Source organism: Cupriavidus sp. SIMBA_020 (assembly GCF_046535395.1).
GTDB lineage: Bacteria > Pseudomonadota > Gammaproteobacteria > Burkholderiales > Burkholderiaceae > Cupriavidus > Cupriavidus campinensis.
Window position 1 is genome coordinate 284,185 of sequence record NZ_JAWRWU010000006.1, and the last position, 42,766, is coordinate 326,950.

General features: G+C 67.7%; 39 protein-coding genes and 2 tRNA genes (1 of these 41 cut by a window edge). 17 read left to right on the forward strand and 24 right to left on the reverse strand.

Annotated features, from left to right (window positions below; genetic code table 11):
• From SB751_RS14665 to msrA, 3 genes are all read right to left on the reverse strand, one after another.
• Positions 1-14, reverse strand: partial view of a calcium-binding protein gene (locus tag SB751_RS14665; RefSeq protein ID WP_144202288.1) — the 5' end (the start) only. Its footprint begins 310 nt before the window's first position; only the first 14 of its 324 coding nucleotides appear in the window; it begins with the start codon at positions 12-14; its stop codon lies beyond the left edge, outside the window.
• Positions 15-145: 131 nt separating this feature from the next.
• Positions 146-1,546, reverse strand: coding sequence for an FAD-containing oxidoreductase (locus tag SB751_RS14670; protein WP_144202290.1), 1,401 nt, complete (start codon positions 1,544-1,546; stop codon positions 146-148).
• A 43-nt stretch (positions 1,547-1,589) separates the two neighbouring features.
• Positions 1,590-2,096, reverse strand: coding sequence for a peptide-methionine (S)-S-oxide reductase MsrA (gene msrA, locus SB751_RS14675; RefSeq protein WP_410748186.1), 507 nt, complete (start codon positions 2,094-2,096; stop codon positions 1,590-1,592).
• Between the two features lie 90 nt (positions 2,097-2,186).
• Between msrA and SB751_RS14680 the strand changes: the two genes are divergently transcribed.
• On the forward strand, positions 2,187-2,825 hold the full coding sequence (locus SB751_RS14680; protein ID WP_410748187.1) for a uracil-DNA glycosylase family protein: 639 nt from the start codon (positions 2,187-2,189) through the stop codon (positions 2,823-2,825).
• Here SB751_RS14680 and SB751_RS14685 read toward each other — a convergent pair whose 3' ends face one another.
• On the reverse strand, positions 2,826-3,800 hold the full coding sequence (locus tag SB751_RS14685) for a LysR substrate-binding domain-containing protein (RefSeq protein WP_211942559.1): 975 nt from the start codon (positions 3,798-3,800) through the stop codon (positions 2,826-2,828).
• Between the two features lie 250 nt (positions 3,801-4,050).
• Between SB751_RS14685 and SB751_RS14690 the strand changes: the two genes are divergently transcribed.
• Complete coding sequence (locus tag SB751_RS14690) at positions 4,051-5,082, forward strand: Bug family tripartite tricarboxylate transporter substrate binding protein (protein ID WP_144202298.1); 1,032 nt, start codon at positions 4,051-4,053, stop codon at positions 5,080-5,082.
• Positions 5,083-5,188: 106 nt separating this feature from the next.
• Complete coding sequence (locus SB751_RS14695; protein WP_211942558.1) at positions 5,189-6,790, forward strand: gamma-glutamyltransferase family protein; 1,602 nt, start codon at positions 5,189-5,191, stop codon at positions 6,788-6,790.
• Between the two features lie 33 nt (positions 6,791-6,823).
• Here the strand turns inward: SB751_RS14695 and SB751_RS14700 are convergent, their stop codons facing one another.
• Together SB751_RS14700 and SB751_RS14705 are read right to left on the reverse strand one after the other, a co-directional pair.
• Positions 6,824-9,781: an autotransporter outer membrane beta-barrel domain-containing protein gene (locus SB751_RS14700; RefSeq protein WP_144202302.1), complete on the reverse strand. Its 2,958-nt coding sequence runs from the start codon at positions 9,779-9,781 to the stop codon at positions 6,824-6,826.
• 145 nt (positions 9,782-9,926) lie between these two features.
• Positions 9,927-10,397 (reverse strand): Lrp/AsnC family transcriptional regulator, encoded by a 471-nt coding sequence (locus SB751_RS14705; protein WP_144202304.1) that lies wholly within the window; start codon positions 10,395-10,397, stop codon positions 9,927-9,929.
• A gap of 136 nt (positions 10,398-10,533) precedes the next feature.
• Here SB751_RS14705 and SB751_RS14710 point away from each other — a divergent pair, with 136 nt between their 5' ends.
• Positions 10,534-11,463: a DMT family transporter gene (locus SB751_RS14710; protein WP_144202306.1), complete on the forward strand. Its 930-nt coding sequence runs from the start codon at positions 10,534-10,536 to the stop codon at positions 11,461-11,463.
• Positions 11,464-11,485: 22 nt separating this feature from the next.
• Here the strand turns inward: SB751_RS14710 and SB751_RS14715 are convergent, their stop codons facing one another.
• Entirely contained in the window at positions 11,486-11,956 is a 471-nt protein-coding gene (locus tag SB751_RS14715) for an Lrp/AsnC family transcriptional regulator (protein WP_092300665.1), read from the reverse strand.
• Positions 11,957-12,116: 160 nt separating this feature from the next.
• Between SB751_RS14715 and SB751_RS14720 the strand changes: the two genes are divergently transcribed.
• The gene (locus SB751_RS14720; protein ID WP_144202308.1) at positions 12,117-12,428 is read left to right on the forward strand and encodes an AsnC family transcriptional regulator; all 312 of its coding nucleotides are present in this window, start codon (positions 12,117-12,119) and stop codon (positions 12,426-12,428) included.
• Between the two features lie 6 nt (positions 12,429-12,434).
• Here the strand turns inward: SB751_RS14720 and SB751_RS14725 are convergent, their stop codons facing one another.
• Complete coding sequence (locus SB751_RS14725) at positions 12,435-13,355, reverse strand: LysR family transcriptional regulator (protein ID WP_211942556.1); 921 nt, start codon at positions 13,353-13,355, stop codon at positions 12,435-12,437.
• A gap of 128 nt (positions 13,356-13,483) precedes the next feature.
• Between SB751_RS14725 and metE the strand changes: the two genes are divergently transcribed.
• On the forward strand, positions 13,484-15,886 hold the full coding sequence (metE, locus tag SB751_RS14730; protein ID WP_144202312.1) for a 5-methyltetrahydropteroyltriglutamate--homocysteine S-methyltransferase: 2,403 nt from the start codon (positions 13,484-13,486) through the stop codon (positions 15,884-15,886).
• 135 nt (positions 15,887-16,021) lie between these two features.
• The gene (locus SB751_RS14735; protein ID WP_410748188.1) at positions 16,022-18,121 is read left to right on the forward strand and encodes a TonB-dependent receptor family protein; all 2,100 of its coding nucleotides are present in this window, start codon (positions 16,022-16,024) and stop codon (positions 18,119-18,121) included.
• Between the two features lie 37 nt (positions 18,122-18,158).
• Here the strand turns inward: SB751_RS14735 and SB751_RS14740 are convergent, their stop codons facing one another.
• From SB751_RS14740 to SB751_RS14805, 14 genes are all read right to left on the reverse strand, one after another.
• Positions 18,159-19,574 carry a DUF1254 domain-containing protein gene (locus tag SB751_RS14740; protein WP_144202316.1) on the reverse strand — a complete coding sequence of 472 codons (1,416 nt, stop codon included), beginning with the start codon at positions 19,572-19,574 and terminating at the stop codon, positions 18,159-18,161.
• A gap of 210 nt (positions 19,575-19,784) precedes the next feature.
• Positions 19,785-20,126, reverse strand: a complete 342-nt coding sequence (locus tag SB751_RS14745) for a hypothetical protein (protein ID WP_144202318.1) — start codon at positions 20,124-20,126, stop codon at positions 19,785-19,787.
• A 224-nt stretch (positions 20,127-20,350) separates the two neighbouring features.
• Positions 20,351-20,427, reverse strand: a tRNA-Arg gene (locus SB751_RS14750).
• Between the two features lie 67 nt (positions 20,428-20,494).
• Entirely contained in the window at positions 20,495-21,277 is a 783-nt protein-coding gene (locus SB751_RS14755; protein ID WP_244844382.1) for a hypothetical protein, read from the reverse strand.
• 329 nt (positions 21,278-21,606) lie between these two features.
• Positions 21,607-21,693, reverse strand: a tRNA-Leu gene (locus SB751_RS14760).
• Between the two features lie 96 nt (positions 21,694-21,789).
• Complete coding sequence (locus SB751_RS14765) at positions 21,790-23,064, reverse strand: amidohydrolase family protein (protein ID WP_144202321.1); 1,275 nt, start codon at positions 23,062-23,064, stop codon at positions 21,790-21,792.
• A gap of 43 nt (positions 23,065-23,107) precedes the next feature.
• Positions 23,108-24,070 carry an ABC transporter permease gene (locus tag SB751_RS14770; RefSeq protein ID WP_186296967.1) on the reverse strand — a complete coding sequence of 321 codons (963 nt, stop codon included), beginning with the start codon at positions 24,068-24,070 and terminating at the stop codon, positions 23,108-23,110.
• Positions 24,070-25,161: an ABC transporter permease gene (locus tag SB751_RS14775; RefSeq protein WP_211942555.1), complete on the reverse strand. Its 1,092-nt coding sequence runs from the start codon at positions 25,159-25,161 to the stop codon at positions 24,070-24,072. The genes SB751_RS14770 and SB751_RS14775 overlap by 1 nt, the downstream gene beginning before the upstream one ends.
• Positions 25,151-26,710, reverse strand: a complete 1,560-nt coding sequence (locus SB751_RS14780) for an ABC transporter ATP-binding protein (protein WP_410748189.1) — start codon at positions 26,708-26,710, stop codon at positions 25,151-25,153. Before SB751_RS14780 ends, SB751_RS14775 begins: the two co-directional genes overlap by 11 nt.
• A gap of 59 nt (positions 26,711-26,769) precedes the next feature.
• Entirely contained in the window at positions 26,770-27,783 is a 1,014-nt protein-coding gene (locus tag SB751_RS14785) for a BMP family protein (protein ID WP_144202327.1), read from the reverse strand.
• Positions 27,784-27,856: 73 nt separating this feature from the next.
• Positions 27,857-28,528: a TetR/AcrR family transcriptional regulator gene (locus SB751_RS14790; protein ID WP_092300696.1), complete on the reverse strand. Its 672-nt coding sequence runs from the start codon at positions 28,526-28,528 to the stop codon at positions 27,857-27,859.
• Complete coding sequence (gene upp, locus SB751_RS14795; protein WP_410748190.1) at positions 28,528-29,220, reverse strand: uracil phosphoribosyltransferase; 693 nt, start codon at positions 29,218-29,220, stop codon at positions 28,528-28,530. The genes SB751_RS14790 and upp overlap by 1 nt, the downstream gene beginning before the upstream one ends.
• A gap of 102 nt (positions 29,221-29,322) precedes the next feature.
• On the reverse strand, positions 29,323-30,627 hold the full coding sequence (locus tag SB751_RS14800) for a URC4/urg3 family protein (protein ID WP_144202331.1): 1,305 nt from the start codon (positions 30,625-30,627) through the stop codon (positions 29,323-29,325).
• Complete coding sequence (locus SB751_RS14805) at positions 30,624-31,862, reverse strand: GTP cyclohydrolase II (protein ID WP_144202333.1); 1,239 nt, start codon at positions 31,860-31,862, stop codon at positions 30,624-30,626. Before SB751_RS14805 ends, SB751_RS14800 begins: the two co-directional genes overlap by 4 nt.
• 284 nt (positions 31,863-32,146) lie before the next feature.
• On the opposite strand from SB751_RS14805, the gene SB751_RS14810 reads away from it, so the two are divergent.
• Positions 32,147-32,437, forward strand: coding sequence for a hypothetical protein (locus tag SB751_RS14810; RefSeq protein WP_410748191.1), 291 nt, complete (start codon positions 32,147-32,149; stop codon positions 32,435-32,437).
• 10 nt (positions 32,438-32,447) lie between these two features.
• On the opposite strand, the gene SB751_RS14815 is transcribed toward SB751_RS14810, so the two are convergent.
• Positions 32,448-33,542 carry an acyltransferase family protein gene (locus tag SB751_RS14815; RefSeq protein WP_211942552.1) on the reverse strand — a complete coding sequence of 365 codons (1,095 nt, stop codon included), beginning with the start codon at positions 33,540-33,542 and terminating at the stop codon, positions 32,448-32,450.
• Positions 33,543-34,271: 729 nt separating this feature from the next.
• Between SB751_RS14815 and SB751_RS14820 the strand changes: the two genes are divergently transcribed.
• The 3 genes from SB751_RS14820 to SB751_RS14830 all read left to right on the forward strand — a co-directional run bounded on the left by SB751_RS14820 (position 34,272) and on the right by SB751_RS14830 (position 36,077).
• On the forward strand, positions 34,272-34,604 hold the full coding sequence (locus tag SB751_RS14820) for a hypothetical protein (protein ID WP_144202341.1): 333 nt from the start codon (positions 34,272-34,274) through the stop codon (positions 34,602-34,604).
• Between the two features lie 106 nt (positions 34,605-34,710).
• Positions 34,711-35,622, forward strand: a complete 912-nt coding sequence (locus SB751_RS14825; RefSeq protein ID WP_250025924.1) for an amino acid ABC transporter substrate-binding protein — start codon at positions 34,711-34,713, stop codon at positions 35,620-35,622.
• Between the two features lie 176 nt (positions 35,623-35,798).
• Positions 35,799-36,077 carry an amino acid ABC transporter permease gene (locus SB751_RS14830; RefSeq protein ID WP_144202345.1) on the forward strand — a complete coding sequence of 93 codons (279 nt, stop codon included), beginning with the start codon at positions 35,799-35,801 and terminating at the stop codon, positions 36,075-36,077.
• Between the two features lie 95 nt (positions 36,078-36,172).
• On the opposite strand, the gene SB751_RS14835 is transcribed toward SB751_RS14830, so the two are convergent.
• Positions 36,173-37,072 carry a hypothetical protein gene (locus SB751_RS14835; protein WP_144202347.1) on the reverse strand — a complete coding sequence of 300 codons (900 nt, stop codon included), beginning with the start codon at positions 37,070-37,072 and terminating at the stop codon, positions 36,173-36,175.
• A 343-nt stretch (positions 37,073-37,415) separates the two neighbouring features.
• Here SB751_RS14835 and SB751_RS14840 point away from each other — a divergent pair, with 343 nt between their 5' ends.
• From SB751_RS14840 to SB751_RS14865, 6 genes are all read left to right on the forward strand, one after another.
• Entirely contained in the window at positions 37,416-39,152 is a 1,737-nt protein-coding gene (locus tag SB751_RS14840) for a glycosyltransferase family 39 protein (protein WP_410748192.1), read from the forward strand.
• Complete coding sequence (locus tag SB751_RS14845) at positions 39,149-39,520, forward strand: DMT family transporter (RefSeq protein WP_144202352.1); 372 nt, start codon at positions 39,149-39,151, stop codon at positions 39,518-39,520. The genes SB751_RS14840 and SB751_RS14845 overlap by 4 nt, the downstream gene beginning before the upstream one ends.
• Before the next feature lie 37 nt (positions 39,521-39,557).
• Positions 39,558-40,733, forward strand: coding sequence for a DegT/DnrJ/EryC1/StrS family aminotransferase (locus SB751_RS14850; protein ID WP_410748193.1), 1,176 nt, complete (start codon positions 39,558-39,560; stop codon positions 40,731-40,733).
• Positions 40,712-41,716 carry a glycosyltransferase gene (locus SB751_RS14855; RefSeq protein ID WP_144202356.1) on the forward strand — a complete coding sequence of 335 codons (1,005 nt, stop codon included), beginning with the start codon at positions 40,712-40,714 and terminating at the stop codon, positions 41,714-41,716. Before SB751_RS14850 ends, SB751_RS14855 begins: the two co-directional genes overlap by 22 nt.
• Complete coding sequence (locus SB751_RS14860) at positions 41,704-42,648, forward strand: formyltransferase (protein ID WP_144202358.1); 945 nt, start codon at positions 41,704-41,706, stop codon at positions 42,646-42,648. Before SB751_RS14855 ends, SB751_RS14860 begins: the two co-directional genes overlap by 13 nt.
• Positions 42,645-42,766 (forward strand): NAD-dependent epimerase/dehydratase family protein (locus tag SB751_RS14865; RefSeq protein WP_410748198.1); only part of this gene is annotated, 122 nt, incomplete at its 3' end. The genes SB751_RS14860 and SB751_RS14865, both read left to right, overlap by 4 nt.

Genomic DNA, 42,766 nt, shown 5'->3' on the forward strand with positions numbered 1-42,766 from the left:
AGTTTCGAAGTCATGGTTGTCTCCCAGGTTGTGTTGTATTCAGCGCTCGGGGCGCCACAGCCTGTGTGACTCTATCGCAGCGATTTGCGGTCCTGTAGTTAGACTTTTTGCGTCAGATATGAAAATAGTCGGGCGTCGGCGAAGCTCAACGCGGCTTCGACAACTCCCCGAATATCGTCGGAATCAACTCCGATACCGTGGGATGGATGGCCATGGTCTGGGTCATCTGCGTGGCGGTCATGCCGCCGGCCATCGCGGCCAGCACCATGTGTACGGCCTCGTCGCCGCCCGGGCCGAGGATGGCGGCGCCGAGGATCTTGTCGGTATCGGCATCCACCACCACCCGCATCGAGCCCTGCGCCTCACCCTTCTCCACGGCCCGCGCCACGCGCGTCATGGGCCGCTTGCCGATGCGCACCCGGTGGCCGGCCTGCCGCGCCTGGGCTTCGGTCATGCCGACGCGGCCCAGCGGCGGGTCGGTGAACAGCGCGTAGACGGGAATCCGGTCGCCCACCGAGCGCTGGGCGCCATCGAGCAGATTGGCCGCCACCACCTCGAAATCGTTGTAGGCGGTGTGGGTAAAGGCGCCGCGCCCGTTGCAGTCGCCCAGCGCCCAGATGCCGTCCACGCTGGTGCGCAGTTGGTTGTCCACATCGATATAGCCGCGCGCATCAGTGGCCACGCCGGCCTTGTCGAGTCCCAGGTCGTCGGTGTTCGGCCGGCGGCCCACGGCCAGCAGCACGTGGGTGCCGGCGATCTGCTCCGCGCCGCCCGGGCAACCCGGGCCATTCACGCCTACCGCCGCGCCGTCGGCATGCGGGTGCAGTTGGATGCACTCCGCCCCGCAGCGGATGCGGATGCCTTCCGCTTCCAGGATCTCCCGCACTTGCAGGGAGACCTCAGGATCTTCCCGCGCAATCAGGTGCTTGCCGCGCTCCACCACCGTGACCTGCGCGCCGAGCCGGCGGAACACCTGCGCGAACTCCAGTCCCACATAGCTGCCGCCGATGACGATCAGGTGCCCGGGCACCTCGGTCATCGCCACCATGTTCGTATTCGTCAGATAGGGGACGTCTGCGAGTCCGCCGATTTCCTTCGGTGCCAGCGCGCGGCCGCCCACATTGAGAAAAATCTTGTTCGCGCGTAGCAGGCGGTCGCCCACGCGCACGGTGCGGGGGCTCTCCAGCCGGGCGTGGCCACGGATCAGCGTGCAGCCTTGCATGCCGCCAAGCCAGCCCTCCAGCCCCGCGCGGGACTTGCCGCTGATCTCCGCCACGCGGGCGCTGACCCGCGCCATGTCGATGCGGGCCGGCCCCGGCAGCATCACGCCGAAGTCCGCCGCGCGCGCCGCCAGATGGGCCGCATAGGCATTGGCGACGAGTGCCTTGGTCGGCGTGCAGCCCACGTTGACGCAGGTGCCACCCACCTGATGGCGCTCGATGATCGCCACGGTCATGCCGGCCTGCGTCAGCCGGCCCGCCAGCGACGGGCCCGCCTGGCCGGTGCCGATGATGATGGCGTCGAAGATTTCAGGGGAATCCGACATACAGCCTCCTCATCGGCACACCGGCCGTGTGGCAGCGGGGGGATTACACGCGCGCCGGCAGCTTCCAGTTGGGGCGCACGAAGTGGCAGGTATAGCCATTCGGAATCCGCTCCAGGTAGTCCTGGTGCTCGGGCTCCGCCTCCCAGAACGGGCCGGCCTGGACGATCTCCGTCACCGCCTTGCCCGGCCACAGCCCGGAGGCATTCACATCCGCCACGGTGTCCTCGGCGACCTGCTTCTGCTCGTCATCCATATAGAAGATGGCGGAGCGGTAGCTGGTGCCGATATCGTTGCCTTGCCGGTTCCTGGTGGTCGGATCGTGGATCTGGAAGAAGAATTCGAGGATCTGGCGATAGCTGATCTGCTTCGGGTCGAACACGATCTCGATGGCTTCCGCATGGGTGCCATGGTTGCGATAGGTCGCGTTCGGCACATCGCCGCCGGAGTAGCCCACGCGCGTGGAGAGCACGCCCGGACAGCGGCGCAGCAGGTCCTGCATGCCCCAGAAGCAGCCGCCGGCGAGGATGGCGGTTTCGGTTTGCGTCGTCATACGTCTGATCCTTTCATTCTGGCGGCCGGCCAGAGCGCCGGCGCATGGACCAGTAATATACGCATGCCTCAGGAATTTCGCAGAATGGCCATGCCGTCCCCACCCTCGTCCCCACCCTCCCCCCCGAGTTTCGCCACCGATGCCGTGCAGCGCCTGCGCCACGAGATCGCCGCCTGCACGCGCTGCGCGGCCGACCTCGCCGCCGGGCCGCGCCCCGTGGTGCAGTTCAGCGCCACGTCACGCATCCTGATCATCGGGCAGGCGCCGGGCTCGCGCGTGCACGCCAGCGGCGTGCCATTCGACGACCCCAGCGGCGACCGCCTGCGCGCCTGGACCGGCCTTACCCCCGACCAGTTTTACGATGCCAGCCGCGTGGCCCTGATGCCGATGGGGTTCTGCTATCCGGGCAAAGGCGCGGGCGGCGACCTGCCGCCGCGCCGCGAATGCGCGCCGCTCTGGCACGAAGCCATCCTGCAGCACCTGCCGCCAGACCGCCTGACCCTGCTGGTCGGCAGCTACGCCCAGGCGCGCTACTTGCCGAAGGGTGCCGGCGGATCGATGACGGATGCCGTGCGCAACTTCCGCGCGGCCGGGCCGCATGTGTTCCCGCTGCCGCATCCGTCCTGGCGGGTGGTGGGATGGATGCGCCAGCATCCATGGTTCGAAGCGGAGCTGCTGCCCGCGCTGCAAGCCGCCGTGCGGGAAAAACTCGTCGATTCGCTACGATAGCTACGCGGCGGAAGCCAGCACGGCCGGCACCTCTGCCCGCGACGCAACCAGCCGGGGCGTGGCCGACCCGGGCGTCTCCAGCATCCGCCAGAACTCCAGCAGCGTGGGATTGCTGCTGATGACGGGCCGATAGGCGACGATCTCGAGCTCCGCGTACCAGGAGGCATCGCCGGCATGCACCAGCGTGCCATCGGCCAGCGCCTCGGCGGCGGTGCTCAGCGGCAGCCACGCCAGCCCGTGGCCCTCGGTGGCCATCTTGAGCAGCAGCATGGCCATGTCGGCCTCGTAGCAGCGCACCAGCCCCCGGTGCGCGTTGTGCGCCTCCAGCACGGTGTCGAGCACGCGCCCGAGCGTGGTGTTGGGCGTGTAGGCCAGGAAGGGGATGGGTGGCGCGTCGCCCCGGGTAGCAGGGGGCACGGCGTAGCGCGGGCGGCCATCGGGCCGGGGCGCGGAGACCGGCAGCAGCGTGTCGGCGCCCACGGTCAGGCTCAGGAAGCGCTCCGCATCGAGCGATACCGGCACGCGCGGGTGGTTGTAGCCGAGCATGAGATCGCAGTGGCCCTCGGAAAGCGCCACCACCGCATCCAGCACATTGGCTGCCACCACGCGCGCGTGGAAGTCGCCAAAGCGTTGCTGGCAGCGCTTGAGCCAGGCCGGCAGGAAGGCCAGCGAGAGCGTGTGCCCCGCCGCGATGTCAATCGCATTGCCCGGCAGCGACGCCTCGCGCCGCAAGGCGGCGCGGGCGTCCAGCAGCAGGTCCGCGGCCTGCCCGGCGGTCTCGCAGAAGGCCGCGCCGGCCCGTGTCAGCGCCAGCGGGTAGGTGTTGCGGTCCACCAGTTCGGCGCCCACCCAGTCCTCCAGCGAGCGGATGCGGCGCGACAGCGCCGACTGCGTGATGTGCCGCAACTCGGCGGCACGCGAGAAACTGCGTGTGCGTTCCAGCACAAGCAGGTCTTCAATCCATTTCAACTGCATGATGCAACCCCATGACCGGGCCACGGACTCCTGCGGCGCCCGGATGCGCAAGCCCTATTCCGGTTTCGCATAGGTTCATGGCCAATTTGCATCCCACGATGCACGGACCGTGCCTAGAATCGATCCCACTCCCAACAGCAGGCCGCCCCATGGGGCCCGGCCCCTGGCATGACAGGCGCGACAGAGCCCGCGAGACAGCGGCCGGTGCGTCAGATGTTCCGCAACCCATCGCCCTCGGAGTCTCTCCATCATGTTGAAGTCATCTCTCCTGCCCGCCCGCACCGCTCCGGCGCATGCGCGCACCATCCTGAGCCGCGCCCTGCCGCTGCTGGTTGCCGCCGCCGGCCTCTCGGGCGCCCTGGCCGCGCCCGCCGCGCTGGCCGAGTATCCGGATCGTCCGATCCAGCTCGTGCTGTCGTTCCCGCCCGCCGGCGCCACCGACGTGCTGGCCCGCGCCGTGGGTACGCGGCTCTCCCAGGTGCTCAAGCAGCCGGTGGTGGTGGAAAACCGCCCGGGCGCCGGGGGGGCGCTGGGCATGGGCTACGCCGCCAAGGCCGCGCCGGACGGCTACACGCTCTACATGGCCGCCGTCAGCAACGCCGCCATCGCCGCCGTCACCTACAGCAACCAGCCGGCCAACCTCGCCAAGGATTTCGTGCCGATCGCCGGCATCGGCAATGTGCCGCACATCCTCGTGGTGCCGTCCACGCTGCCCGTGAAGACCGTGCCGGAACTGGTGAAGTACCTCAAGGCGTCGCCGGGGCAGTACAACTTCGCCTCGCAGGGGTCGGGCACGCTGTCCCACCTGGAGTCGGAGCTGTTCCGGCTGCGCACCGGGGTGGACGTGGTGCATGTGCCCTATAAGGGCAGCTCGTTCGCGCTGCCGGACCTGATGGCGGGCCGTTCCGCGATGATGTTCGACAGCATTCCGTCGGCCCTGCCGCACGTGAAGGCGGGCAAGCTGCGCCTGCTGGCGGTGGCGTCAGACCAGCGCGTGAAGTCCCTGCCCGAGGCCCAGACCATGGGCGAAGCCGGCATCCAGGACTTCCGCGCCAACAACCTGTTCGGCCTGGTGGCCCCCAAGGGCACCCCGCCGGCGGTGATCGAGAAGCTGGCCGCCGCCACCAAGGCCGTGCTGGCCCAGCCCGATCTGGTCGACACCATGGACGCCCAGGGCGTGCAGATCGTCTATTCGGCGCCGGACAAGTTCGGCCGCATGATTAACGAGGAAATGCGCGACTGGGCCAAGGTGGCGCAGGCCGCGAAGGTCAAGGTGGACTGAGCCCCGCCCGGTCTCACCGCAGTTCAGCAACCCTCCCGGGGCGGCGGCCCGATTCGTCCCCAGCCTGGCTGGCGCCGCCCATTTTTCGAATTTGTCCGAGCCGTTCATGACCGCTTTCTGGGATTTTCCGTACACGGCGCGCCGCTTGCCGGTGCTTGCCGACAATGTGATCGCCACGTCGCAACCATTGGCAGCAGCCGCCGGCCTGCGCATGCTCGCGCGGGGCGGCAATGCCGTGGATGCCGCGCTGGCCACCGCCATCGCGCTGACCGTAGTGGAACCGTGCATGAACGGCATTGGCGGCGACGCCTTCGCGCTGATCTGGGACGGCGAGACGCTGCACGGCCTCAACGCCTCCGGCCGCGCGCCGCGTGCCTGGACGCCCGAATCGTTCGCCCGCCACAGCGCCATGCCCTTCACCGGCTGGGACAGCGTGACGGTGCCCGGCGCAGTCTCGGGCTGGCGCACCACGTGGGAACGCTTCGGCTCGCTGCCGTTCGAGGACCTGTTCGAGCCGGCCATCGAGTACGCCACCCATGGCTACGTGGTCTCGCATACGGTCCATCGCCAGTGGCAGGCCCAGGTGCCGGTGTTGCGCAACGAGCCCGGTTTTGCCGAGTCGTTCGCCCCGCGTGGCCGGGCGCCGCTGCCCGGCGAGCGCTTTGTCTGCCCCGGACAGGCGGAAACGCTGACCCGCATCGCCCGCTCCGGCGGGGAGGACTTCTATCACGGTGAACTGGCACGAAAGATTGCCGACCATGCCCGCGCCACCGGGGGCCGCATCGACGAAGCCGACCTCGCCGCCCACCGCGCGGACTGGGTCGAGCCGATCCGCATGGCCTACCGCGATCTGGAACTGTACGAAATCGGCCCGAACGGCCAGGGCATTGGCGCGCTGATGGCGCTGGGCATGCTCGAACATTGGGATATTGCCGAGTCCGGGCTCGACAGCGCCCGCACCATGCACCTCCAGATCGAGGCGATGAAGCTCGCCTTTGCCGACCTGCAGGCCCATGTGGGCGATATCGACGCCATGCGCCGGCCCGGCGCGGTGCCGCCCGAGGCGCTGCTGGACCCCGCCTACCTGGCCGAACGCGCGCGCGCCATTCGCCCCGACCAGGCGTCGTACCCCGGCCCGGGCAAGCCGCATACGGGCGGCACGGTCTACCTGACCGCCGCCGACCGCAACGGGATGATGGTGTCGTACATCCAGTCGAACTTCAAAGGCTTCGGGTCCGGCGTGGTGGTGCCCGGCACGGGCATCGCGCTGCATAACCGCGGCTGGGGCTTCAGCCTGGAAGCCGGCCATCCGAACCAGGTGGCGCCGGGCAAGCGCCCGTTCCACACCATCATTCCCGGCTTCCTGATGCGCGACGGTGCGCCGCTGGCCTCGTTCGGGGTGATGGGTGGGTCGATGCAGGCGCAGGGCCACGTGCAGATGACCAGCCGGCTGGCGGATTTCGGCCAGAACCCGCAGGCCGCCAGCGACGCGCCGCGCTGGCGCGTGATGGACGATAACGTGGGGGTAGCCGTGGAAGCCCATTGCCCGCCCGCCACCGTGGAGGGGCTGCGCGCCATGGGACACAAGGTGGAGCAGGCGCCCGCCGACAGTCTCGACTTCGGCGGGGCCCAGATGGCGATGAAGATGCCGCACGGCTATGCGGCGGCATCGGACTCCCGCAAGGATGGCTATCCGGTGGGATTCTGACCCCGCCAGACGGCCATCGTTATCAGCGGGGCCTTACCAGCGGTAGCGCATGCCCAGTTGCGCCTTGCCGGCCGTGTAGTCGTGAGCGCCGGCCTCGAAGCCGACGCTGCCCCATACGGTCAGGCGCCGCGTGACATCGCCCTGCATGCCGATCCGGCCTTCGAGACGGTTGGCGGGGAGATCCTCACGGACGACGAAGCTGTCGAACTGCGCGGTCTGCGAAGCGGGGCCATGCCACCAGTTGATCTCGGCGAACGGTTTCATCCGCATCACGCCGATCGGGCTGCCGGCGGTCTCGGGATGGCTGACATCGCCATGCAGGCGCAGGCCCAGGCGGGTGGTCAGGCTGCTCTCCGACAGCTGGCTGACCGCGGTGCCGCCCTGCTCCACATGGCGGTCCGCCCAGTAGTTTGCGTAGAGGATCTGGAGCTGCGGCTCCAGATAGGTACGCACGTCCGCCGAGCGGTGGAGCGGGAAGGCATGGCCGGCCTCGATGGACGTCACGAGGTTGGAGGAGCGATAGCGCTCGGAGGGCAGGCCCGCGCCGTTCACTTCATTGTCATAGGCGCCATACATGGCCCACACGTCCACGTAGGGACCGGTTTCCGTGTGACGGTCGCCGTACCAGGTGCCGTAGACCCCCGCGCTGACGCCATCGACCTTGCCGTGCGCGGCCAGCGGCCCGTTGCGCGACGCGTTGCGGCTGCCGCCGTACGCGCCCATCACGCCCACATGGATGCTGCCCTTGTCCACCGGCAAGCGGAGCACATCGCCACCGATATGCACGAGGTAACGGGTGTCGCTGCCGGTCAGGCCCAGCGCGCCGTTGCGGCTGGCCGTGGAGCCTACCGTGCGCAGCCAGGCGTTGCGGCCCGGCCCGTCGGCGTCGCTGGTACCGGCTGCGGCGCGCTCGCCCTCCCGGTCGCGCAGGGTATGGAACAGCAGGGTGCTGGCGGCGAGCTTGTTATTGAGATAGGCACCCACTTCGGGGCGCAGCGCCGGCAGTGGCGTGACGTCGTCAGGCTGGCCGTCGGTCCGGGCCTGTGCCACCAGATACCAGTCTTCGGCCTTGCCTCCCTCGCCGCCCCGCACCAACTGGTAGTCATACGCCCCAGCGGCGATCGATCCCACGCCTTGCCGGTAGCCGTCCGAGCCCGGGTTCAGCCGGAATGCCGCGGCATCGGTGGCGCCGCCGTTGCGCGTCTCCACAAGGCGGATCCCTTGTACCGTCTGCGCGCCCTCGCCGCCGGCATGGCGGATCAGCAGGCTGGTATCGCCCGAGGCGCGTGCGCCGTCCAGCACGATCTTGTCGGTGGCCGATGCATCGCCGCCCATCTGCGTGGCGAGCCGCACGGTGCCGCCGGTGCCGACATAGTCGCGCGTCACGGTCAGCGTCTGGCCTGGCGTGGCGCCGGCTCGCGTAGCCAGGTTCACCGTGCCGCCATTGGCCAGGCTGGTCACCATGGCATCGCCCTTGATGTTCCAGGCCGACTGTGCGTCCACGGAGAGGTTGAACGTGCTGCCGGCATCCACGCGTGCCGCGCCATCCAGCGTTGACGATTCGAGGGCGAGGCTCAGGGTCCCCCGCGTGCCGTCGTCGGCGTTCAGCACTTCCACCCCGTTCGTGCTGCCCAGCAGGGACGATCGCCGCAGCGTGGCGTCCAGCGCGCTGCCCACCACGTGGATGCCGGCGGCCTGGTTGGCGGCGAGTTGCGAGTCCACGATCATGGCCGTGCTGGTGCCAGCATCATAGGCCTCCGCGTGCAACGCCGCGGCGTTGACGCCATGCGTGGTGATGGTGCTGGCATTCAGGTCCAGGTCGGCAGCACCGCCCACGACCGCGCCCTGGGCCCGTGCGCCGCGCGTGGTGACCGTCACGCCATCGGCGCGTGCGGTGGCGCGCAGCGTCGTGCCGGTTCGGCCGCCAAACGCCATCAGGCCTTGCGCTTCCGCGCCTTCGGTGGTGACCGTGCCGCCGTCCAGCGTTACCGAGCCGCCATGCATGGCGAACACCCCGGCGGCCCCTTCGCCAGCCGTTGTCAGGGCCACGTCATGGGCCACCACCGTGGCACCCGATAGCGCGCCCATGCCATAGCCTGCCTCGCCCGTCGTTTGAATGGTGCCGCCATGGAGTTCCGCGCTGCTGACGTAGCCGCTTGGGTCGTTGATGCCATCGGCCCAGACGCCCGCCGCGGCGTATCCGCTGGTCACGATCTCTGTGTCACGCACCCGGACGGCGCCTGATACGGCGTGGGCGCCGTGGCCGCGCTCTCCCCGCGTACGGATCCGCGTGCCGGTGGCATCGACGAGCGTGTCGCCGCCGCCGCCAATCGCATAGAGCCCGTGCCCGTTGCGTCCGCTGGTGTTGACCACGCCGCGCGACACCGTCACGATGCCATTGAGGTTGGCTTCCACCCCGGCGGCATTGTCGCCACTGGCGTTGATCGTGGTGTCGCGCGCGTCGATCCGGGCACCATTCTCGAAGGCCATGAGCGCGTTGCCGCGATCGGCCGTCACCGTGCCGCCATCGATGCCGATGGTCGCGCCATCACCGGCCCACACGCCCACATAACCGCTGCCGGAGAACACCTGGACGTTGTCCAGGCCGATGCGGCTGTTTGCGTTGATGGCGTACAACGCCATCGCGTTGTCGGTGTCGATACCGCCGCCGCGCATGTCGATGGTGCTCCCGCTCATGGCCGCCAGCCCGTGCGCGCCGCCGCCTTCGGTCGTGACCGAAATCGCCCCGCCGCTATCGAGGATGCGGACTCTGCCGCCTTCGGTGGCGAGGACCGCAATGCCTGCCGTACCGGGTGTCGTGCCGGTCTCGATGGCACGGCCATCATCGATTTGCACTTCAACGCCCGGCGCGAGGATCTGAGTGGCCAGCGTAGGTTGGGAAAACGCGAGGCAAGCCGTGGCGATCACGGACAGGCGCGTGGTAATGGCCCTGCGTTGCTCGCGGGCCCGAACTGAGTAAGACGACTGCATGATGGACTCGAAGAATAAGAAGAAAGGCCCGGCCCGCCACGCCAGATCTGGCGCGGCCTTCCGGGGCGTTGCGCATTCTCACGAGTCACATTTCCTATTGCTATGGGAATTCCCTTAAATTGCGGATGACGCCCAGTCGAATCAATTACCCCAGCGGCAGCGCCGTGCTGTACAGCACCTGCTTCAGCGCGAAGCTGGAGCGGATGCTCGCCACGCCCGGAATGCGCGTGATCTGGTCGATGATCAGACGCTCGAGCGAGTCCACGTCGGGCACTACCACCCGCAGCAGGTAATCGGCATCGCCGGACATCAGGTAGCACTCCATCACCTGCGGCAACGCGCCGATGCGGCGCTCGAACTCGTCCAATGTTTCGCGGCGCTGTTTATCGAGCGAAATCGAGATGAAGACCACCACCTTGAGGCCAAGCCGGCGCGCGTCCAGCAGCGTGACCTTGCGCGCGATCACGCCCGATTTCTCCAGCTGCTTCACCCGCGCCAGACAGGGCGACGGCGACAGGTTCACGCGGCTGGCCAGTTCCACGTTGGTGAGGCTGCCGTCGCGCTGCAATTCGCTCAGGATCCGGATATCTGTGGTGTCAAGATCGATGTCCAGCATGTTGCGCTTCCCGTTCGTGCAAAGACGGCATTCTATGCTGGAATCTACGGCTGGTGCAGTCGAATCCAGTCATTGCTGCGGCGCAACCAGACGTAGACTTTTCAGCACCCGCACCCGCTCCGGAACCCCTTTCCCGATGTCTGCCCAAGCTCCCGCCGGCGCCGCTCCGGCCGCCGGACTCAAGAAATTCCTGCCCCTGATCGGGGCCGTCGCCATCTGGGGCGGCAACTGGCCCGTGATGAAGCTCGGCCTGGCCCACGTCAGCCCGCTGTGGTTCGCGGCGCTGCGCTTCGGCTCGGCAGCGCTGATCAGCGTGGTGGTGCTCGGCGCGCTGCGCCGGCTGCGCCTGCCAACGCGGCAGGAATGGCCGCTGGTGGTCAGCGTGGGGCTGTTGCAGATGGGCGCCTTCACGGCGCTGGCGCTGTGGGCCTTGCAATACGTGGCGCCGGGGCGGGCCTCGGTGGTGGCCTACGCCACGGCGATCTGGGTGATTCCGCTGTCCGCGCTGGTGCTGGGCGAGCGGCCGTCGCGGCTGCAATGGCTGGCCACGGCGTTCAGCTACGCCGGCATCGCCGTGATCGTGGCGCCCGCGCTGGGCGGCTGGGAATTGCATACCGTGATGGGGCTGACCATGCTGCTGGGCGCGTCGCTGGCGTGGTCGGTCAGCATCATCCATCTGCGCGCGCACCGCGCGGTGCGGCTCGGCGCGGACATGATTCCGTGGGAGTGCGCGGTGGCCACGGTGCCGCTGCTGTTACTGGCCCTGTTCCGCGATGGCACGCCGGACCTCGGCGCCATGGCGGACATCTGGCCGGTCATCCTCTACACCGGCCCGCTCGCCACGGCCCTGACCTTTATCGTCGTGCTCAATGTCACGCAGTCGCTGCCGCCGGCCGCCACGTCCATCGCCATGCTCGGCGTGCCGCTGCTCGGCCTGCTGCTATCGGCAGTGGCCTGGCACGAGCGCATTTCCGCGGATCTTTCGATTGGCCTCGCGCTGATCGGGCTCGGCGTCATTACCACGGCGCTGGCGCCCCGCCTGGGCAAACTGGCCGCGTCGCGCTGATATTTCGGAAAATGACTAGCGACTACGGCTGGACTGAGGGTTCGCGCTTCAGCGTGCGCAGCACGAAGGTCGAATGGCTGTGCCGCAGGCCGGGCAGCTTGTAGAGCTTGTGGCGCAGGAATTCCTCGTAGCCCTCGGTGCCGGCCACGGCCACCTTGATCAGGTAGTCGTACTCGCCCGTCAGCAGATGGGCCTCGAGCACTTCGGGCAGTTCGGCCAGCGCCTCGCCAAAGCGGCGGAACATGTCGTCGTCGTGGCGGTCCAGCGTGACTTCGATTAGCACCGTGTCCGGCAGGCCCAGCGCCTTCTGGTTCAGCAGCGCCGCGTAACTCTCGATCACCCCTGCTTCCTCCAGCGCCCGCACCCGGTTCCAGCACGGCGTGGCGGACAGGCCAACCAGCTCGGCCAGCTTCGCATTGGAGATGCGCCCGTCGCGGCGCAGTTCGCGCAGGATGCGGCGGTCGATGTCATCGAGCTTGGGAAGGTTCGACATGGCGGATTCGCTTAAGAAAGAAGAATTATCCGGAGATTGTATGATAATCCGCAGTTTTTTCTTCATTTACCCTGGCATCGGAGAAAAATCAGAAGCTCATTTTTCGCCCGTGCTGGTAAATTTACCGGACACCTTTCGCATCACATCCGGACCGCCTGCCATGTCGCTGCCCACTCTCGACCTCGCCCTTGAACTCGATCCCGCCGATGTCTTCGGCAGCCTGGAATGGGTGCTCGCCAATGCCCGCCGCACGGGCCTGACGCTGCAGGCGCTGCGCTTCGACGCCAACGCCGCGCAGGGCGTGCGGTTCTCCGCCAGCGCGCCGGTGCCGGAACTGCTGCACGTGTTCGTACGCCGCATCGGCCATGGCGTGGAGGTGCGGATCGTGGATGCAGAGTTCGGCGATGACATCGATTCGCTCGATGGGCTCGCCTCGGTCACGCTGCCCGAGCCGGTGGCGCTGCACGCCTAAGGCAGCTCAGGCCGGCGCCAGCAGTTCGATGCCGTCGAGTTCCGCCGCGCAGGTATCGCGCACGATGGTGACGAAGTCCGCCACATAGGGCCGGTCCGCCATCGCGGCGGGCACGGTCGCGTACAACTCGCTCCACAGGCCCTTGGCGCCGATGCGCTTGGCCAGCACGTAGTCGTGATCGACGTAGTTCTTCACGCCCCAGTTCGGCAGTGCAGCCACCCCGCGCCGGCTGGCCACGAGCTGTAGCACGGCCACGGTCAGCTCGGCCGTGCGGCGTTGCAGATGGATGCCGGCAGGCTCCAGCACCTCGCGGATCAGGTCGATGCGCTGCTCGGGCACCGGATAGGTAATCAGCGTTTCGCCGGCCAGGTCCGCCGCCTCCAGGCGCCGCTTGTTGCGCAGCCGGTGTTCGTTGGCGATGACCGCCAGGATCTCGAAGCGGAACAGCGGCGCCACCTCCAGCCCGCGCTTGGCTGGCGGCTTGGAGCCGATCACCATGTCCGCCTTGCCGTTCGCCAGCAGCGCGAGCGGATCGGCGTGGAAACCCGCCACGAGGTCGATTTCCACCTCAGGCCAGCGGCGGCGGAACTCGTCCATCACCGGCATCAGCCAGTCGAAACACGTGTGGCACTCCAGCACCACGCGTAACTCCCCCCGGGTATCGCCCTTGAGCCGCAGCAGGTCGCGTTCGGCCGCGCTGATGGCGGCCAGCGCCTCGCGCGCCAGCGCCAGCAGCCGCTCCCCGGCCGGCGTGAAGCGCAGGCCCTGGCGCGTGCGGTCGAACAGCGGCGTGCCGTAATGGGCCTCGATGGCCTTGATCTGGTGCGAGAGCGCCGACTGGCTCACATGCACACGCTCTGCCGCCGTGGCCAGCTTGCCGGACTCGGCAATCGCCACGAGGGAGCGGAAATGGCGGACTTCGATCATTGGCGTTGACTACACCCTGTGACTTGAATGAAATTCATATATTGTTTAAAACATGTCGCTTGATTCATTCTACTCGCCATCAGAGACTGTGCGCCAGATCGAACATTTCCCATCTCTGGAGCCCACACATGGCACGCACCCACATCCTCGGCTTTCCGCGCATCGGCGCGCGCCGTGAACTGAAATTCTCGCAGGAGGCGTTCTGGCGCGGCGAGACGCCCGAAGCCGCGCTGCGCGAGACCGGCGCCGCGCTGCGCCGCCGCCACTGGCAGTTGCAGGCCAATGCGGGCCTGGCCACCGTGGCCGCCGGCGACTTCGCCTGGTATGACCAGATGCTCGGCACCACCGCGCTGCTCGGTGCCCTGCCCCGGCGCTTCGGTTTCGACCCGGCCGCGCTGACGCTCTCGCAATACTACGAACTGGCGCGCGGCAACGTGGGTCAGCCGGCCATGGAAATGACCAAGTGGTTCGATACGAACTACCACTACCTGGTGCCGGAACTCGATGCCGAATCCACCTTCGACGGCGGTCCGTCCTGGTATCTCGACGAAATCGACGAGGCGCTGGCGCTCGGCCTGCCCACGCGTCCGGTGCTGATCGGGCCGGTGACCTACCTGTGGCTGTCCAAATCCCACGTGGCGGGGTTCGACCGCCTGAGCCTGCTGCCCAAGGTGGTGGCGGCCTACGCCCGCATCCTCGCCCAGCTCAAGGCGCGCGGCATCGAATGGGTGCAGATCGACGAGCCGGCCCTGTGCCTGGACCTCGATGCGCCCTGGCTCGACGCCTTCGACGCCGCCTACCCCACGCTGGCCGCTGCCGGGGTCAAGCTGCTGCTGGCCACCTACTTCGACACCGCCGCGCCCCACGCCGCCCGTGCCGCCGCGCTGCCCGTGCACGGTTTTCATATCGATCTGGTGCGCGCACCGCAGCAGCTGGCCGCGTGGCAGGCCGTGCTGCCGGCTGACGCCGTGCTGTCCGTCGGCGTGATCGATGGCCGCAATATCTGGCGGGCCGACCTGCGCGCCGTGCTGGACACGCTGAAGCCGCTGCACGCGCAGCTCGGCAATCGGCTGTGGATCGCCCCGTCCTGCTCGCTGCTGCACGTGCCGGTTTCGCTCGATGCCGAACAGCGGCTCGACCCGGAACTCAGGAATTGGCTAGCCTTCGCCACCGAGAAGCTCGATGAACTGCATACGCTCGCCACGGCGCTGAACCAGGGCGAGGCGGCCGTCGCCGAAGCCCTCGCGGCCAGCGATGCAGCCCAGGCCGCGCGCCGCACCTCGCGCCGGGTGGTGAACCAACAAGTGCAGAAGCGGCTGGCCGACGTGACGGCCGGCATGGCCGACCGCGCCAGCGCGTTCGACCTCCGCATCGAGCGCCAGCGCGCCGCGCTGGCCCTGCCGGCGCTGCCGACCACCACCATCGGCTCGTTCCCGCAGACGCCGGCCATCCGCCAGACCCGCGCGGCCTACAAGCGCGGCGACATCGGCGCGCTGGAATACCTCGAACGGATTCGCGGCGAGATCGAACTGGCGGTGCGCAAGCAGGAGGCGCTGGGGCTGGACGTGCTGGTCCACGGCGAGGCCGAGCGCAATGACATGGTCGAATATTTCGGCGAACAGCTATGCGGCTACGCCTTTACCGAGAACGGCTGGGTGCAGAGCTACGGCTCGCGCTGCGTGAAGCCGCCGGTGATCTATGGCGATGTGTACCGCCCCGAACCGATGACGGTGGAGACCGCCCGCTACGCGCAGTCCCTGACGGACAAGCCGATGAAGGGCATGCTCACCGGCCCGGTGACGATGCTGCAATGGTCCTTCGTGCGGGACGACCAGCCGCGCGCCACCACGGCACGGCAACTGGCGCTGGCCATCCGCGACGAGGTGCGCGACCTGGAGGCGGCCGGCATCCGCGTAATCCAGATCGACGAACCGGCATTGCGCGAGGGCCTGCCGCTGCGCCGCGCGGACTGGGCGGCCTACCTGGACTGGGCTGTCAACGCCTTCCGGCTCTCGGCCGCCGGTGTGGCCGACGCGACGCAGATCCACACCCATATGTGCTATGCGGAGTTCAACGACATCCTGCCGGCCATCGCCGCCATGGACGCGGACGTGATCACCATCGAGACCTCGCGCTCCGCCATGGAACTGCTGGAGGGCTTCGGCGAATTCGACTATCCGAACGAGATTGGCCCGGGCGTCTACGACATCCACTCCCCGCGCGTGCCGACCGTGGAAGCCGTGACGCGGCTGCTCGAGCGCGCCTGCGAGGTCATTCCGCCGCAACGGCTGTGGGTCAACCCGGACTGCGGACTGAAGACGCGCGGCTGGCCGGAGACCGAGGCGGCGCTGGCCAATATGGTAGCGGCGGCGCGGCAGCTGCGCGGCAAGCTGGCTGGGCAGGTGCCCGTGTCGTGGAAGCGGGTGGATCGCCCGGCCAGCGCGCAGGTCGGCGCGGTTGTCGGCGCGGTTGTCAGCCATACGCACACGGCGGCGTGCGCCCCGGCCTGCGCGGGACAGGCGGCGGTATAGGTCAGAGCCACGTCAGAGCTAGATCAGGAAATCGGCCGGAAAAACGGCGCCCTGCGCGCGCAGCTGTGTCCTTGTGTCACATGGTGCGCGCGCTGGCCAGCCCGTATCCTCTCGGGAAAATTCCAAGAGGAAGTCATGAAACGAGCCAATCCCTGGCGCCGCGCGGCAGTCCTGCCCGCGGCCGCCTTGTCCACGGCTGCGCTGGGCCAGGCCGCCAGCGCGCCCGACCCTACGCCCGAGCATGTGCTGCCCACCGTCACCGCGACGGCCCCGGCGGCGGGATCGCTGACCGCGCCGAGCATCGGCCAGCAGCGCCGGTCGCTGTTCGAATTCGCTGGCTCGGTGGGGTTCGTTGACGCGGCGTCGTATACCAACACCTACGCCAGCGATCTGCGAGATGTGCTCAAGGATGCGCCCGGCGTCTACGTCCAGGAACGCTACGGCCAGGAACTGCGCCTGTCGGTGCGCGGCTCGGGCGTGGCGCGCGGCTTCCACACGCGCGGCATCGACATCCTCCAGGACGGCGTACCGACCAACTTCGCCGATGGCAGCGGCGACTTCTATCAGATCGATCCGATTGGCCTGTCGGCGGCGGAGATCTACAAGGGCGGCAACGGCCTCGCCTATGGCAGCACCACGCTGGGCGGCGCGATCAACTTCACCACCCCGACCGCCCTGAACGCCGAGGCGCCGAACATGGCGCGCGTGGACGGCGGCAGCTTCGGCACGATCCGCGCGAGCGGGCAGGTGTCGCGCCAGATCGGCGCGTGGGACTTCCTGGCCAACCTGACCGTGAACCATTCGGAGGGCTACCGGAACCACGAGCGCGGCCAGTACGAGCAGCTCAACGCCAACCTCGGCTATCGCTTCAGCCCGTCCGTGGAAACGCGCTTCTACTTCGGCGCGTACATCGTCGATCAGCTGCTGCCGGGCACGCTGAGCCTGAACGACGCGCTGAACAACCCGCGCATGGCCTCCGCCAGCGCGCTGGCGGGCGATCAGGCCCGCAACACGCGCACCGAGCGGCTGGCCAACGTGACGACCGTGAAGCTCGACAACGGCCAGCTCGACTTCAGCACCTGGGTCATCCACAAGAGCCTGTATCACCCGATCTTCCAGGTCATCGACCAGGATTACTGGACCTACGGCTTCGCGCCGCGCTACACGGGCAATTTCACGCTGGGCGGCATGCGCAACCAGCTGATCGCGGGTGCGCGCTTCTTCGGCGGCAACAACAACGCGCGCCAGTACGTGAACGTGAACGGCAGCCGGGGCGCGCAAACGCTGAACGCGGCGCAGGATGCGTATAACTACGAGGCGTACCTGGAAGACCGGCTCTACGTGGTGCCCACCGTGGCGCTGATGGCTGGCGCCAAGGCGTACCGCAACCGGCGCGAGTACCAGGACTATGGCGGTCTGCCCGCCAGCTCCACGCCCAAGTCGGACGGCACCACCTACAGCGGCGTGAACCCGAAGTTCGGCGTGCTCTGGGAACCGCGCAAGGACGTGCAGGCCTTCATCGACATCACGCGCAGCGCCGATGTCCCGGATTTTTCCGATTTGAACCAGACCATCGGTGCGACCAACCAGTTCGTGCCGCTGGCCGCGCAGCGCGGCTGGACGCTGGAGGCTGGCACGCGCGGCCAGGTGGACCGCTTCGGCTGGGATCTGACGGTGTACCGCTCCCTCGTGCGCGACCAGTTGCTGCAATACACGGTCAGCCCGGATGTGCCGGCTTCCACCTTCAACGCCAATCGCACCATCCTGCAGGGTGTGGAGCTGGGCGCCAGCGCCGACGTGCTGCGCAACGTGGCCGGCCCCGGTGACAAGATCACCGTGTCGCAACTGTGGAATTTCAGCGATTTCCGATTCGACAACGACCCGGTGTACGGCAACAACCGCATCGCCGGCATCCCGAAACACGTGCTGCGCACGACGCTCGCGTATAGCCAGGCTGCGGGGTTGCGGGTGGCGGGAACGATCGACTGGGTGCCGACCGGCGCCTACGTGGACTACGCCAACACGATGAAGGTGCCGGCCTACGTGCTGTTCGGGATTCAGGCCAGCTATGAATTCCAGCGCGGGGTCACGCTGTTCCTCGATGCCCGCAACCTGGCCGACAAGCGCTACATCAGCGACTTCGGCACCGTGGCCGATGCGCGCACCGCGAACACCGCAGTGTTCTACCCGGGCGTGGGGCGCGCGTTCTACGCTGGCGTGAAGTTCAAGTTCTGACGCCGGGGCGCCGTCAGGGCGCGCGTCAGGTCGCGCGTCAGTTCACGCGCTGCACCGCCGGCGGCGCCCACTTGCCGTCCAGCATGGCCTGGTCCGGCCAGTAGGCGCGCAGCACGAGGTTGAAGCCATCGGGCGGCGCCGGCAGCCAGTTGGCCGCGCGCGCGCCGTCGGGGCGCTCGTACTGGATATAGATGTCGAGCGAGCCGTCGCGGTTGTAGCGCAGGCGGTCGCGGCTGCCGAGCGCGTAGCGCTGGATCGGGTTGCTGACGAACGCCTGCTTGTTGTTGTAGAGCGTGAGCGACCAGAACGCCTTAACCGGCGGCAACTGCCCTTTCTCGAAATGCAGCACGTAGCGGCTGCCGCCATCGAACGGCCGGCCCGTGGCATCGGCGCGCGTGGCGGGGTAGACCGCATCCTCGGGCAGGTTCGCACCCAGGCCCATCATGGCGATGGCGGCGCGCTTGGTGTAGTCGGTGCCGTAGCTGCCAAGGTCACGCGCGATGCGCCAGCCGGTGCTGCCGGCCGCGCCCTTGCGCGCTTCGGCGGCAATCCCGGCCAGCGCGGCCGTCGCGCCTTCCTGCACGGCGCGCGCCGTGGACGGCTCCAGCACCGTGGTCTTGAACGGCTCGCCGGCCTCGATCCCCATGCGGCGCATCTTCCCGACCATCGCCGCATCCTCGGGCGCCGGCGGGTTGGCCTCCAGCAAGGCGGCCATGCGCGAGAAGAACGCCTGCGCGTCCATGGCGGCCACCTGCTCGACGGGCGGCGTCTGGGTGTCGATCAACGTGGCGCGCGGCGGCGCGGCCGGCGGCGCCACGCGGGCGCCCTTCTGCCAGGCGGAAAGCGGAATCAGGCGGTACTGGTCCTGGAGGCGGTGCACGGTCGGGAAGTCCTGCTTCCCGTTGGTCTGCGTGCGGCCAATCAGCCAGACCATGGCGGTCGGCGAGCGGATCTCCTTCACGCCCTTGGGCAGCGTACCCTGCCAGTCCGGTCCGACGATGGCGAACGCGCCACGCTTGGTGCCGGTGGTGCGCTTGCCCGGCGACGCGAACACATTGGTCCACGCATCCATCAGCGGCATCAGGTAGTAGCGGCCGGCGGTATCGGGCACGGACAGGACCACGGGTTCCTTCGTCAGGTCCAGCCAGGCCGTCGAATACAGCGTATCGGCATTGGGACTGACCACGTCGGTGAACATGGCATCCGGGAAGCTGCGCTTGTGAACAAAGGTGTTGGCCGGCGTGCGGGCCGTCATCACCTCGCGCGTCACGTCCATCAGCACGAGCGGATAGCCGTAGGTGAACACCTCCGCGGACAGGGCCTTCATGGCCTGGTCGGAGGGCGGCTGCTCCACGGCCGTGACGGTGGTCGCACGCTCGTTGGTGGACGAGCATGCGGAGAGCAGGACGGCCAGCGCGACCACGCTGGCCAGATTGCGTATCGAAGGATTCATGACCCCGTTTCCCTTTGGACTGGCGGCCTTCCGGATAGACGGGCAAACGGACGGGTAAACGTCGCTTGTCGCCCCGGAGGCGCATCTCTTCCGGACGAATGATGTGCCCGCCGATCCGCCCGTGTCAATGTCCCGGCGACCCAATTAAGGGGGGAACCGAACACGCTGGGGGCGAATAGCGGCAAGGGCTGCCGGGGCGGGGGCCGGGCGCTAGAGATAGGTGGCGATCACGACATAGCGAGCGGGAATACCGGCAGGGGTGCCCGGGCCATCGGCCGGCCGGACATCGAGGTGATAGGCGCCCACGGACTCGCCCTCCCCGGCCCGCGGCAACGCCAGGGTCCGCACAACGGCACCGCCCGGGACGGGACAGCGCGACTGGAGCGTCGGCCGCGCCCCGGCTCGCGGCACCATGTCACAGGTCGGTGCGACGATGGCACCCTCAAACCGGATCGTCCCACCCTCGGCACACGCTACCCCCACCTGCCCCATCAAAAGCCCCGCCGCCGTCGCCATCGCCGCCATCGGGAACGCCCGCTTACGTGCCTTCATGCCTATCTCCTTGGTGTCTGGGACTGCCTGAGAAATTTCCTACGCGGCCAGTGTAGCGACGCGACGGACCGGCCGGAAGTGAAGGATTTCGGGATTGTGTGAACGGCCGGGGGATGGTGACTTCGCGAGGGGAAGCCGTACGGCGGGGAGACTTGCAGACAGATGCGGGAGGACCAAAGAAAAACGGGATTGGCAAACGCCAATCCCGTTTTTCTTGCTGATAGTGGCGCGGCTGGCAGGATTCGAACCCACGACCCCTTGGTTCGTAGCCAAGTACTCTATCCAACTGAGCTACAGCCGCACGCGAGGCCGCAATTGTATCGCAATTCGCCTTTCGTGCAAGCGTTTGATGAAAAAAAACGGCATGGCTACCATCGGTACCGTGCGCCCAACGTTGCGCCAGCGTTACGGCCGCCGCGCGCCTTCATCCAGACCTTCAGGCCGGTGATGGAATTGCGCTGGGCGCCAACGTTGAACGACAGCAGGCCACGCAGCAGGTCGGTGTCGATGCGGGTGCCGTTGATGTTGATGGTTCTCGCGCGGTTGTCCTGCCACCAGTCGGCTTCCACATAGGGATAGACGCCGGAGATGCGCGTCGGGCGGGACCCGTAGAGGCGGACGGCCAGGCCGGTGGCGCTGGCCTCGCCGGGCGCGGCGTCCCAGTTGTTGGCGACGGGCGACATGCCAGGGCGATAGGCCATCTCCACGCGCGACTGCAGCGTCAGCCCTTCGGCATTGCGCGACAGCGGCGTGTTCATCGCCAGCGCCATGCTGCGCACGCTGCTGTCGACAAAGCCGGTGGCGGAGGTCACGTCGTCGAGGTGCAACCGGGCGGGACGGGGCGCGCCGCGGAACGTCTCGACCTGGCGATCGATGGCGCCGGGGCCCGGCGCGTCATCGACGGGCCGCGACTGCGCGGACAGCGAGGCATAGACCGGCCGGGGCAGGCCCGGACCGTCATCGCCATCGACCATGCGCGGCGGTGCGAGGGCATCCGGAGGAGCTGCGGGCCTGGTGGGCGCTGCGGCGAGTTCGGGCGGCGCGGCGGCTCCGACGGTGGGCGCGGGAGCGGGTGCTGACGCGGCAGCGGACAAGAACCAGTTGTCCGCCTCCTCCGCATGGGCCACGACCGCGCCGGCCATCAACGCCATGAGCAGCCACCATCGGAGCGGCAGATGATGTGCCCAGTCTGCCGCGGCACAAGGTTTCCATCCGGGATGGCTCCCGGACCGTTCCTCTCTCTCACGCAACGCCAGCTTTCTCATGGCAACCACCTTGCCGGGCGTTTCTGAACCATGCCCGATCAGACTTGAGCATAGGTCAAACATCCGGCGATGGTGAGTGCCTGTGTGATCTGCCGCGCAAGCCAAAACCCGCAGAGATCGTACAAGCGCCGGAAACGAAAAAAGGCCCCCAGGGGGCCTGTCTTTCCGGATGTACAAATAGAAATGGCCCCGCTTGCGCGGGGCCATTTAAATATTGGTGCCCAGAAGAGGACTCGAACCTCCACAGTGTTGCCACCGCTAGGACCTGAACCTAGTGCGTCTACCAATTCCGCCATCTGGGCTTCGTCTCGCTGCATGTCTGCGGCGATGCGAAGAAGGAGATTATGCTGCGATGATCGCCGGCTGTCAACAGGCTGCCGAAAAAATCCTGGCGATTCTTAGCGCAGCCGGAAATCCACCTGTGAAGGCCGGCCATCCAGCGCCAGCGTGGCGGTGGCGGCCGGGGTGCGCGCCACCACCTTGCCGGCGCGCAGCACGGCCAGCCGCGTGGCGCGCAGGCGGAGGGCCTCTACCGGATTGCGCGCCTGCAACAGCACCAGGTCCGCGCGGCAGCCTGGGGCCAGGCCGTAGCCGTCCAGGCCGAGGATCCTGGCCGGCGTCTCGGTCACGGCCGCAAAGCAGGCGCGCATGGCGTCCTGCCCGGTCATCTGGGCCACGTGCAGGCCCATGTGGGCCACCTCCAGCATGTCGCCGGTGCCCAGCCCGTACCACGGATCCATCACGCAGTCGTGCCCGAAGGCCACCGGCACCCCCGCCGCCAGCAGTTCCGGCACGCGCGTCATGCCGCGCCGCTTTGGGTAGGTGTCATGCCGCCCCTGGAGCGTGATGTTGATGAGCGGATTGGCGATGGCCGCCACGCCGGCCTCGCGCATCAGCGGCAGCAGCTTGGACACGTAATAGTTATCCATCGAATGCATCGACGTCAGGTGCGAGCCCGTGACGCGCCCCTGCAACCCGAGCCGGACGGACTCGCTGGCCAGCGTCTCGATATGGCGCGACATCGGGTCATCGCTCTCGTCGCAATGCATGTCCACGCGCAGGCCGCGCGCGGCAGCTTCCTCGCACAGCAGCTTCACGGACGCCGCGCCGTCCGCCATGGTCCGCTCGAAGTGCGGAATGCCGCCAACCACGTCCACGCCCATGTCCAGCGCGCGGCGCAGGTTGTCCAGCGCGCCGGGCGCCCGCAGCACGCCGTCCTGCGGAAAGGCCACCAGTTGCAGGTCGAGGTAGGGCTTCACGCGCTCGCGCACGTGCAGCAGCGCCTCGGTGGCCAGCAGGCGCGGATCGCAGACATCCACGTGCGAGCGGATGGCCAGCAGCCCCTTGGCGACGGCCCAGTCGCAATAGGCCAGCGCGCGTTCCACGATGGCCTCCTGCGTCAGCAGCGGCTTCAGCTCGCCCCACAGGGCAATGCCTTCGAGCAGCGTGCCGGACTGGTTCACGCGCGGCAGCCCATAGGACAATGTCGAATCCATGTGGAAGTGCGCGTCGACGAACGGCGGCGTGACGAGCTGGCCGGCGGCGTCGATCTCCTCGCCCGCCGTGGCGGCCAGGCGCGGCTCCACGGCGGCGATCTTGCCATTGGCGATGCCGATGTCGATGTCGGTACGGCCATCGGGCAGGCTGCAGCGGCGCAGGATCAGGTCGAACATGTGGAATCTCTCTCTTCTATATATAGGGGGCGATGGGGTTGGGTCACCGCTCGCCCTTGCGGTACGGCTTCATCAGCGCCTGCGGATAGGCCGCGCGGCGCGCCACCAGCACCAGCGCCAGGATCGACAGCACGTAGGGCAGCATCAGGTACACCTGGTACGGCAGCGGCGGCAGGCCCGGCAGGCTCGCCCCGCCCTGTTGCAGGCGCAGTTGCAGGGCGTCGAACGCGGCGAACAGCACCGCGCCGAGCAGCGCCCGGCCGGGCCGCCACGAGGCAAAGACCACCAGCGCCACGCAGATCCAGCCGCGCCCGTTGATCATGTTGAAGAAGAACGCGTTGAAGGCGGAGAGCGTCAGGAACGCCCCGCCCACGGCCATCAGCGCCGAGCCGGCCATGATCGCACCAATCCGCACGGCTGCCACGCGGATGCCCTGCCCTTCTGCCGCCGCCGGATTCTCGCCGACCATGCGCAGGGCCAGCCCCAGCGGCGTGCGATAGAGCAGCCAGCCGATCAGCGGCGCCATGCACAGCGCCAGCAGCGTCAGCGCGGTCTCGGCGGCCATCACCGGGCCGATCAGGGGGCCGAGGAGCGGTACCTCCGCCCACCATGTCATCGGCGCGAACGGGGTGATCGTCGGCGGCGACGACACCTGTGCGAAGTTCAGCCGATAGGCGTAGTAAGACACGCTGGTGGCCAGCATCGTCACGCCCAGCCCCGCCACGTGCTGGGACAGCGCCAGGGACACGGTCAGCCAGCCGTGCAGCAGCCCGAAGGCCAGCCCCACGCCCGCCGCCACCGCCACCCCGCCCCAGAGCGGCGCGCCGAGGTAGACCGCCAGCCAGCCGGAGAACGCGCCGGCCACCATGATCCCTTCGATGCCGAGGTTGAGCACCCCGGCGCGCTCGCACAGCAGCACCCCCAGCGTGCCGAAGATCAGCGGCGTGGCCACGCGCAACACGGCGATCCAGAACGGCGCCGCACTCACGATATCGAGCAGTTCCATCAGGCGGCCCTCCCGATCCGGTCGAACCGCACGCGGTAGCGCGTCAGCATCGTGGCCACCAGCATGGTCAGCAGCGCCACGGCGACGATCACGTCGGCGATGGTATTCGGCACGCCCACGGCGCGGCTCATGCCGTCCGCGCCCACCAGCACGCCCGCCACGAACACCGACGCGGCAATCACACCGATCGGGTGCAGCCCCGCCAGCATGGCGATGACCACCCCGGCGTAGCCGTAGCCGGGCGAGATGTCCAGCGTCAGGTAGCCGGTGCGCCCCGCCACCTCGACCACGCCGGCCAGCCCCGCCAGCGCGCCGGACAGCATCGCCGCCAGCAGCGTCACGCGCGTCACCGGCATGCCCGCGAAGGCCGCCGCGCGCGCGTTGGCGCCCACCGCACGCATCTGCAGGCCGAACACCGTGAAGCGGTTGACCGCCCACAGGATCACGGCCAGCGCCACGGCGATCAGCAGCCCGCTATGCACGCGCGAACGCTCCAGCAGCCGCGACAGTTCGAGTTCCGGCACCAGCGCCACGGACTGCGGCCAGCCCATCGCCAGCGGGTCCTTCATCGGCCCATCCAGCATCATCGACACGCCCAGCAGGACGATGAAGTTCAGCAGCAGCGTGGTGACCACCTCGTCCACCCCCAGCCGCAGCTTCAGCAGCGCCGGCACCAGCAACAGCAAAGCGCCTGCCAGCATGCCGGCCGCCACCATCAGACCGAACAGCAGCCCATTCGGCAGCGCGGCCGCCCACGGCGCGGCAGCCCCATCCACCTGTCCGCCGACGGCCACCGCTGCCAGCGCGCCCAGGTACAACTGCCCTTCCGCGCCGATATTGAACAGCCGCGTGCGGAACGCCACCGCCACGGCCAGCCCGGTCAGCATCAGCGGCGTGGCGCGGGTCAGCGTCTCCGACCACGCGAAACGCGAGCCGAAGCCCCCTTCGAGCAACAGCCAATACGCCTTGCCGACCGGCGCGCCGGCCCAGGCGACCAATACTGCACAAATGCCGAGCGTGGCGACGATGGCCCCGAACGGCGCGGCCACCAGCGCGGTGCGCGAGACCGTGGTGCGCGCTTCAAGCCGCATGGGCCACCTCCCCGTGCGTCGCGGCGTGGTCCGCGCCGGCCATGGCCAGTCCCAGCGTGCCGAGCGTCCAGCCGGACGTCGCGCGGGCCGGCGTCAGCCGTCCGCCATGGATCACGGCGATGCGGTCGGCCAGCGACAGCAGTTCGTCGAGATCCTCGGAAATCAGCAGCACGGCGGCCCCGGCCCCCGCGGCTTCCAGCAACTGGCGATGGACGTAGGCCACCGCGCCGATATCCAGCCCCCAGGTGGGCTGGCTGGCGATGACCAGCCGGGGCGTCTGCGCGCCGCGTACCGACAGCGCGCGCCCCAGAATCAGCTTCTGCATATTCCCGCCGGAGAGCGTGCGCGTGGGGGCGTCGATGCCGCCGCCGCGCACGTCGAATTTCCTGGCCAGCGCCGCCGCAAAGCGCCGCGCCGGTCCGCTGCGGATCACCCCGCCCCGCACGAACACCGGGTTGCCCAGTTGCTCGGCAATCGCGTTCTCCCACACGGCCAGGTCGCCCACGGCGCCTTCGGCGTGGCGATCCTCGGGCACGCGCGCCACGCCGGCGGCAATCCAGCGCCGGGGCACAGCCGGCAGGTCGATGCCTTCCACGGTCACCGTGCCGGACGATGGCGCCAGCATGCCGCTCATCAGCTCGGCCAGCGTGACCTGCCCGTTGCCGGACACGCCGGCAATGCCGACGATCTCGCCCGCATGCAGGGCCAGCGTGACATCGTGCAGCGCCACGCGCCCCTCCGCCGCGGCCACGTTGGCGCGGCGCAGGGTGGCGATCAGCTCCCCGGGCGCCTCGGCGGCCTCGCGCCGGGGCATCTCCACACGCCGCCCCACCATCAGTTCGGCCAGTTCCTGCTTGCTGGTCTCGCCTGCGGCGCGCATGGCCACCAGCTTGCCGCCGCGCAGCACCGCCACGCGATGCGACACACGCAGCACTTCATCGAGCTTATGGCTGATGAAAATCACCGACAGCCCTTCGGCAATCAGCTGCGCCAGCGTGGTGAACAGGCTGTCTACCTCCTGCGGCGTCAGCACGGCCGTGGGTTCATCGAGAATCAGCACCCGGGCGCCGCGATACAGCGCCTTGACGATTTCCACGCGCTGGCGCTCGCCCACGGACAACGCACCAACCCGCGCGTTGGGCTGCACGGCCAGGCCAAAACGCTGGGCGATGGCCTGCACGCGGCCGAGCGCGGCGGCGCGCTGCTGGCGCCAGCGCCAGAGTGGCTCGGTGCCGATCAGGATGTTGTCGAGCACGGTCAGGTTGTCGGCCAGCGTGAAGTGCTGGTGCACCATGCCCACGCCGGCCGCCAGCGCCGCGCGCGGGTTGCCCGGCGGCAGCGCCGCGCCATCCACCTCGACGGTGCCGGCATCGGCAACGTAATGGCCGAACAGGATATTGACCAGCGTGCTCTTGCCAGCGCCGTTCTCGCCGAGCAGGGCGAGCACCTCGCCGCGCTGGAGATCGAGCGAAATGTCGTCGTTGGCGGTCAGCGGGCCGAACCGCTTGGTGATATGGGAAAGACGGAGGACGGGAGGGGGAATCGACATCTAGTTATTCTGTGCGTGTGATGCCCCTCCCCCAATGGGAAAGGGGCGCGATCCGGGCGTTACGGCGTGGACTTCGGCTCCGTTTCCACCACCTTGACCGTGAACTTGCCATCGAGGATGGCGCGCTCCTTGGCGCGGACCTTGGCCATCACGTCAGCCGGCACCTTGCCCTCGAAGGTGCCCAGCGGTGCCAGTTCGGCGCCCTTGACCTTCATCAAGGAATACTGGCCGTAGTCCTCGTTCTTGAACTGGCCAGCCTTGACCTTGGCCAGCGCGGCGCCAATCGTCGGCTCCATGTTCCACAGCGCCGAGGCCACCACCGTGGCCGGGTACTGCGGCTGGGTGTTGATCACGTTGCCGATGGCCAGCTTGCCGCGCTCCTTGGCGGCGTCGGAAACCCCAAAGCGCTCGGCGTAGAGCACGTCCGCCCCCTTGTCGATCATGGCGAAGGCCGCTTCCTTGGCCTTGGGCGGATCAAACCAGGAGCCGATGAAGCTCACCGTGAACTTCACCTTCGGGTTCACCTCGCGCGCGCCTTCCATGAACGCGTGCATCAGCCGGTTCACCTCGGGAATGGCATAACCGCCGACCATGCCGATGTGGTTGGTCTTGGTCATGCCGCCCGCGATCATGCCGGTGAGGTAGGACGGTTCCTGGATGTAGTTGTCGAACACCGAGAAATTCGGCGCCTGCGGCTTGCCCGAGGAGCCCATCAGGAAGCCGACCTTCGGGTAGTCCTTGGCCACCTTGCGCGCGGCGGCCTCCACGGCGAACGACTCGCCCACGATCAGCCCCGAGCCCTGCTCCGCGTACTGGCGCAGCACGCGCTCGTAGTCGGCATTCGACACGCTTTCCGAGAACACATAGTCGATCTCGCCGCGCGCCTTGGCTTCGTTCAGCGCCTTGTGGATGCGCGAGACCCACTGCTGCTCCACCGGCACCGTGTACACCGCGGCCACCTTCACTTTTGCCTGGGCGTAGGCCAGCGGCGTGACGCCGAGGGCCACGATACCCGCCAGCGCGGCCCCCGCCGCCACTTTCAGCCAGGTGCGGCGATAGCTTTCAATAGGCATGACTTCACTCCCCTTTCGCGTCGTTGCGCGTGATCGAGTACTGCGTTGGAATTCTTGTTCTTTCTGCCCGGCATCAGGCCATGCCATGCGCGCGGGCGGACGCTGGCTCGAGCCCGCAGCCGCGCAGCAGCAAGGCCACCAGATGCTCGGTGGCCTGCTGGAAGTCCTGGGCGTCCAGCCGCTTCACCCCCAGTACGGCGCAGATCTGGGTTTCGAAGTCGGCATAGGTCTGCGTGGCGGCCCAGATCGTGAAAAACAGGTGCTGCGGATCTACCGCCGCCATCTGCCCGCCGGCGATCCAGGCGCGGATCACCCCCGACTTGCGCGCCACCAGCTCACGGAGTGCCTCACGCAGCACACCACCGATCTCGGGCGCGCCATGGAGCAATTCGTTGGCAAACACGCGCGAGGCGTCCGGGTGGCTGGCGGAAAGCCGCATCTTGGCGCGGATGTAATGCTCCAACGCCACCTCGGGCGGATAGTCCACGCTGATGATGTCCGTCTCGGACAGCCACAGTTGCAGCGTGTGGGCCAGCACCGCGCGATACAGCGCCTGCTTGGTGCGGAAGTAGTAGTGCAGGTTCGACTTCGGCACGCCGGCGCGCAGGGCGATGTCGGCCATCGTCGCCCCGGCGAAGCCCGCGCGGGCGAACACATACTCCGCCGCGCGCAGGATCAGCGCCTCGTTCTCCTGCCGAATGCGGCCGGCCGCTTCGCGGGCGGCGGGCGCGACCAGCGCGTCCATTATTTTGTGCCGTAGAGCCGGTCGCCGGCATCGCCGAGGCCCGGCACGATGTAGCCGTGCTCGTTCAGCTGCTCGTCGATGGCCGCCGTGACGATGGCCACGTCCGGGTGCGCCGCGCGCAGCGCCTGGAGCCCCGGGCGGGAGGCAATCAGGCAGACGTACTTCATGGTCGTCACGCCGGCCTCCTTGAGCCGGTTCAGCGCCGCGATGGCCGAGTTGCCGGTGGCCAGCATCGGGTCCACCACGATCACCATGCGTTCATGGATGTCTTCCGGCATCTTGAAGTAATACTCGATGGGCTCCAGCGTTTCCGGGTCACGGTAGAGCCCGATATGGCCAACGCGCGCGGCGGGCAGGAGGTCGAGCATGCCGTCCAGGAAGCCGTTGCCGGCGCGCAGGATCGACACCAGGCAGAGCTTCTTGCCCGACAGCACCGGCGACATCATCGGCGCGATCGGCGTCTTGATGGCGATGGTCTCCATCGCCAGGTCACGCGTGGCCTCGTAGGTCAGCAGCTGGCTGATCTCGCGCACCAGGCGGCGGAAGTTGTCGGTGGTGGTGTCCTCGCTGCGCGCCAGCGTGACCTTGTGCTGCACCAGCGGGTGATTGACCACCATCACCATGGGGGACGGCGACGTCTCAGTATCGGCAATGGCTTGCGCGGCCGTGGGCACGGCGGACAGGTCATTCATGGTGCGCTCCTTGGGTCGACTCGCTGGTGTTATCAGGCACGACGGGCCACTGGCCCGCCGCGCCCGGCTGCCTGCAAAAATGTTGGTGAAAACCGGTCCTCGTCAGAACACCGTACCGTCGCTCTGGATTGCGAACGGGGGCGTGCCGCCCGGCCTGCGCTGCGCGGCAATGCGCCGGCCCGCGGCCCAGGTGCCGCCCTCCAGAACCCGCGCCAGCGGGAAATCCTCCTGGGTGACGCCGAGCGCCTGCCGCACCCCTTCGGCCACGAGGTCGAGCCCGGTCACGGTCAGCGCGCGCCATTCCACAATCACCGGCTCATCCACCGTGTGCGTGCCCGCCGCGAAATCGGGGTTGCGCGGCACCATCAGCTCGAAGTCGAACAGCAGGCCGCCGTTGCGGTACTCGGGCAGGCCGGTCAGGGCGTCGAGCCCGGTGACGGTGAGGCCGGCGTCCTCGAGCGGCTCCAGCAGCGAATAGGTCAGCCACTGGGTGAGCTTGTGGAACGGCACCAGCCCGTCCGGCGCGGCTTCGTGGCGCCAGCAATCGCCCAGCGAGATGCCATCGAGCTGCACGCGGCCCGGCCAGACCGGCCCGAGCGCCACCAGCAGCGTGCGCAGCACGAAGCTGGCCTCGATGCGGCCATCGACGGCATGTTTGGCCAGGTAGTCGTACAGATTGCCGAGCCGGGCCGGCGTGCCGAAGACGGCCGGGGTGGCCTGCACCACCTCGCCCAGCCGGCGCAACAGGCCGGCGCGGCCTTCCAGGCCCACCAGCGGGTTGTGCGCGGCCACCTGGAAGGCGGTGGCGATGGTCGAGGCATCCATGCGCGCCAGCCGTTCGCCATCGGCGCGCAGCGGATCGCCATGCTCTGCGGAGAAACCGCCCCGCGCGAAGAGATCGAAGCTGGCCACGCCGAGCCCTTCGGAGCGGGTCAGCATCAGGTCGCTGGCCGGGTCGCGGTAGCGCCAGTCGGGGCCGGCACCGGCATCGAGCAGCACGCTCGGAATCACTAGATCGATACCGATGCGCGCGCGTTCCTCGCAATGGTCGGCGCCAGACATGCCCGCCCGCTCGCACAGAATCTGCCAGCGGTCGAGCTTCTCCTCGCCCGGGCCGCCGCTCTCGAAATGGCGCCAGCGGCTGTGGTACGGCACCTTGAGGTCGCGGTAGCGGCGCCGGATGGTGGCCGCCACGTAGTCCGCCACGGCGTGCACCCGGTCTGGATGCCACGTAAAGAGCGCCGACTCGCCCGACGCCACGTACTCCGTTACGACGGCGCACCGGCTGCGCACGGCCTCCGCGCACAACAGGGCCGAGGCGGGATGGCCGGGCGGCACCGGGGTGTGCCAGCCGCTGCCATCGTCATCGATCCGTGCGTCCTGCCCGCCTTCGGGATACTGGTTCATTCGTTCAACCCCCTGCCCTTTGCCAGGGCGAGTTCGTCGGCGTCAGGCGGCGTGTACCGCGTGAAGTACCCCGCCGCCACCTTTGCATCGATTTCCACGCGCGCGTCGGCCGGGATCAGCGCCTCGGGGATGGCCACCTGCTCCACCACCTCGATGCCCTGCGCGGTCAGCGCGCCATGTTTCATATTGCTCATGGACGCCCAGCGGTCGATCCGCCGGATGCCCAGCCAGTGGAAGACGTCGGGCATCAGTTCCTGGAACCGCATGTCCTGCACCCCCGCCACGCATTCGGTCCGCGCGAAGTAGGTCTCGGCACGGTCGCCGCCCACCTGGCGCTTGCGCGCGTTGTAGACCAGGAACTTGGTCACCTCGCCCAACGCGCGGCCCTCCTTTCGGTTATAGACCACCAGGCCCACGCCGCCCTGCTGCGCCATCTCGATACAAACCTCGATGCCGTGCGCCAGATAGGGCCTGCACGTGCAGATATCGGACCCGAAGACATCCGATCCATTGCATTCGTCGTGCACGCGGCAGGCCACGCGGGTCTCCGGCTGGCCCAACTTGGCCACATCGCCGAAGAAATAGAGCGTCATGCCACCGATGGGAGGCAGGAAGACCTTGAGATCAGGCCGCGTCACGAGTTCCGGGAACATGCCGCCGGTCTGCTCGAACAGGCTGCGCCGCAGGATGCTTTCCTTGATATCGAAGCGCCGCGCCAGCCCCGGCAGGTACCAGACCGGGTCCACGGCAGCCTTGGTCACGCGCACATCGCCATTGGGATAGAGGATCTCGCCATCGGGCACCAGACGGCCGGCGGCAATGGCCGCCGTCAGCTCCGGCATATTGATATGGGCGCGCGTGACGGCAATGGTCGGGCGGATGTCCACGCCGGCGGCGATCCGGTCTGCGAAGACGGTGGAGACGAGGTGGCCCCAGGGGTCGAGCGACACGATCTTGTCCGGATCGCCCCACTGGGCATGGGGCCCGATGGACTCGGCCGGCGCCGTGTCGGTCAAATCCGGACGATGCGCGCGCTGCAGGCTGCCCGAGGCCACCGCCAGCGCGCGATAGATCGCATAGGCCCCGGCGTGGGTGCCGATCACATTGCGGCGCGTGGGGTCCGTGAGGCTGGCGATGACCGGTCCACGCTCGGCCGCCGTGGGGGCGCCCCAGTGGATCGGCTCGGCCGGCTTGTCGCGGCGCGCGTGCGAGGTCAGGACGATGTGATCGGACATGACAGCCTCTTCCCCGGATGCCCCGGTATCAGGAATCCTGACCAAATGGTCAGGTTTGTATCTCCATACTAGGCAACGTTCGTGCCATCGCCCAAGTGGGGTTGTTACGGTAGGTGTTGCGCCGAACGCACCGTGGCAGTGCGTTGCCCGCGCCAAGGCGAGGCGGCGGGCACCATCAGGGCGATGGGCTAATTTCGTATTTCGGCTATGTCGAGGTCGATGCGCATTTTCCATACTGGCTGAGTCGCGCCCCAGATGGGGCCAGCCACAGCATGGAGTACATCGTGAAATTACTATCCGCCTTAGCGGCAGTCGCCGCATCCATCAGCGTATTGACGCCCGTGGCGGCGCACGCGGCATCGGCTAGCCCGCTGCCTGCGTCCTGCGTGACGGTGCCGGCGCAGGCCGGCGAGGCCCAGCGCGCACCCGGGCCGCGCGTCCGGTGTGTGCTGCCCTCGGGCAAGGCAACGGGCATGGTGCCCGTGGGCGGGATGTCGCACGGTGCGCCCGCGGACTGGAACCGGGTGATCGAGGACCCGACCGCCCGCAAGACGCTGGCGCCGACTTACAGCTGAAGGACCGAAGTCAGGCTTCGGAAGTGACCGACTTCTCGCGCGTCGGCCAGATCGCCTCGCGCAGCACCTGAAGGACATCGACCGATTCCACATAGCGATGGAACACCGCCCCGGCCAGGTTGCTGGCGACCCAGGCGGCGCCCATGCCCAGTGCATTGAGCACGGGCTGGCCCGGCGCAAGGTGAGAAACCGCCGCGTTGACCACCAGACAGACCGGAAAATGGACCAGGAAGACTGAATAGGAAATCTTGCCGAAATAGGCCCAGAAACCCGCCAGACGACCGCCGGGCCAGCGCTCCAGCCAGTCCCCGCGCCGGGAGATGGCCAGTAGCAGCGCCGTGGCCAGCGCCACCGCGATGCGCAGCCGGAAGTCCACCACCAGCGCCGCCACGCCTACCGAGGCCAGCAGGATCAGCGCCATCGGCGAGCGCTCCGGGTTCGACACCCAGTACGCCAGCGTGCCCATGCCATAGGCACCGAAGAAATAGATCGCCCAGATATCCCAGCTGGCATCGCGGTTGAACCAGAACAGCGACGCCACGGCCAGTGCACCCACCAGCGCCATGCCCCACGGCAGGCGCCGGCCCGGCGCGGCGCGTGCCACCCACAGCACGATCACCAGCAGCGCGAACAGTTGCAGGTCGATGGCGATATACCAGACGCCGGCGGACAACGCGTCCACATCGAGAATGTTGTGCAGCAGCAGCAGATGCGCGACGAACTGCGTCAGATGCGGGGCAGCCGGAATGGAGTCATGTGTCATCCAGGCGCGCGCGAGCGCAGCCCCGGCAATCGCCACGAGGATGGCGGCGGCAAACGGCACCACCAGCTTCTGGTAACGACGCCAGATCGTCCCCAGCGGATTCGCGGCGGTCAGGAAGCCGCCCGGCGCCAGGCTGCGCGCGGCCAGGAAGCCGCTGACGACAAGAAAGACCTGCACGGCAATGCGCGCATAGTCGGCCAGCCAGCTGATCAGCCCCGGGGCGAGGGACTGCGCGGCATCGGACATCGGCCCGTAGAAGGCCAGATGGTGCAACACGATCAGCTGTGAGCTGACCGCCTTCAGCGCGTCTATGCACGCCAAACGAGAAGGACGGGTGCCCATTTGTTATGAGTACGATACAAAGGTGCGGGATTGTACCTTGTTGGTGCAGGGAGGGATGGGGGTCAAAGGTTACGGGTGTAACAAGGTTAGGCGTTCCGGCGCGCCGGCCATGATGGAAGTCAAACCATGCACGAGTTTTGGGCGGGTCTGATAGACCGCTCAGGCAGGGCGAGGGTAGAAAGTCTGCTGGTTCAACCCCGGTGCTACAGACCCGCGCATGGAAAACGAAATCAGAAACAATCATTTTCTGCGGCGGGACCTCGAAGCTTCTGGATCTCGAAGGAACTGCCCGACGCATCGATATGAGGCGGGCCAGACTGTTATTCGACGGGAGAGTGCTGCATTGGATCGAAAACGGGAATGGCAGGCGGTGGTCCGCCACATCGGGGAAATCCGGATTCAATACCAAGGAGTACCAGGCGGACGGGTATAGCGGACCCATTCCCGAAGGACGATATCTGGCCCTCCAAAGCGACTTCCAGAAATGGGAGGAAACCAACATCTTTAACCGCGCGGCTTGCGTTTTGAAATACATCAACTGGGACAAGGGACGGTGGCCAGGCTGCACGATAGCCTGGGGGCGAAGACGCGTAGGCCTGCGTCCGTTGCCGGGAACGGTGTTACACGGACGCAGCGGCTTCACCATTCATGGCGGGTGGTTTCCAGGGTCAGCGGGCTGCATTGATCTGACCAGTTCGATGGATTCGTTCGCAAAAGAGTTTATGTATTATGCCAAAAACATGGAACTGGAAGTTCGCTATTAAATGCGTGCTGGGGACTATTCTCGGGTTCATCGCCTTTATCGAGCCCTTCGAAATATGGAGCGCATGGACCGTGCCGCATGAGTACCCATTTGGCGCAGAAGGCCCGGCGGCTTCGATGTGGGCGTATAAATCACAGCAAAACTACCTGATCGCGTGCGTCGCCACATGGACCACCAGCACCCTCGCCCTCTGGTCCCTGCTTGCCAGGCGCGCCCGAATGCGGACCCGCATCCTGTGCGCGCTCCCCTTTGCCGTGGTCTGGGCGCTGATGGCCTACGACGGCTCCCAGCTGACCTAGGGCAGCCCGTTCCCCAAAACCGGGCATTTGCTTATGACGAGAATATCCTTCCTGCGTCGCAGGCTCGGGTATACCCTTGCCGCTTTCGTCAGCGCCCCAATCCCACATGTCGCCGTTTGCCTCGTTTTCGTCCCTGCAACGCCTGATCGCCGCCGCTGCCCTGCTCGCCGGGGTGGTGGCGCCTGCCGCCGCCCATGCCGATAGTCCGGTCCTCAACAAGATTCGTGAGACGGGCACGATTACGCTCGGCTACCGGGAGTCGGCGCTGCCGTTCTCGTTTGCCGATGACAAGGGGCAGCCGGCCGGGTATGCGGTGGATCTGTGCCTGCGTGCTGCCGAGGCCGCGCGGGTGAAGGCGGGATTGAAGGACATCAAGGTGCGCTGGCTGCCGCTGACGCCGCAGAACCGCATTCCGGCCGTCGTCAACGGGCTGGTGGACCTCGACTGCGCGCCCAATACCAATACGCTGGAGCGCCAGAAACAGGTGGCGTTCAGCGTCTCGCACTATGTATCCACCGTGCGGATGCTGGTGCGGGCCGATTCGGGCATCAAGTCGTTCGAGGACCTGCGCGGCAAGACCGTGGTGACCAGCGCCGGCTCCACCGGCGACCGCCACGTGCGGCGCCTGAAGGCCGATTATGGCTATCGGGACGTCTACGCCAAGGATCACGGCGAATCGTTCCTGCTGCTGGAGACGGGCCGCGCCCAGGCTTTCGTCATGGACGATGTGCTGCTGGCCGGGCTGCGCGCCAAGTCGAAGGACCCGTCGCAGTTCGTGATCGTCGGCCCGGCGCTGTCCGTGGAGCAGAACGCGCTGATGATGTCCAAGGCTGACCCGGAGTGGAAGCGGCTGGTCGATCAGGCGCTGGCCGCCACGTTCGCCTCGCCGGACGCCGCCGCGCTGCAAAAGCGCTGGTTCCAGCAGCCGATTGGCGCGCGTGGCACCAACCTCGCGCTGGCGCCTTCGACCGAGGTCACCCTGGCCTGGAAGCACCCCTCTGACGCCGTGACCGAATAAGCACTTTCTGCGATCCAGCACGGGGCGGCACACTGCTGCCGCCCCCGGAAAACCCCTGAGTTGACGGCTTCGCCGGGCTTGGACACACTGCCCCGAGCGTGGCTGACATGCCGTTTACTGGCCGGTAAGCCCGCACAACGCGAACCGCCGGAAGGCGGCACCATTCAGGAGATCCCATGAACAAGATCATCGCCACCGCAGTTGCGCTGGGCCTGGCTACCGCCTCCGTGGCGGCCATCGCACAGGACAAGAAGCAGTTCGACCCGTACTCGCAAGGCGCGAAGGCTGGCGAGAAATTCGACACCTACAGCCAGGGTGCGAAGTCCGGCGACAAGTTCGACCCGTACAGCCAGGGCGCGAACAAGAGCACGCGCGCGGATCTGGTGGACCAGTCGGGCCAGCCGAAGAAGGACAAGGCCAAGAAGACCACCAAGAAGCCCACGCAGGGCAACTGACTGGCCGCTTGCAGGCCAAGCTGGCCACGGATCTTCCCGTGCGGAAGCAGACCCCCCAAGGTATTGGGGGGTTTTTTATTGGGCGGACGCTGGCCTCAGCGCCCCGCTGTGGCCTCGGGGTCGAGCATCTCCAGCGAGGTCACGTCCACGCGCTGGACCTTGTTGTTCTGGCGGACTTCGGTGCGCAGCACGAAGGCCTCCATCGGGCAGTACCAGTCGGTGACGTGCAGCACGCTCGGCTCCAGTTGCAGGATCTCGTCGCCCACCATCAGCGGCCCCAGCGAGGTGCGCTTCTCATACGTGATGGGCATGCACTCCTTGCGCCCCATCACGGTATTGATCATCTGGCGGCGCCCCACCGTGCGCGAGCCGACGATGATCGAGGCATGCAGCGCCTGCATCGTGCCCACCACCTCGTCGGCGCCGAGCGGGTAGATCTTCAGCGAGACGCTCGACTGAAAGGTCTCGCCCTCCAGCATCGCCCCCTCCTTGATCTCCACGCCGGCATAGTTGAAGACGCCGCTGCCCGTGAAGGACGCCTCGCCGAACATCCGCGCATAACGCGCCCGGGCGTTGATCACCGCGTTGCGGCTGTCGATGCGCGTGCGCATGGTGGCGCTGCTGCGGTCGATATTGATCTCGTGCACCTGGTCCATCACCACCGGGGGGCCCATCAGCGCCGACAGCGCCGACTTGGAGCGCACTTCAAGCTGGGCGCTGCAGCCCCGCGCCGTGCGCATGACGTCGCGCAGGGTCATGGTGATCGACATCGGCATCTCGCCGTCGCCTTCCATCTGCACGCGGGAGCCAGAGCGGAACCAGGGGGCGTCGCACAGCGCTGCGCCGGCGGGCATGGGCACGGGGGAGATGCCGGCGACGGGCACGGCATCGGTGGACTGGGCGGCTTGGGCAGCCGGCTCCGACGCCTGTGAATGTGCTCCATTCGCCACTGCAAGCAGGCTAAAACAGAGACAGGACATCAGGGCCGTTTTCATCGTAGTTTCCTGAGTATTCGACAGCTATTTTCGACAAACCGGTCGGCTGGAACAAATTGCTTCACAGCGCTGCCGCCAGTATTGCGCGAATCCGCCACACGGGGAATCCCGGCCGGTGGTGACGCCGGCGCGGCATGCTAACATTGCGCGCCAATTTGTGACCTGGCGAGGCAGCAAATCGGCCATGGCCGGGCATTAGAGGGGAACCCGGCCTCGGCCCCGAGGTTCTCACCGCTGCGCGAAATGCGTGTCCACCGAATTCAGCCTTGCGGCGTTGTGTGGTGTCTGCTGCACAACCAGGGGCCCACATCGCTTCCGGTTCGCCGGCCATTTCAGGAGAGTTATGCGTAGTTTCACGCCCTCGCGCTATGCCGGGCTACCCGTCGGCATGATTGTCCTGGTCGTCATCGCAATCTTGCTGGTCTGGTTCGGCACGCTCGACGCCCGTCACCTGCTGAAGCCGGATGAAGGCCGCTACGCGGAGATCTCCCGCGAGATGTTCGCCAGCGGCGACTGGGTGACCATCCGCTACAACGCGCTGAAGTACTTCGAGAAGCCCCCGTTCCACCTGTGGGTCACCACGCTGGCCTACGAGGCCTTCGGCGTGGGCGACTGGCAGGCACGGCTGTGCGTGGCGCTCTCCGGCTTCCTCGGCCTGGGCGTCACGGTGCTCGCCGCCACGCGCTGGTTCGGCGCGCGCGCCGGCCTGCTGGCCGGGCTGGCCCTGCTGGCGGCGCCGATGTGGAGCATCGCCGGCCATTTCAATTCCCTCGACATGACACTGTCCGGCGCGCTCGCATGCGTGCTGGCCTGCATGATGCTTGCCCAGCATCCGGAGGCCACGCCCGCCGCCCGTCGCGGCTGGATGCTGGCCTGCTGGGTCGCCATGGGCGTCGCCATCCTGACCAAGGGTTTGGTCGGCATCGCGCTGCCGGGCCTCGCCCTTGTGGTGTACACCTTGATCACGCGCGATCTGGGCCTGTGGCGGCGCCTGCATCTGGTGTCCGGCATCGTCGCCATGCTGGTCGTCACGGTGCCCTGGTTCTGGCTGATTTCATCGCGTAATCCGGAATTCCCGCATTTCTTCTTCATTCACGAGCACTGGGAGCGCTATACGTCCACCGTGCATGCGCGCAAGGGCACGCCGTTGTACTTCGTGCCGCTGCTGCTGCTGGGGTTCCTGCCGTGGCTGGGGCTGACGCCGCGCATGTGGACCGCCGTGCGCGAGCGCGCCGGGGCCGAGCGCGGGGCCGGCGGCAAGCCGTTCCAGCCGGCGCTGATGGCGCTGGTCTGGGCCGTGGCCATCTTCGTGTTCTTCAGCCTTTCCGGCTCCAAGCTGCCCGGTTACATCGTGCCGATCTTCCCTGCGCTGGCGATGCTGGCCGGCGTGGCGCTGGACGACATCACCGAGCGCTCCTGGCAGCGCCAGATCAACGCGCTGATGGTGCTGGCCGTGGCGGGGCTGCTGGCCACGCCATATGTAGCCACGCTGGATCGCCCCTCCAACCCGAACGAGGTCTTCCGCACGTTTGCCGTGTACACGGGCGTTGCGTTTGCCGTACTCTTGGGCGGCACGATACTGGCGCGCAAGCTGTTGCAGTCACGTGGCCTGTTTCCCAGCATCACGGCGGGGGCGCTGGCGATGTTCCTGACCTGCACGATCGGCCTGATGGGGCATGAAGTCATGGGCCGGCGGGCATCCGGCGTAGACCTGGTACCCGCCATCCGTGCCGTGCTGAAAGACGATATGCCCCTGTATGGCGTGCGGGTGCTGGACCATACCCTGCCGTTCTACCTGGGCCATACGCTGACGATGGTGGAGGAGCCCGATGAGCTTGAATTTGGCGTGCAGCAGGCCCCGGACCAGTGGATTCCCACGCTGGACCAGTTCATCGCGCGCTGGCGCGACGGCCAGCCCGCGCTGGGCATCATGGACCCGGGCCTCTACGCCGAACTGTCGGCCCGGCAGGTCCCGATGCATGTGGTGGCGCGCGATAGCCGGCGCGTCGTGGTCAGCAACTTTTCGCCGTCCGGAGCCCCGGCCCCGGCAGGCACTCCGGAACCCAAGCCCGCGTCATGACGCTTTCGACTTTTGCTTTCATCCTGACCGGCGTGCTGCTCAACGCCGCCGCACAGTTGCTGCTCAAGGCCGGCACCAATGCCGTGGGGGCCATCACGCTGGACCGCGCCACGCTGCTTACCACGGCCTTCCGCGTGCTGACGCAATGGCCGGTGATCGGCGGCCTGACGCTGTACGTGGTCAGCGTGGCGGTGTGGATCGTCGGGCTGTCGCGCGTGGACGTGTCCATCGCCTACCCCATGCTCTCGCTGGGCTACGTGGTCAACGCGCTGGCGGCCTGGTGGCTGTTTGGCGAGATGATCGGTCCCTTGCGCGTGGCCGGCATCCTGCTGATACTGGCCGGAGTTTTCCTGATTGCACGATCCTGAACGGGCGCGCCTGAGCCCCCGTGCCCCACTAAGAACCATGACCGTTACCGCAGCCCAGCCCTTCCTGCCGTTCGTGCGGCCCGAGATCGACCCCGAGACCATTGCCGAGGTCGGCAAGGTGCTTGCCTCCGGATGGATCACTTCCGGCCCGAAGATGCAGGCGTTTGAAGCGGCGCTGTCCGACGTGTTCGGCGGCCGGCCGGTGCGGACGTTCGCCAACGGCTCTGCCACGATGGAGATCGCCCTGCGCGTGGCCAATATCGGCCCGGGCGACGAAGTCATCACCACGCCGATCACCTGGGTGGCCACGGCCAACGTGGTGCTCGCCGTGGGCGCCCGCCCGGTGTTCGTCGATATCGACCCGCGCACCCGCAACCTCGACCTGGACGCCGTGGAGGCCGCCATCACGCCGCGCACGCGGGCCATCATGCCGGTCTACCTGTCCGGCCTGCCCGTGGACATGGACCGGCTCTACGCCATCGCCGGCAAGCACCAGTTGCGCGTGATCGAGGATGCCGCCCAGGCCATCGATTCCCGCTGGCGCGGCCAGCGCATCGGCGCCTTTGGCGACCTGGCCAGCTTCAGCTTCCAGGCGAACAAGAACATCACCACCGTCGAAGGCGGCTGCCTGGTGCTGAACTCGCCCGAGGAAGCCCTGCGCGCCGAGCGCCTGCGCCTGCAAGGCGTGATCCGCACGGGCATGGACGGCATGGACGTGGAGGAGCCGGGCGGCAAGTTCAACCTGACCGACGTCAACGCTGCCATCGGGCTGGCGCAGCTGCCGAAGCTCGCCGCCATCACCGCCAAGCGCGCCGCGCTGGCCGAGACCTACTTCCGCTGCGCCGCAGACACGGGGCTGGCCGAGCTTGGCATCGAGCTGCCGCTGCCGCTGGACCCCGTCGGCGCCACCACCAACTGGCACATGTTCCAGGTGGTACTGCCCACGGACCGCCTGCGCGGCGGCCCGGCGCAAGCACGCAGCCACGTGATGGAGGCGCTGCGCGAGCAAGGCATCGGCACGGGTGTCCACTATCCGCCCATCCACCTGTTTACTTACTACCGCTCACTCGGCTGGCGCGAAGGCATGCTGCCCCACGCCGAGCGCATCGGACGCGGCATCGTCACGCTGCCGCTGTTTCCTGCCATGCATGCCACCGACGTGGAGCGGGTATGCGCAACTCTCAGCGAAACATGCAAACGCCTTTCTCTCTAAGCCCCGTCGAGGTCTCGGTCGTCGTCCCCGTCTACAACGAGGAGGATGGCCTGCAGGCGCTGTTCGATCGCCTTTATCCGGCGATGGACGCCATGGGCGAGTCGTACGAGCTGATCTTCATCAACGACGGCAGCCATGACCGCTCCCCGCAGATCCTGGCGGCGCAGTTCCACAAGCGCCCGGACGTCACACGCGTGGTGCTGTTCAACGGCAACTTTGGTCAGCACATGGCCATCCTGGCCGGGTTCGAGCACACGCGCGGGCGCATCGTCATCACGCTTGACGCGGACCTGCAGAACCCGCCCGAGGAAATCCCGCGCCTGGTGGCCGCCATGCGCCAGGGCCACGACTACGTGGGCACCATCCGCCGCCAGCGCAACGACACGGCGTTCCGACGCTACGCGTCGCGCGCGATGAACCAGCTGCGCGAGCGCATCACCAAGATCAAGATGACGGACCAGGGCTGCATGCTGCGCGCCTACGACCGCAACATCATCGACACGATCAACGCCTGCCGCGAGGTCAACACCTTCATCCCGGCGCTGGCGTACACGTTCTCGTCCAATCCGGTCGAGATCGAGGTGGGCCACGAGCAGCGCTTCGCCGGGGAGTCCAAGTATTCGCTTTACCAGCTGATCCGCCTCAACTTCGACCTCGTCACCGGCTTCTCGATCGTGCCGCTGCAGTGGTTCTCGGCCATCGGCACGCTGCTGTCGATCTCGTCGGCGGGCCTGTTCGTCGTGCTGCTGATTCGGCGCTTCCTGCTCGGCTCGGAAGTGCAGGGTGTGTTCACCCTGTTCGCCCTGAACTTCTTCCTCGTCGGCATCATGCTGTTCGGCATTGGCCTGCTTGGCGAATACGTGGGCCGGATCTACCAGGAAGTGCGCGACCGCCCGCGCTACCGCATCCAGGCCGTGCTCGAGCGTGACCCGCTCAAGACCCCGGAAGACCACAACGCCGTGGAGGAATCGTGCGCGCGGTAGTCTTTGCGTACCACAACGTCGGCGACCGCTGCCTGCGCGTGCTGCACGCGCGGGGCGTAGACGTGGCGCTGGTGATCACCCATCGTGACCGGCCCGACGAGAACATCTGGTTCCGCCGCGTGGCCGATACCGCCGTGGAACTGGGCATCCCCTTCCTGCATGGCGAAGACCCGACCGACCCGGCCCTGGCCGAGGCCGTGCGCGCCGCCCGGCCCGATGTCATCTTCTCGTTCTACTACCGGGCGATGATTCCGGCCGAGGTGCTGGCCATCGCGCCGCACGGCGCGTTCAACATGCATGGCTCCCTGCTGCCCAAGTATCGCGGCCGCGTGCCGGTGAACTGGGCCGTGCTGCACGGCGAGACCGAGACCGGGGCCACGCTGCACGCGATGGAAGCCAAGCCCGACGCCGGCTATATCGTCGACCAGACTGCCGTGCCGATCCTGCCCGACGACACCGCCGGCGAGGTCTTCGAGAAGGTCACCGTCGCCGCCGAGCAGACGCTCTGGCGCGCCCTGCCGGCCATGATGAGCGGCCATACGCCCAAGCGCCCCAACCGGCTCGCCGATGGCAGCTACTTCTCGGGCCGCAGGCCCGAGGACGGCCGTATCGACTGGCGCCAGCCGGCATCTGCCGTCTACAACCTGATTCGCGCGGTGGCGCCGCCCTACCCGGGCGCGTTCACCGAGCTGGCCGGCCATCGCCTGATCGTGGCCGCCGCGCGCCGCCTGCCCGCCCTGCCATCGACCGCCGCGCTGCCTCCCGGGCTGCACGTGGCCGATGACCGCATCGTCGCCGTCTGCGGCGACGGTGGCCTGCTGCATATCCGTACGCTGCTGGAAGGCGCCTCCGCCGACCACGCCGCGCCGGTTACCGTTTCCGCCCTTCAATCCATCATCGCAACTGCACAGTCCAGAGAGGAAAACCGATGAAAAAGGTCCTGATTCTTGGTGTCAACGGCTTCATCGGCCACCACCTCACGCGCCGCATCCTGGAGACCACCGACTGGGAGGTCTACGGCATGGACATGGCCTCCGACCGCCTCGGCGA

What these genes read in the sequence shown, in the direction of transcription:
- SB751_RS14850 (WP_410748193.1), top strand. Translation starts at nt 39,558, where the DNA reads ATGACCGTTACCGCAGCCCAGCCCTTCCTGCCGTTCGTGCGGCCCGAG.
- SB751_RS14840 (WP_410748192.1), top strand. Translation starts at nt 37,416, where the DNA reads ATGCGTAGTTTCACGCCCTCGCGCTATGCCGGGCTACCCGTCGGCATG.
- SB751_RS14765 (WP_144202321.1), bottom strand. Translation starts at nt 23,064, where the DNA reads ATGTTCGACCTGATCCTGCGCCGCTGCAGCCTGCCCGATGGCCGTACC.
- msrA (WP_410748186.1), bottom strand. Translation starts at nt 2,096, where the DNA reads ATGACGACGCAAACCGAAACCGCCATCCTCGCCGGCGGCTGCTTCTGG.
- SB751_RS14790 (WP_092300696.1), bottom strand. Translation starts at nt 28,528, where the DNA reads ATGGACGCGCTGGTCGCGCCCGCCGCCCGCGAAGCGGCCGGCCGCATT.
- SB751_RS14820 (WP_144202341.1), top strand. Translation starts at nt 34,272, where the DNA reads ATGCCAAAAACATGGAACTGGAAGTTCGCTATTAAATGCGTGCTGGGG.
- SB751_RS14825 (WP_250025924.1), top strand. Translation starts at nt 34,711, where the DNA reads ATGTCGCCGTTTGCCTCGTTTTCGTCCCTGCAACGCCTGATCGCCGCC.
- SB751_RS14690 (WP_144202298.1), top strand. Translation starts at nt 4,051, where the DNA reads ATGTTGAAGTCATCTCTCCTGCCCGCCCGCACCGCTCCGGCGCATGCG.
- SB751_RS14720 (WP_144202308.1), top strand. Translation starts at nt 12,117, where the DNA reads ATGTCGCTGCCCACTCTCGACCTCGCCCTTGAACTCGATCCCGCCGAT.
- SB751_RS14725 (WP_211942556.1), bottom strand. Translation starts at nt 13,355, where the DNA reads ATGATCGAAGTCCGCCATTTCCGCTCCCTCGTGGCGATTGCCGAGTCC.
- SB751_RS14710 (WP_144202306.1), top strand. Translation starts at nt 10,534, where the DNA reads ATGTCTGCCCAAGCTCCCGCCGGCGCCGCTCCGGCCGCCGGACTCAAG.
- SB751_RS14740 (WP_144202316.1), bottom strand. Translation starts at nt 19,574, where the DNA reads ATGAATCCTTCGATACGCAATCTGGCCAGCGTGGTCGCGCTGGCCGTC.
- SB751_RS14805 (WP_144202333.1), bottom strand. Translation starts at nt 31,862, where the DNA reads ATGTCCGATCACATCGTCCTGACCTCGCACGCGCGCCGCGACAAGCCG.
- SB751_RS14680 (WP_410748187.1), top strand. Translation starts at nt 2,187, where the DNA reads ATGCCGTCCCCACCCTCGTCCCCACCCTCCCCCCCGAGTTTCGCCACC.
- upp (WP_410748190.1), bottom strand. Translation starts at nt 29,220, where the DNA reads ATGAATGACCTGTCCGCCGTGCCCACGGCCGCGCAAGCCATTGCCGAT.
- SB751_RS14775 (WP_211942555.1), bottom strand. Translation starts at nt 25,161, where the DNA reads ATGCGGCTTGAAGCGCGCACCACGGTCTCGCGCACCGCGCTGGTGGCC.
- SB751_RS14735 (WP_410748188.1), top strand. Translation starts at nt 16,022, where the DNA reads ATGAAACGAGCCAATCCCTGGCGCCGCGCGGCAGTCCTGCCCGCGGCC.
- SB751_RS14700 (WP_144202302.1), bottom strand. Translation starts at nt 9,781, where the DNA reads ATGCAGTCGTCTTACTCAGTTCGGGCCCGCGAGCAACGCAGGGCCATT.
- SB751_RS14715 (WP_092300665.1), bottom strand. Translation starts at nt 11,956, where the DNA reads ATGTCGAACCTTCCCAAGCTCGATGACATCGACCGCCGCATCCTGCGC.
- SB751_RS14830 (WP_144202345.1), top strand. Translation starts at nt 35,799, where the DNA reads ATGAACAAGATCATCGCCACCGCAGTTGCGCTGGGCCTGGCTACCGCC.
- SB751_RS14780 (WP_410748189.1), bottom strand. Translation starts at nt 26,710, where the DNA reads ATGTCGATTCCCCCTCCCGTCCTCCGTCTTTCCCATATCACCAAGCGG.
- SB751_RS14845 (WP_144202352.1), top strand. Translation starts at nt 39,149, where the DNA reads ATGACGCTTTCGACTTTTGCTTTCATCCTGACCGGCGTGCTGCTCAAC.
- SB751_RS14705 (WP_144202304.1), bottom strand. Translation starts at nt 10,397, where the DNA reads ATGCTGGACATCGATCTTGACACCACAGATATCCGGATCCTGAGCGAA.
- SB751_RS14835 (WP_144202347.1), bottom strand. Translation starts at nt 37,072, where the DNA reads ATGAAAACGGCCCTGATGTCCTGTCTCTGTTTTAGCCTGCTTGCAGTG.
- SB751_RS14755 (WP_244844382.1), bottom strand. Translation starts at nt 21,277, where the DNA reads ATGGCGTTGATGGCCGGCGCGGTCGTGGCCCATGCGGAGGAGGCGGAC.
- SB751_RS14770 (WP_186296967.1), bottom strand. Translation starts at nt 24,070, where the DNA reads ATGGAACTGCTCGATATCGTGAGTGCGGCGCCGTTCTGGATCGCCGTG.
- metE (WP_144202312.1), top strand. Translation starts at nt 13,484, where the DNA reads ATGGCACGCACCCACATCCTCGGCTTTCCGCGCATCGGCGCGCGCCGT.
- SB751_RS14670 (WP_144202290.1), bottom strand. Translation starts at nt 1,546, where the DNA reads ATGTCGGATTCCCCTGAAATCTTCGACGCCATCATCATCGGCACCGGC.
- SB751_RS14800 (WP_144202331.1), bottom strand. Translation starts at nt 30,627, where the DNA reads ATGAACCAGTATCCCGAAGGCGGGCAGGACGCACGGATCGATGACGAT.
- SB751_RS14785 (WP_144202327.1), bottom strand. Translation starts at nt 27,783, where the DNA reads ATGCCTATTGAAAGCTATCGCCGCACCTGGCTGAAAGTGGCGGCGGGG.
- SB751_RS14815 (WP_211942552.1), bottom strand. Translation starts at nt 33,542, where the DNA reads ATGGGCACCCGTCCTTCTCGTTTGGCGTGCATAGACGCGCTGAAGGCG.
- SB751_RS14745 (WP_144202318.1), bottom strand. Translation starts at nt 20,126, where the DNA reads ATGAAGGCACGTAAGCGGGCGTTCCCGATGGCGGCGATGGCGACGGCG.
- SB751_RS14695 (WP_211942558.1), top strand. Translation starts at nt 5,189, where the DNA reads ATGACCGCTTTCTGGGATTTTCCGTACACGGCGCGCCGCTTGCCGGTG.
- SB751_RS14685 (WP_211942559.1), bottom strand. Translation starts at nt 3,800, where the DNA reads ATGCAGTTGAAATGGATTGAAGACCTGCTTGTGCTGGAACGCACACGC.
- SB751_RS14855 (WP_144202356.1), top strand. Translation starts at nt 40,712, where the DNA reads ATGCAAACGCCTTTCTCTCTAAGCCCCGTCGAGGTCTCGGTCGTCGTC.